The following is a 57671-nucleotide window of genomic DNA, read 5'->3' on the forward strand; positions in this document are numbered from 1 at the left end:
GGGTAGGGCATGGCGCCGGGAGAGGGGGCGGGCGTGGAGAAGCTCCGGGACGAGGAAGAGGAGGAAAGCGGAGGCGAGGGGTACGGAGAAGGGGTCCCGTTCGTGCCGCCGCCCGCGCCCTCGTTCGAGCCGCCCGAGCCACTCGGGCCGGCCGGGAAGTTCGTCTTCGCGTCGCTGACCACGTCCGCGTACCAGGACATCGCCGCCCCGCTCGCGGTCATGGCGTCGCCGAGCGCGCCCGCCGTGGCGTAGAGCGCGCGGAGGGCGGACTGCACCTCCTCGGCGGCGGGACCGCGCCAGACGGCGGCGAGTTCCTTGGCGGTCCTGCTCAGGGCCGCCTGGATGCCCACCTCGGACGGCCCGCTGCCGCCGACCTTCCCGCCCACCAGGTCGGCGGCGTCGATGAACGCCTGACCGGCCCGGCGGACCATGTCGGGACTCGCGGCGTCCAGCTTCTGCTTGATCTGCTCCCGGGAGAGGTTGTTCGGGTCGAGCCCGTCGACGCTCGTGTATACCTTGATCGGCTCCCAGCCGGCTTCGGCCCCCATCGCGATCTTTCCCCTTGCCTTCGGCGACTCACGCGCTGCTGCTCGTGTGGCCCTTCTCGTAGTTCACGACGGCTTGCTCCACCGCGCTCACCATCGCCTCGATGCGGTCGATCAGCAGCTGATACTTGCCGCCGAGCACCTCGTGGGCCTGCTCGGCGTTCAACCCGAAATACTTCGCGGCCTCCCACGGGCCGGTCTCCGAGGGGCCGACGTTGGTCAGTCCCTGAACCTCGCCCGCGGTTCCCGGGCCGCTCCAGGTGGCGCTCATGCTGGCGGGGGCGCGCCCGCGCAGCGTGCCGAGCTCGTCCCGCAGCCCCTTGAGGATCTGCCGGACCCGCGTGTGGTCGATGTACACCTCACCCGGACCTGCGCCGAGACCCGGCCAGGTCTCGGGCAGCGGCAGCTTCGGCGGCGGCGACCCGCCGCCGGGATCCTGGCCCACCTCTTGCCTCCCTAGCCTTAAGCCCTGTCAATGCGGGGCGACGTGGTCGTCTGGTCGCTGACGAAGAAGTCCTCGTCTTCGAGCAGCCAGGTGGTGCGCTCGCGCTCCTGGCGCTCGCCGCCCCCGCCCGCCGCGTGCGGGGCCATCGGAACCATGCCGTTGCCCACGCCGGCGCGTGCCGCCGCCCCGCCCACGCCCCCGGCGCCGATGCCCGCGCCGGAACCGCCGCCCGCGCCGGAGCCGCCGTACCCGCCGCCGTACCCCGTGCCGGGGCCCGAGCCGGCGCCGCCGGTCAGGCCGTTGGGGACGGCGGTCTGCGGGGTGTGGCCGGAAAGGCTGGTGCCGCCGAGACCGGCGTCGCCCGGCCGCGTGCCGTTCGCGCCGGTGCCGCCGTTCGTGCCGCCCGCGCCTGTGCCGCCGAGGCCGCCGTCGAGGTCGCCGCCCGTCCCGTTGCCGTCCAGCCCGTTGCCGTCCAACCCGCCGCCGGCGCCGTCCAGCCCGGTCCCACCGCCGGGGACGCCCGTGCCCGGCCCGTACGGATCGCCGGAGCCGTTCCAGCCCGGGAAACCGCCGTCGCCCAGGCCGGTGGTGCCGGTCGAGCCCGTGCCGAGGTCGCCGAGCGAGGCGGGGTTCTGCCAGTTCCCCATGTCCGTACGGAGCGTCGGGTTCGGAAAGGTCGCCCCGGGACCGGTGACCGGCGTGAACGTCGGGGGCGTCATGTCGAACTTCGGCACGTCGGTGTCGAGCGAGGCGGGGAAGAGGGCGTTGGCGGCCTGCGTCGCCTGCGTGAGCTTCTTGAGGTGCTCCTCGGCCGCCTTCATGTCCTTCTCCTCCTTCGACTCCCCGAAGAGGTTGAGGAAGGGACCGTCGCCGAAGGCCGAGCCGATGGCGCCGGCCAGGCCGCCGACGATGAACCCGCCCACGCCGCCGATGACCGCGCCGGGGATGGCTCCGACGCCCGCGAAGGGAGAGCCGGCGATGGCGCCGCCGGCCGCGCCGACCGCCCCCGCCTCCACGGCCGCGTCGTACCAGTCGACGTCGCTCTTCGTGGGCTCGGGGACGTTCTCGCCCCGGAACTGGTTGAGGGAACTGGCGTAGACGTCCAGCGCGGGCACCACGCCGCGCGCCGAGGGCGACCCCGACTGCCCCGCCGGAGCGGAGGTGTCCACGATCGCGGTCATCACCGCGACCGTGGAGGCCCTGAGCCGGTGGAGCTGCTCCTTGACCTGCTTGGCGTCCTCACCCGTCGTCCAGTGCTTGTCGAGCGAGTCCAGGTGCCTGTCGAGCGTGTCGACCACGGACTTGAGCTTGTCGTGCACGCTCTTGAACTCGCCCGAGGCCGCCCTGATGAGCTCGGGGTCGGTCTTCTCGAGCGAGGTGCGCAGCGTCTCCAGCATGACGACGCCCGGATCGGACGCGTCGATCGCGGCCCTGATCGGCATCTTCCGCTCCGCCACGGCGCCTCCTCAACCACTCCGCATGCGACTAGACGTCCGCCACACCGACATGCCGCACGCCCGCCTGCTCTCCGGCGTCGAGGTTCCTGACCGCCAGTTCCAGGCGTTCGGCGGCGATGCCGAGGGTCGAGGCGATCTCCGCGTAGACGGCGGTGACCGCGCTCTCGGCGCCGGTCACGCTGGTGTGGAACCCCATCGCGGCCTCCCAGAAGCCGCCGACGGCATCACGCTGCGTGAGCAGGCGCTTCACCGCGCCGCCCTCGTGGAAGGCGACCGGAGTCACCTCGCGTTTGGACGCACCGGGCGCCAGCAGCTCCAGCGCCTCCTCGAAGTCCTTGCGCGCGTTCCTGAGGGCCGTGCGGCTGACCTCCATGCCACCGTCGCGAGCCATGCGTCACACTCCCGTCAACGCCGTGACGGGCACCGGCGTACGAGCGCCGGCGCCTCCGGCCGTATCGTCGGACGTCCGCTCACTTGCCGTCGAACATGGCCGCGTTGATCCGCTCCACGTCCTGCATGTTCATGTTGGTGATGTTGATGTTCTTGGCCAGCAGAGACACGATGTCCGCCAGGCCCTTGGCCTCCTGCTGCCAGATCCGCCTCGTCTGGTCGTAGGCGTCCTTGGCGCCGCCCTGCCAGATGGCGGTCTTGGTGTTGAGCTTGTTCTCCAGGTTCTCCAGCTCGGTGACCAACCGGTTGAAGGCGTTCTGGAACTCGGTCTCGCCTGAGTCCAGACCACTGAAGTTGACCTTGGTGATGTCGAAGTCCACCATCGCGCTCTCCGTCCGTTCCTGGTGGTCGTCTCGGGCTCAGCGGCTGTACGAGGCGGGCGGGGCCTGGTTGATGAGCGCCTCGATCTTGTTGATCTCGGTGGTCGCCTGCGCGTTGAACTCGGCGTAGTTCTTGTTGTTCGCCCGGATGCTCTCCGCGAGGGTCTGCAGGCTGCCCAGGATGACGTCCATGCGCTCGTGCCACAGCAGGTGCACCTTGTCGAACGCGTGGTGCGACTCGCCCTGCCAGTGGGTCCTGAGGTTCTCGCCGGCACTGTCCAGGTAACGCTGGATGCCGCGGATGTTCTCGGCCGCGTCGCCGATCCAGGTGATCGCCTCGTCCAGGTCGTGCCGGCTGACTTGAGCCTGGCTTGCGCCAGAGTGCGACATGGCCACCTCCACTGATCCTGTCAATTACCCCCGACCAGGCGGGTCGGGTGATGACCCAAAAGTCACAGTAATGGATCAGCAGGGGACTTGCCGGGGCTGTCCGAGATTAAGATTTTGTCACGTCTATTGCGCTTTTGTCAGGCGGCCGGTTAGGAGCTTTGTACGATTTGCGAGCTTTGTGGTGACTCGGCCGTAAGTAGTTGAAAACGCAATCTGCCGACAATCGGCTGGAGGGTGTTGTGACCGATACGAGCGGCGGCGGGAATCCTTTCGCCGGCCTGGCGAACACGATGAACACGGGCGGCGCGGTGGACCCCCGCCTGACGGACCCCGAGTTCAAGATGGACTACCCCGAGGTCACGAAGTTCGGCAACGACGTGGCCGGCCGGGGACAGGTCCTGGCGGACACGAGCGACCGGATCAAGAAGATCCACCTTCCGATGCTGACCTTCGGCGTGATCGGCGGCAGCCTGAACGGCGTGCACAGCCAGGTGCGGAACACGACGGCCGATGCCGTGGCGAAGGGCAAGGAGGTCCTGGAGTCCTGGAAGGCGGCCGTCGACCAGGCGGTGAAGAACGCCAAGGAAGCCGAGAAGCAGAGCTCCGGCGACACCGGGAAGGGGGGTCAGCACGGCCTGCCGGGTGGCCCGAAGGTCCCCGGGTTCGACCCCAAGAAGCTGGGACTCGGCGGAGACGGGTTGCCCAAGACCGGCCCCGGTTCCGGCCTCGGGAACGACCTCACGCTTCCGAAGGACAAACTGGGCACCGACCTCGACGACAGCCTGTCGCACCCCGACCTGCCCGACGGGAGCACGCTGCCCGGCCCCGGCGGGAACGGCGACGGCCTGCCCGGCCCCGGCGACGTGAACGGCGACGGCCTCGACGGCAGCGGGCTCGACCCGAACGGCGGCGGCCTCGGTCAGGACGGCCTCGGCCGTACGGGCCTGGACGGGCTCGGCCAGAACAATGTGAATCCGCTGGAGACGCCCAAACTGCCGGGCGACACCGCCCTGTCGTCGTACACCCCGAACCCGTTGTCCCTGCCGACGCCGCCGCCGGTCCCCGACCTCGGCACGACCGGCTACGGGCCGGGCGACCACTCCGTGAACCGGCCGGGAAGCGGCGGCTACGGCTCGGGCGCCTACGGCTCGGGCGGAAACGGCTCCGGCGCGTACGGCTCGGGCGGGGGCCCGGGCGCCGCCGGTCGTGCCGGCGGCGGGGCGGGGGGGATACCCGGCATGCCATACGCCCCGATGGGCGCGGGCGCGGGGAGCAACGACGACGGCAAGGAGCGCACGCGGGGTCCGGCGGTGCCGGAGGACGAGAGCACCTGGTTCGGCGACGAGGACGTGGCGCCTGCCGTCCTCGGGATGCAGGAGGACGTCTAGGCCATGGTGAACATCGGGAACGTCGAGATCTGGGACGCGCGGAACAATTTCATCGCCGGCGCCGGCATGGCCGGCATGGCAGCCATGCTGGAGCCGAGCGCGCTGCCGCTGGCGGGGCTGCTGGCCACGATGATCGCCGATCCCGACGCCATGTCGCGGGGCGCGAGCGAGTGGCGCAACGAGGGGGGCGGCCCCGGCATCGGGCAGCTGCGTAAGGATCTCCAAGCGCAGCTCACGGCACTCGAGTCGAACGGACATCTGAAGGGGCGGATGCTGACCACGGTCAAGCAGAAGTTCGCCGAGCTGGACCACCAGCTCGACGGGCTGGACCAGGGCTCGAAGGGCGTCGGCGCCAGCCTCGACTCCGCGTCCCAGCTCTACACGGTGGCGAGTGTCATCGCGCTGTCGATGGGCGGGGTGGCGTTGACGCTGGCGAACATCAGCGTCGCGGCCAAGACCAACCCCATCTCGATGGCCGCGGTGCAGCCCACCGTCACCGGCATCATGGCCACCATGTCGAGGACCGCGCAGAAGGTGTTCGCGGTCCTGGCGAAGTTGACCTGGAAGGTCGCCGCGATCTTCACAGGGGTCGCCTACCTCGCCGGCGGCGCCCAGCAGAAGTTCCCCGGCATGCAGGCCATCACGATGCAGGCGCCCGACTTCACCAAGGCCAAGGTGGCCTTCGATCCGACCAGCGGAGGCCTCACCGAGCCCCTCCCGGACCCCGGCGACATCGGGAAGGCGCCGTCCTTCATGCCGCCGATCGGCATCTGATGGAGTGGGCGGCCGGCGCGTTCGAGCGGCGGCTCGGGGCGGCGTACGACGCGGGCGACCTCGCGGTCTGCCTGAGCATGCTCAGGGACACCGAGCTGGCGCTGCCCATGCCGCCGGACGGCGACGCCGCCTGGCCGACGATCACCGCGCCCGACCGGGTGTGGCTGCCCGCCTACACTTCCTTCGAGGCCATGACGGCGGCCACCGGCCTGTCCCGCGCCCGGATCACCTCGCTGGCCGAGCTGGCCGCCGGCTGGCCCGACCCGCACTGGGGCCTCGCCGTCAACCCGGGCCTGCCGGTGCGCTTCCTGCTCGAACCGGGGACCGTCGCCAGGCTGGCGGTCCCCACACTCGCGCAGGACCGCATGGCTGAGCCCGAGCCCGCCCTGCCCGTCGTGCAGAAGCCGCTGACGCCGGGGGAGGTGCACGGCTACCTCGGCGACGGGGAGTCGCGCGTCTCCGGCTACTGCCACCACGCGCTCGACGTGGCGCACGTGGCGACGCCCGCCGTGCTCGCCGACGCCCTCGGCCGGGGCGCCGACGACGGCCTGCTCAGCGGCGACGGCTCACTGTTCCTGCTGCGGTGGCGCACGGTCGGGCTCAACCTCTACCGCACGCCGTACGGCGGGACCGACGAGGCGGGCATGGAGGCGGTGGCGGGCTGGGTCGTCGAGGAGCCGCCGTTCGCCGGCATGGGCCTCGCGCCGAACGTCGACTTCCTGGTCCGCGAATACAAGGTGGACGCCGTACGGCTGCCGCACGGCTCGGAGGTCGTCGAGCTGACCGCGGCCGGCACCGAGGTCGTGCGCGCGGTCTACGACGGCGACCTCGGCCGCTGGGGGCCCGGAGAGCCGGCCGCCGCCTCCCTGAGCTCCTACCGCGCGCGCTGGCGGGGGGCCGACTTCCCGGCGAGTCCGGATCCGGGACACGACGGGCTGCTGATCCGGCTGCTAGGCGACGGGCCGGCCGACGGGTTCGAGGAGCGCGCTCCGGGCCGCTTCGTGCGGCCCGTGCCCGCCGGGGAGTGCGAGGCCGTCTTCCACGTCACGCGGGTGTGCGAGTGGCGCGGCGCACCCTGTCTCGTACGGGACGAGCGCGAAGGCGAGCTGCTGCTCGAATACACCGGCGGGCGGCTGCCGGTGGCACGGGCGCTCGGCCTGGAGCGGATCGAGCGGGGCGTCCACCGGCGCTGGGTGGCCCGCGCCGAGGCGAGCGGGTTACACGAGCACGCCGAGCCCCTCGACCTGGGGCTCCACGAACCAGCCTGACTCCGGGACCACTCGGATCGAAGGAGCGGACGCAGATGAGCGAGACCGATCCGCACATTCATGTCGAGCAGAAGGTGATGCAGGCCGGAGCCGACTACCGCAATCTGATCGCCTCGTCGTTGGGGCACGCACCCGATGCGCCGGATGTCATCACCGCCGGTTGCGGGCTCCCGGTGCCCTATGCGATGACCTCGACCCGCCCGGAAAGCGTCACCTGCCTCGCATGCCGGGAACACGCTCACCGGGAGTACCTGCGCTACGCCGAGCAGGTGGAGCGTCTGAGCCGGATGCCCGGCGCGCCCGTCACCGGCGACCAGGCCGCCAGGGCCGCGCGATGGGCCCGGGACTTCGCGAAGAGGTTCTCCGGCTAGAACGGTGCCCTGCGTGTCCGATCGGTGTCTTCGCCGCCTCTGTCGACATCACTAGCCGAATGTCAAAGCGAGGTGTGATAATCCCGCATATTGGACATAGATCATCATCGAGGTGAACGCGGTCGATCGGGGTGATGAACACGACCGGGGGACAGACGCCGGACGCCGCCGGGATGCGGGCGTACGCCGAGGAACTGCGGGCCACGTTCATGCGCCTGCAGGAGGAGGCGCCCGCGCTGCACGAGAAGGCGCGTGCCGTGCAGGTGACGGAGAAGTCGCGCGACGGGCTCGTGGCGGCCACCGTCGGCGCGAACGGCGACCTGATCAGGCTCGACCTCGACCCGCGCATCTACCGGCGGCAGGACGCGCGCGGCCTGGCCGACGCCATCACGCGGACCATCCACGCCGCCGTGGCCAAGGCCCAGGACCGGGTCGTCGAGATCTTCGCGCCGCTCATCCCCGCCGAGCAGATGAGGGCACACATCGGCGGTGACCTCGACGCGGTGCTCGAACAGATGTCGATGCAGATGTCGATGCAGATGCCGATGCAGACGCCGAGGCGGACACCGGAGGGGCCATGAGTGAGCTGTTCGAGGTGAACTACGTCGACATCCGTCCCCAGCAGCTCGCGAAGGGCCTGTCGCAGTGGCACGCCGCCTCGTCCGACACGGAGAGCGGCTACGCCGCCAGCCTGGGGGAGATCCGTCGGCTCAACGCCGCCGAGCCGTGGGGGCAGGACAAGGCCGGGGCCGCCTTCCGCTCCGCCTACATGCAGGGCGACGGGCCCGACACGGTGATGAAGCAGGGTGAGGACCTTGCCGCGAAGGTGGTCGAGCTCGGCCCGACCGTGCGGCGCAGCGCCGAGAACGCCCGGGGAATGGACGCCCAACGGGCCAGAGAGGTACGCGAGATCCTGAAACGGGTCTGACGATGACGCACTCCTCCACGACCGGTACGGGCTCCGGCGCCAAGCCGGCCACGACGAACGGCGACGTCACCTCGACCGGCGACGGGCTGCCCGGCTTCGCCGACGGCGGCGGCTCTGTCGCCGACGTCACCCCCGCCTGGGGCGAGTCGCTGCCCGCCTGGGCCGACGACCTCATCGCCATGCTGACGGCGGGCCAGACATGGCCCGAGGCGAGCGAGAGCCTGCTCTGGCAGCTCGCCCGGGCCCATCGGTCCGCGACCGTGAGCGTCGTCCAGTCCATCGATCCGGTGGGAGCAGCCGCGGTCGCCGTGCTCAGCGGGATGCAGGGCCCGTCGATGCAGGCGTTCCTGGCACGGCTCGGCGAGCACTACTCGGAGCAGTCGGGCCTGCTCGGGGTGGCGAACAACCACTTCGCCTACGCGGCGCAGGCCGACGACTACGCCCGCGCGACCCAGTATTCCAAGTTGTCCAACAACGTGATGTTCTGGATCGCGTTGATCGCCACGTTCATCGCACTCGTGGCGGCCTTCTACTCCGCCGGCGCCTCCACCCGGTTGGTCGGACCGATCGCCGCCCGCGCCCGCGCCGAGATGGAGAGGATCCTCGAACAGCTCGCCCTCGCCGCAGGCCGTCCCGCCGCGGCCCGGGCGCTCGCCAGAGGGACCGCGCTGGCCTCGGTGCGGGCCGGCCTGCTCGGCCGCATCCTCGCCAACCCGCTGGGCAGGGAGATCGTCGAGGAGATCGGCGAGGAGATCGCCGGAGACGGCATCGCCCAGTTCCAGCAGGGGAAGATGGGCACCCGGGACGGCTGGGAGTGGAAGATGACGAGCGCCGCCGCCCTGGGCGCGGCGGGCGGCGCGGCCGTCGGCATGGGGGCCGCGCGCCCCGTCAGCAACCTGGTCAACAGGACGCCCCTGCTCAGGAGGCTGAACACCGACGCCCCCGGCTTCGGCAACGCGTTCAAGCGCTTCCCCGGCCGGGCGCTGACGACCGGCCTGACCAACGTGATCGCCTCTCCGGCCGGAAGCGTCCTCGCCAACGGGCTCGTGTACGGCCAGTGGGAGATGCCCGACGGGGAGTCGCTGCTCGGAGCCGCCCTGTCGGGCGCCGCCCGTACAAACACGATCAGCCCGTTCAACCTGGACGCGATCGAGGCGGGTATCAGCCCGCGTACCGCCCTGGCCTCGGCGTACGACACCAGCCTGCGCACCGACCTGACCCGTGCCCTCTCCGGTACGTCTCCGGCCTCCGCCGCCGGGCAGCCTTCGGGCGGCGATCCGGGGGCCGCGTCCACGAACACGGCCGGCGGCGGCCAGATCACAGGCACCGGCGGGTCCACAAGCTCGGGGAGCACGAGCACCGCGTCCGTCGTGGGGCCGCCCTCCGGCCAGACGACTGGCACCGGTGGGTCCACGGGCTCGGGCAGCACGAGCCCCGCGTCTGTTGCGGGGCCGCCCTCCGGCGGCCAGCCCGCCACATCCGGCGCCGGCCAGACTGCGGCCGCGACGCCGAGCGGGTCCACCCAGGCGGCGAGCACCGCGCCGTCCCCCGCAGCGTCCGGCCAGGCGACGGCCGCTTCCCCCGCCACCAGCGCTCCGTCGGCCGCCACCGGCCAGCCAGCCGCGTCCGGGGTCGGCCAGGCGGGGGCCGCGACGCCGAGCGGGTCCACCCAGGCGGCGAGCACCGCGCCGTCCCCCGCACCGTCCGGCGCGGGCCCAACGAACCCCGGCATAGGCAGTACCGCCAACGTGGGTGGTGCCACCCCCGGCACAGCCGGTTCCGGCACGCCCGCCCCGGCCACACCCGCCACCTCCACCGCGAGCCCCACGCCGGCCGCGACCCCCACGCCTGCCCCCGCGTCCACGGGGACGCCCTCCGTCGCGCCGTCGGCCGCATCTCTTCCCGGTGGCACCACCTCACCCGCCACGTCACCCGCCGCGGCGTCACCGGCTGCGTCGGCTGCCCCGGCCCCGGGTGCTCAGGCCCCGGCTGCCTCGGCCTCGGCGTCCTCCGGGACGACCGGCGGCACCACTTCCGGCAGCGCCGCGCTGCAGGCGTCGGCTCGTACCGCGGTCTCCGACGTGCTGTTCACGATCGCGCCCGACGTGCTCTTCCTGCGCGACGGCCGGGGCGCCAGGCTGACCGGTCCCGAGGGAAGGCCGATACAACTGCCGGGCGAGGACATGAAGGCCCTCGCGGATCGGCTGACGGCGCGTGCCGCCGAGGGGGTGGACACACCTCGGCTCCGCGCTGAGGCGGCCGCCCTGCTGGGGGCGAGGATTGCCGAGGAGAGCCTGGGGCTCCCGGTCGAGGGGGCCCTCGACGCGCTCGCCCGGCTCGCCGACGCGACGCCGGACAGCCGCGCCGCCGCAGTTGCTGTGGCGGGCGAGGTGCTGGAGGACAACCCACGCGGCTGGCGGCCCGACCGGCTGAGCGACGCGGGGGCCGGACTGGTGGAGGAGGCGGCGGTCCCGCCGCACGGACTCGACCACGCCCTTCGCGTCGGCCGCTCCTCCGACATCGCCGCGGACATCGTCCGGCGCGCCGATAGCCTCGCCGGGATCGCGTCCACCTCCGGCACGAACGGGACACCCAACCCGGCGAGCGGAGGCCAGGCCGTCGCGGCCTCCGCCGGGGCGTCGTCGAACGCCGCGGCCTCGCCCAACACGGCCTCCTCCAACACGGCCTCCTCCAACACGGGGGCCGCTCCGGCGGCGAACTCCGCTCAAACGGCCAACCCGGCGGGGCCGGGGACGCGGCCGGGACCGCGTACGACCCGGGGGCGGGGGAACGTGACCGCCCGGCCCATCGTGCGGAGCCTGTTCGTCGCCGACGGCAGGCCGCCGCACCTGGCCGACCTGTCGCCGCAGGAGGCGGAGCGGGGCTTCCTGTCGCTCCGCGCGTCCGACGTGGCTCCCGACGTGACGGCGCTGAGGACAGCCGGTGAGCAGACGGTCGTGGTGGACACGGGCCGGCTCGGCGTGCAGCACTTCCGGTTCGAGGTCGGCCCGGTGCGCGGCGGCCGTCTCGCCAGGACCGGGGTCCGGTCCGGCACTGCCGCAGACCCCCACGTCGTACGGCTGTCGCCGCGCCTGGCGAACGACATCCTGCCCCGGGTGTGGCTGCACGAGATCAGCGACGTCTTCCAGCGGATGTCCGGCCCCCGGCAGGGCGTGATCCGCTCCTTCCTGAGCCGGACGGCCGAGCCGGACGCGACGGCCTGCGTCACGGCCCGCTATCGCGAGCACGCGCTCCTGGACAGGCAGTGGCGGGCGGCGCCGGCACAGGAGCGCCCCGCCATCGTGCACGAGATCGAGCAACTGGGGCGTGAGATCGAGAGGCTCGGGCACGCCGCCCCGGCATCGCCCTGGTCGGCGCCCCGGCCATCCGCCGCACCCCAGCCGGCCCCCGACCCCGCGACACAGACCTCCACCGCGCAGACCTCCACCGCGCAGAGCCCCGCCGCGCCCGATCCGGTGGCGGATCTGCTCGGGCTGGCCCGCGCCCAGCAGGACACGCTGACGAAAGCCGCCGACGAGCTGCTCAAGGCGGTCAAGGGGAAGATCGACAGCACCAAGGCGGCCACTGCCGACGCGAAGAAGGCCGACGAGGCCGCCGAGAAGGCGTCGAAGGAACAGGACCGCGGCGCCGGGGAACGCCGTCGCAAGGCGTTGGCGGACCGCGACGCCCACCGGGCGAGCGCCGAGCGCGCCGGCCAGAGCAAGGAGGCGTACGCGCGGGCGGTGCGGCAGGCGGTCGAGGCACGCAGGGCGTACCAGACGCTGGAGAGCGCCCTGAACGCCGTCCCCGCGGGCCGGACGGGCACGCCGCCGGCGGAGATCGCCAGGCTGGCCCGGGAGGCGGAGGTTGCCCACACCGCGTACAAGGAGGCGTTCGCGGAGGCCCTGCCCGCGCCCGAGGTCCTGTCGGAGGCGACGCCGGCGGGCCGGCTGCCCCATCTCGAACGGCTCACGCAGGTCGTCAACGACATGCTCGAACGCGCCGGGGTCGACCACCGCTACGCGCCCGACGAGCTGTCGCACGTGTTGCGGTCGAACTTCAGGTGGGTGGTGTCGCAGGACGGGGTGCTGCTGCGGGTGGGCCGCGGCACCCGGGCCGAGCTGCGGCTGCGGCTGAAGGTGACAGACCTCGTCGAGGTCTTCGGCCATCCGGTGCGGCACTCCCAGTCGATGCTCGGCCAGTTGCCGCAGGGCGGCCGCTCGGCCTCCGCCACCGCCAACCGTGCGGTGCGCCTGGCGCCGAATCTCGACCTGAACGCCCTGACCAAGCCGTGGCAGGACACCCACTGGCTCGGGATGCTGATGAAGTTCGGCGTGTTCAGGATCGGCTCCACTTTCGGCAGGAGCGAGTCGTTCAACGGCAACGCGTCGGATTTCGCGCTGGCCGGCGCGGTGCAGGACAACGCGGGCGAGGCGCTGGTGCTCGACGGGCTCGCCTCGGCGGAGGTGGAGCTGCGCACCGCGACCGGCGCCGAGACGGCACGCGTGGACGGCGGCACGGCCGGCGACGCCGGGAGCCTTCGGATGTATCTGCCGCACACGCACGCGCAGCGGGGGCCGGCCGAGGTCACCCGGATTCACCCGAAAGAGCGGCAGCGCACGCCGTTCCCCGAGCACGCGGTCACCGGGCTGACCGGGTTGCAGGACCTCGCCGAGCGCACCGCGGCGCGGATCGGCCACTCCGAGGTCGGCGGCATGACTCGCGACCAGATCCTCACGATCATGACGAAGGAGCTGCCGGCCCGGCTCGGTGAGGCCATCAACGACCCCGAGGGACTGCGCCGCCCGATCACCGTCAACGGGCGGGTGATCGGCTATGTGCAGATTCACACCGAGGTCATGATGGACACGGCGCGGCCGGTCGGCACGCCGAGCACCAAGCACCGCCTGGAACGGCTGCGTGTGGGGTTCTCGGGCGCGTCGGGCTCGCGCTCGGCCGGCCGGTCCTTCGAGATCAGGGGCACCGCGGGAGCCCAGCTTCCCGTCGGCAATCGGCACATGCTCGGCGCCGCCGGTCTCGACGGTTACAAGACCGCCACACCGCGCCTCACGGGCGGGCTCGGCCGCTCCTGGTCGCGGTCGCGGTCGATGAGCGCCGGCGGGACCGCCATCCGGCCGAGCGTGCAGCGCTGGGCGGGCCACACCCAGGCGTACGCGCTGGAGCTCGAACACACGGTGACCGTGCGGCTGAACACCGACGACGCCCCGCACACCCCTGTGGAAGGCCAGAGCAGGGGCCTGTTCCGCATGCCGGAGCCCCAGGCATACCGCTACGGCCTTCCCGTCGACCGGTCGGCCGTACAGAAGGACGGCAGGCTCAGGGACGATCCGACGCCCGGCACCCCGGAGGGCCGTCTGCCCAGGCTGCCCGGCTGGTCGCGCCGCGCGACGGGCGGCGCCACGGGCGCCGGGCCCGCGCTCGTGCAGGCCAGCGAGCGGCCGCAGAGCGTCAGGAACCTCGACGAGGTGCGGACGAAGGTCGAGGTGGCGTTGCGGGCGCGCGGCCTGCTGCCGGGCGAGAACGGCCGGCTGTCGCGTGACCCGCTGACTCGGGCGAGCCAGATCGCCAACATGATCGAGCTGGCCGAGCAGTTCTCCCCGGCCCGTCTGCAGACCGCGTACGACCAGGCCATGCAGGACGGCATCCTCCTCGACCTGGTGACCCAGGGCATCGGCCGGGCCAGCCGGCACCTCACCGTGCGCATCCGGCTGGCGCAGTCGGGCCAGGAGGAGTTCCAGGGCACCAGCGCCGCCGACGTCGTGACCGACCTCGACATCTCGTCGGAGACCTCCGGCCGCTCGGTCGGCCGTTCGCGCGGCCGGTCCCGGGACGTCGGCCCCGGTCTCGGCCTGGAGACGAAGCCGGGCCAGGGCGGCTCGACCGGCGGCGGGTTCGGCGCCCACTGGAGCAAGGGGCACACGTTCTCCACGACCCTCAACGACACGGGCAACCTGGTCACGCTGGCGGAGGGCACCGCTCCGGCGGCGGTCTTCGAGGTCCCGCACAGGCTCACCGTGGACCTGATCGAGGACGACGGTACGGCCACGCTGCTGGCCCGGAGCGGCGACGTGTGGATGCGGGTGCTGCTGCCCTCCGACCTGCTGCCGGAGCAGCGGGCCGAGCCCTCGCCCAGCCACCCGACGTCCCCGGAGGCGCTGAGCCTGGCCACCCTGCTGCACGTGGACGGAACCGGCGTGCTCGGCTCCCTCCGATCGGTGCTGCCGAGGGCGATGCGGCCGGGCTCGGTGTCGTTCCACCACCTCGCCGAGGCGTTCACCATGCGCAACCTCATCTCCCACCCGGAATGGCTGCTCGCCGACCCCGCCGAACCCGCCACGACGTACAGCACCGCCCTGGCCGTGCGCCCGCGCGGCCTGCGTACGCACCGGGCGTCGGCGTGGGTCACGGCCCGGCCGGGCGAGTCGACGTTCGTGACCGCGGCCGACCTGGTGGTCGGCGACATCAACTTCACGATGGGCGCGCACACCACGCGGACGGAGACGCGCTCCGGACGGTCGGTGGACGCCTCGACCGGTGTGAGCGAGGCGCTGCCCGGCCCGTTCGGCGGCAAGGAGGAGGCCGGCGCGTCCGGAGCGGGGAGCAGGTCGTCGGCGATCTCCGACACGGCGATCTGGGGCAGGGAACGGCTGGCCATCGACACCGGCAAGCACTACGTGTTCGAGATGAAGGCGGACATCACGGTTTCCGGGGACGAGACGGGCAACCGGCGGGCCGACGCCGCGCCGCTGCGGGACAGGACGGTCGTCTACTCCCTTCCCGAGCGCGACGCGCTCGATTTCTACGGCACGGGCCGGCTCAAGCTGCCCCTCGACCAGGTGGCCGACGCGGTGACGCGACTGCTGGACGGCAACCTCCGGCTCGACCCGCGTACGGCGGTGCCGCTGGTCCGCAGATACCTGGCCGACCGGGCGCTGGCGCGAAGGAACGGTCACCCCCGGCCCGACCTGGAGCACAAGCACCCCCGCGATGTGCTCACCGAGCGGCTCGCCAAGGACTTCCCGATGCGCGTGGCGGCCGAGGGGAACCGGCTCAAGCAGATGCACGACAGGCTGCCGGACCTCGCCAGCCGCGTGGACGTCCCCGACCTCTACCGTGACTCCCTCGGCGAGAGCACCGTGAAGAAGGCCGAGCTCACGGCCCCGGACGGCACGCCGACCCGCCTGATCGACCAGGTGCTCGACCAGATCGGGAAGGTGGCGCCCGGCGCGCTGAAGCGGGACCCGGTCCTGCTGCGCAGCCTGTTCGGCGACTTCGCCGGCAAGCGCTGGTGGGGCAAGATCGACGACATGAGCGGGACGGAGGGCTTCGTCAAGACGTACTCGCTCAGGATCGGCCCGCACCTCACCGAGGACGTCACGGTCAGGATCAGCGCGGTGCTCCACGGCGACGAGGCGACGTACCGCGGAAACGTCCACAACTTCGGCCAGATCCTCCAGGACTACACGTACACGCAGGAGGACCACGCCGAGTCGTCGGGCAAGACGTTCGGCGGCAACGCGAACGCCGGAGCGGGACAGGACGCCGGCAGCGGCGGCCGCGCGGTCGCCACCGACCGCTCGCACACCGGCACGGCCACCACCGGCACGCAGCGGACCCGCATCCAGCGCCACGCGGCATTCCGCGGCGGGCAGCTCGTCGAGCATCCGCTGACCGTCACGATCGAGGTCGAACGCACGTCGAGCCGCCTGCGCGGCGCCGTCGCGAAGACCACCCGCGTCCCCCGGGCCGGCCGTGTCACGCTGGACGGCACGATGATCCGAGTGCTGCCGGACGGCATGGTGGCGAAGGAGGGCACGGTCGCCGCGCGGCCGCCCGCCCGGCCCGACGTGCGGAGGGTCGTGCCGCCGGAGGTGTTCGCGACCGAGGGGCTCAGGGCCGACGGGCTGCTGCGCGCCGTGTTCGACCGGCTCTCCCGCAAGGACCTGCTCGGCGGGGCCGCCACCATGGAGCACTACGCCGAACTGGCCAAGGCGCTCACCGGGAACGGCCTCACGACCCGGCTGGAGCGGATGACCGGCCCCGACGGGCACCGGCTCATCCGGCTGCCCATGCCGGGCAGACCCGGCCGGGTGGTGGACGTGCGGATACACGCCGGCCTGTCCGAACCCGACCCGATGGCCCTGGGCCTGAACGACACCGAACTCGGGCTGGTAGACCGCGAGCAGAACACGGCGGGAACGGCCACCGACCGGGGGCAGCTACTGCCGCTCGGCCGTACGTACAGCGGGGGGCACGCCGCCGGGATCGGCGCCGACCTGGGCGCCGGCGACCAGACCGCGCAGTCGAGCTCGGGCAGCGGCGGCAACCGCGACGAGACCAGCGTCTTCGCGAAGAGCACCGGGGCCAAGGTGCGGTTCCGGGTCGACTTCGACCTCCGGTTCGAGGTGCGCCAGGTGGCGCGCGGTGGCGCGGAGACGGTGCTGCGGACCGAGGACATCCCGCACGGCGCGACCGGCACGGCCCATCTGATCATGTTCCAGTACGCGCTGGAGGAGATGCTGGCGCGGCGCGACGCGGGCGCGACCCGGCCGCTGTGGGACTTCCACCGGCAGAGGGCGGCCACGCCCGGCGTCTTCCTCTCCCACGACACCGTGCGCGCGCTGGCCGCCAGGCAGCCGTCGTACGACCCGGCGGCACCCAGCAGAGCGATGGCCGCGGCGCTCAGAGGACGCACGGGGACGCTGCCGGTGGGCATCGTCGCCGACATCGGCCCAACGAATGCGACGCCGACGAATGCGGTGCCGACGAATCCGACGCCGACGAATCCGACGCCGGCGAATCCCACGCAGACGAATGCGACGCCGGCGACGCCGCCCGGTTCGATGGCTCTCGTGGAGGAGGCCAGGCTGCTCGCGCGCGACCTCGGCGCCGACGTCCACCTCCACCTCAGGCGGCCCGACGGCAGCGTCGAGCGCTACCTGGCCACGCCCGCCGGCGAGCTGACGGGCGAGTCCTTCGCCGAGGCGCTCGGCACGGTGCCGCCCGATCTGGTGGCGCTGGCCGAGGGGCACGGCCTCGACCTGCGTGACCTGTACGGCGGGCGGTCCGACGGGTTCGCCGACCGGATCGGCGAACGGCTCGACGCCCTCGGCGTCGCCAGGCCCGCACCGGCCGACCCGGGCTGGCCGGTGCCCGAGACGGCCGCGGACGCCACCTGGGGCGGCACCACCCTCATCACCGCCCCGCCCGGCAGCGTGACGGCCGAGCCCATCCCCAAGACCGCGTTCGTGGCCGACGGCCGGGCCCCGCACCTGCCCGGCCTGTCGAACGCCGAGATCCCCGCGGCCGTCGCCGACCTGCGCCCGGCGGACTTCGGCCGGGGCGTCCACGCCGTCACCGCGACGCCGGACGGCACGGTCGTCACCGTCGAGACCGCCCGGTTCGGCACGCAGCGCTTCACCGTGCTGCCCGAGGATCCCGGCGGCGGACGCCCGGGCCGTACGGAGGTCGCCGTGGGCGCCGGCCCGCACGTGATCCGGCTGGCCCCGAGGCTGGCCCCCGACGTGGTGGCCCGGGTGCTGCTGCACGAGATCAGCGACACCCTGCAGAAGCGGTCGGCGGCGGAGCAGGGGACGGTGCGCCGGTTCCTGAACGCCCTCGATCCCGGCTACGACGCCTGTGCCTCCGCCCGTTACAACGAGCACGCCTACCTGTCGCGCAGATGGCGGGCGACGACCTCGGACGAGGAGCGGGCGCGGCTGCGGCACGAGATCGAGGCGGTCGCCCGCGATCTCGGCGCGCGGGGCCAGGTGGCGCCCCCGCCGCCGTGGGTCACCGTGCCGCCCCAGGCGCCGGTCCCCGACCTGTGGGAGCGGATGCGCAGGCTCAGCAACACCTCCGGCTGGGAGCCGCCCGACGAGGACGACACCGTCCCCGCACCGGAGGACACCGGACAGCGGAACGCGAGGAACGTGTGATGCCCTACTCGATCGCCAGGAGCAGGGACGAGGCGCACCTCTATCTCGACCTCAACCCCTGCGCCTGCGGCTCGGCGGACACCGTCTGGGACAGCGGCCTGGCGAGCGTCGAGGGGGAGCTGGTCACCTGTTACGAGGGGCGGTGCGCGGCGTGCGGCGCCGAGCGGGAGCACCTGTTCGGACTCCCGGAACGGGAGGTGACGCCCACGGGCTTCCCGACGTTCGGCGGCGCGGAGCCGTCCGAGCTGCTGGACCCCGGCGAGTGGCTGTGGGTGGCCGACCTGACGGCGGGCAATGTCCCGGAGGGAGGGGAGCGGCAGGCGCTGTCCATCGCGCGGGCCGCGGTCGAGGAAGTGATCAAGTTCGTCCCGCCGGGGCAGGACGAGGTGCCCGAGGACGCGTTCTGGTCGGAGCGGGGACGCGCCGTGCGCGCCGCCGAGCCGGGACGGTTCCGCCTCGACCGGCTGCTCGTCGTACGCGACACCTACCGGGAGCTCGCCGGAGCCTAGAGTAAGAGGAATGGAGCAGGCAGTGCCGATTCCGCAGGCGCGGACACTCGCGGAGGCCCGGCTGTATCTCGCGCTCACCGTGGACGGGGCCGGACGCGAGGAGCCGCCGGTCGAGGGGCCCGAGGCGTGGACGGTCCGGTCCGGCGGGGCCGAGGTGCTCGTGCCGTACGCGAGCGAGGCGGAGGCCAGGGACGAGGGGGAGCGGTTCGGCATCGGCCCGTCCGAGCTGATCGACCCCGGTCAGTGGCGGCTCGCCGGTGCCGGTTACGCGCGCCTCGCGCTCGCCGACGACCTCGAATACAGCGAGGAGCCGGGGGACGAGAGGCTCTTCCAGCGGGTGGTGAGCGGCTGGGAGACGGCCAGGGACGCGCTTGGGGAGGCGCTCAAGTTCATCCCGCCCGGCGAGGACGAGGTGCCCGCCGAGGCGTTCCGGACCGCGGCGGGGCTGGCCGCCCGGGAGGCGGAGCCCGACTGTTTCCTGCGCGACCGGCTGGTCGAGGACATCGCCTTCTACCAGCAGAATCTGGACGACTTCCGCCACCTCAACAGCTGAGTCACTTGCCGAGCGGCACCGGCACGCGGGCGGCGGCCGGGTCGATCGGCGGGCCCTCGGGGATGAGATGCAGCAGGTGCGCGGGCACCGGGGTGGCGTCGGAGGCGTCGTAGCCGAGCTTCGGCAGCAGGTCGGCCGAGGCGACGGCGAACCTGCGGCCCTGGTCCGTCACCAGGAAGTAGTTCGTGATCGACCCCAGCTGTCCCTCGCCCGGCAGCAGACCGGCGACCGCCGCCGTTCCCGGCGGGAGCAGCACCTGGTCGAAGGTGTCCTGGCCGCCCGGAGTCCTGGGCGTGGGGATGGCGATCGAGGCGCCGACGGTCAGCGTCGCCCGGGTGGAGCCGCCGCGGGTGCCGGAGTAGACCGCGCACAGCGGCGTGGTGGAGGCGGGGGAGGTCACCGTCGGCATCGTCTCGGGCATCCCGCCGCCCACCACGCTCTGCTTGGACAGCGATGCGTTGGCGGTGGCCGCGTCGATCGGGACGGCCTGTGGGGGCCGCCTGCCGTACGCCGCCTTGATGGCCGGGTCGGCCAGCAGGAGGGTCGCCTGGGTGAGGGTGATCGGCGCGAAGCCGTCGGACAGCAGGACGTACCAGCGGGCGGGGGCGCCCCCGATGCCGGGCACGGTGAAGACCTGCCCGACCGCCGCCGTGACCTTCCCGTCGGGCCCGCGGACCTTGCTGCCTAGGTGCTGCATCTTCGGGCCGCTGAAGTCGGTGCCTTCGGGAATGGCGTTGAGCCAGGTCGCGGGCACCTTCCTGGGCTGGGCGTTCAGGGCGCTCACCGCGCTGGAGCTCGCCCGCATCCGCCGGTCGCCCCAGACGACCCACTTCTGCCGGCCGTCGTCCACGACCATGGCGCCGCCGCCGAGGGGCCTGCCGCCGAGGTCCACGCCGCCCACCAAGGTGACGTACGGCCGCGGCGCCCCGGTGGCGTCGGGGCCGTCCACCACGCAGACCGACCACGGTCCGTGCACCAGCTTGTCCTTGGCCGGCAGCGAGTCGGGCGCGCCGGGGATGCCGACGAGCGGCCCGCGCGGGAGCTCGGCCAGCGAGGCGGCGGAGACGTCGCGCACCGTCACGTCGGCGGTGTCGAGCAGCAGCCGGGCGGAGACGTAGTTCGCCACGGGAAGCAACACGCGCTCCTGCTGGCTGTAGACGTAGGTCGCGCCGGTGTCCTGCTCGACGAGGAGCTGACCGGGCTCGGTGAGCTTGGTGGCGCCGCCCGGCTTGACCACACCCCAGATGCCGAAGACGGCGAGCAGGAGCACCGACAGCAGGACCCCGCAGAACGTGGCGATGGTGTGCCGCCGCATCGGCGACTCCGCGACGTCCGGCTCGCCCTGCAGCAGGGCCTGGCCCAGACGCTGCTGCATCAGCCGGTATGCCTGGTAGAGGTCCTTCCGGGTCTGCACGTCACCTCTCCCTGTCCGAGGGCATGGGAGCCAGCATATTGGCCTCCGGCGCCGTTGTGATCTCCGCCGCCGTCTCCGCCGCCGTCTCCGCCCCGCCGGTCTCCCGTGGGGCGGAGACGGTTCCGGACGTTAGGAAAAAGGGGAATGGAGTGGGGGAAAAGCCAGGTTCTCCCAGCTCTGGATATAGCCGATCGGCATAAGGGGTTCACAGGATTGACAAACGATTTACGGTGAGGGCGGCCCCTTTGTCGATGAAGGAGTGACTGAATGGGTAACAGCTTGCTCGGCGGCGACCCCGCGGAGATGCAGAGCATGGCCGCGCAGTTCAGCCAGCAGGCGGACCAGGTTCGCGCCACGATGGCCAACCTCGACCGTGAGGCGGCCAAGGTCGGCACCGCCTGGACCGGCCCCGGCGCGCAGCGCTTCCACGACGCCTGGCAGAGCTATCGGGCGGCGTTCCAGCGCATGACAGAAGAGCTCAACGAGGCGTCCCGGGTCATCACGACCTACCGCGGCAACATCGAGTCCGCCACCCGCTGACCGGCACTCAGAAGGCCGCCGGACCGCCATCGGCGGACCGGCGGCCTTTTCGTGATCAATCCGGCACCGCGGCCTGAATCGGGGTCGCGGCGCCCGAGACGACCAGCAGGCCCCGCCCCGGAGGCCCGCCGACGGCGCCGCGCGGCAGCCGTACGGCGAACAGGTCACCGTCGGCGGGGCTCTGCACGTTGAGCAGCAGGCCGGTCCTCCCCTTGCGCGCCTCGGCCGCGAACCCCCGGTAGGCCGTCGCGAGGTCGCCCGTGGCCCCCGCGACGAGCAGGCCGTGCTCGCCGTCCCGCCCGGTGCGCAGGATCTCGTCCAGGGCCAGGCCGAGCGCGGAGTCGGGGGAGATGAGCTCCGCGTCGTCCACGGCCACCACGTAGCGCTCGTGCCCGGCGACCAGAGCGAGCGGATCGAGAGCGCCCGGCAGGCCGCCGAAGTCGTCGGCGCCGCCCCCGGTCACGCTTCTGGCGTTGCCGTCCAGCACGGCGAGCACCCCCGGAGCCCCGGCGAGGTCGCGCAGCGGGCTGCGGCGCGGGGTCACGACGAGCACGGGCGTGCCCCGGTCGAGCAGCGAGCGCGCCGCCGTGACCAGCGCGGACGACCGTCCCGAGCGCGGCGGCCCGGCGATGACGGCGGCCGGTCCCTGGCCCTGCAGGTCCACGCCCATCGGGGTGAGGGCGTCGCCGCCCGCGCCGAGCAGCGCCCACAGGGCCGACGGCGGCCGGTGCGACGGCGCCAGGTCGAGCGCCTGCCTCGCCGTGATCCGCATCGGCAGCGCGTCCACCCGCAGCGGCGGCTCCGACGGCCAGGCCCACGTCCCGGGGAGGTCCGAGCCGGGGGTGCCGGTGCCGGGGGCGCCGGAGCCGAGGGTGCCGGAGCCGAGGAGGTCCGTGCCGCCGAACCGCGCCGCCGCCGTACGGGCGAGCTCCTGCAGGACGGCCACCTGCGCGGGGCCGGAGGGGTCGTCGCACAGCAGCGCGATCTGGCTCTCCGCCAGGCCGTGCTCGCCGACGGCCAGCGCCCTGCCCGGGGGCATGACGCTCGGCAGGTCGCGCATCGGCAGCCCGGCGAGCCCGTAGTCGGCGGGGTCGGCGAGCCGCAGCACGAGCCGGTCCTCGAAGACGGTGGAGATCTGCCCGAGCAGGCCCGACCGGTCGGAGGTGACCACGGCCCGCAGCCCCACGGCCGGCCCCTCCCTCAGCAGTTGCAGCATGGTGTCGACCAGCCGCCCGTAGTCGTAGTTCTCGAACGCGGCGACATACCCCTCCCAGCGGTCCACCAGCAGGACCAGCCAGGGCAGCGCGCCCACGCCCATGCGGTCGCGGGCGGCCCGCGACCGGGCGGCGGCGCGCGCCTCGGCCAGCGAGGCGTACCCGGCCTCGGCCAGCAGGTGCTGACGGCGTCCGACCTCCGCGCGCAGGCGGGTCAGCAGGCGCTCCACCCGGTCGAGCTGGTCGCGGGTGACGACCGCCCCGCAGTGCGGCAGCGCGACCAGCGGCAGCAGCGCGCCCGACCCGCAGTCGACGGCGTGGACGTGCACGTCCTCGGGGGAGGCGCCGGCCGCGATCGAGCCCGCGATCGTGCGCAGCGCGCTGGAGCGGCCGCTGCGCGCGCCGCCCGCGATCAGCAGGTGGCCGCCGTGCCGGGGGTCGAGCGTGAGGGGGCGCCGGCCCTGCTGCCACGGCAGGTCCGTCACGCCGAACGGCAGCGGCGGCACCTCCTCGGCCCCCGGCCGGTACGGCGCGGCGCCCGCGAGCAGGCCGCCGGGGGAGTCCGGGGCCCCGACGTCGAGGACGACCTGGTCGGGCAGCGGCGGCAGCCACGGGCTCGGCTGCCGGGGCACGTCGCTCCCGGCGTCCCGCAGCGCGTCCACGAGCAGGGCCAGGTCGCTGCCGCTCGCCGTCTGCGCGGGTGGGGCGGGCAGCGGGTGGCCGAGCGCCTGCCAGGGCAGGTCGAGGACGCGCACGTCCTGTCCCGCGTCGGCCGCCCCCGCGCCGCGCGGTTGTGGGGTGCGGCCGCCGATCCTGGCCGTCTGCACCGCCACGGGCGCGCCGGAGCCGGCCCGCACATAGCAGCGGCCGGGAGTCGTCCGCGAGATGTGTGCGGCGTCCGGCACGTCGATGACGTCGGCCGACTCGTTGGCGTCGGTGACGCGAAGCGCGATCCTGAGCGAGGTGTTGGCCTGGATGTCGGCGGTCACGACGCCGCCGGGCCGCTGGGTGGCGAGGATCAGGTGGATGCCGAGCGAGCGGCCCCGGCGCGCGATGTCGACCAGCCCCTCGACGAAGTCGGGCAGCTCCGCGACCAGGGCGGCGAACTCGTCGATGATCAGCACGAGCCGGGGCAGCGGCGGCAGGTCCTTGCTCCCCGCGGTCTCCGGCACCGGGGCGGCGAAGATGCCGCCGCCGCGCGCCCGCCGGACGCCGCCCGCGCCGAGCACCCAGGTGGCGCCGCGTGCCCGCTGGTAGTCCTCGATGTCCTTGGCCCCCGCGTCCAGCAGCAGGCGCTCCCTGCGCCGGATCTCGGCGGCCAGCGACGACAGGGCCCGCTGGGTCAGGTGGCCGTCGAGGTCGCTCACCATGCCGACCGTGTGCGGGAGCCGTACGCACTCCTTGAAGGCCGCGCCGCCCTTGTAGTCGATGAGCACGAACGTCATCTCGTCGGGCCGGTTGGCCACCGCGAGCGAGCAGATCAGCGTCTGGAGCAGCTCCGACTTGCCCGCGCCGGTCGTGCCCGCGACCAGGGCGTGCGGCCCGTCCCTGCTCAGGTCGACCTCGAACGGGCCTTCCGGTCCAACGCCGATCAGGGCCCGGGTCGTACGGCCCTGCCGCTCGGCGAGCGCGGCGGGGTCGAGGGACACCTCCAGCAGGTCGAGCAGGCGGACCGCGTCGGGCAGGGCGGCCGAGGGGTCGTCGCGGCTCACGTCGCGCAGAGGGGCCAGCGCGCGGGCCAGGCGTTCGGCCCAGGACGGCGAGACCTGGTCGGCGCGGATGCCGGTGATCGGGTCGAGCCCGCCGCCGTGGAGGCGCACCCCGCCCTCGCGGTCGCAGCACACGACCGTCGCGCACTCCTCGGGCAGCAGCCGCTCGTCGTCGTCGATCGCGATCGTGTAGACCCCGGCGCGCGGACCCTGCCGCAGCACCTGCGGCATGCCGGGCAGGCCGCGCAGCACCTGCGCGCCGTCGAGCACGACGAGCACGTCGAACGGCCGCTCGTCGTAGGTGGCGAAGGCCGGCTCGGCGGGCCGGTTGCCGCTCGCGCGGCCCAGGTCGTCCCAGCCGGTCGGGCCGCCGGACAGGCGGGCGCCGCGCGGCGCCCCGGGGTAGGGCCCCGAGCCGTTCTCGGCGTCGAGCCGCTCGGTCACCAGGGCGGCGAGTTCGGCGACCCGGCGGGCGGCGGCCTCGGGGTCGGCGCCGACGAGCGCGGCGCAGTCGGACGACAGAGCGCCGCCGCGGGCGGCGGCGTCGGGCGCGCAGTGCGGCAGCCAGCGGACCCAGCCCCACTGCCCGGCGCCGTCCGCGTTGGCGGACAGCACCACGATGGCCAGGTCGCGCGGGCTGTGCAGGGCGGCGGCCTGGCCGACGAGCCAGCGGGCGCAGCCGAGTGCCATGTCTCTGGGGCCGGTGAGCCCGGCCACGCCGAGACGCCGCATGACCAGCGCGACGGGGACGTCGTGGCAGGTGGGCGGCTCCCGGCGGGGCGCGTCCTGGGGCGTGCCGCTCTCGGGCTCGAACTCCAGGTCGGCGGGCAGGTCGGCCAGCCCCACGCGCAGCCGCAGCGCGTCGCGGTCGTGCACGCGGCGCTCCCACAGCCGGCGGCGCGGCCCGGTCGCGGTGAGCAGCACCTCGGCCGGATCGGGCGCGCCGCCGCGCCTGGCCTCCTCGTCCTGCCGCACCGCGCGGGCCACCTCCTGCTCGAACGCGGCCAGCCGCTCGCGGTACGCCTTGACCGCCCGGCGGTGCTTCTTCCTGCCGTGCCTGCGGTCGCTCACCCACTGGCCGATCATGATCAGCGGGGTCATGAACGCGATCAGCAGGTAGTACCACGTGTGGGTGACGACGGCCATGACCACACCGAGCACGGCGGGCAGCAGCGCGGCCAGCAACTGCAGCCGCATCCCCTCGCCCCGCTTCGGCTCCGTGGGGACCGTGAACCGCCGCTGCCGCTCGGGCCGTTGCAGGCGGGGCGGCCGGTTGTAGGCGAGCCCGCCGTCCGGCAGCGCGTCGAGGTGGGCGTCCGGCGGCAGGACCGGCCCGAGAGCGAACACCGAGCCGCCGCAGGCGAGCATGCCCCCGGCCGGCCACGGCGCCGCCTCCGTGAGCGGCTCGCCCGCGAGCCGGGCCACCGGGTCGCCCCCGGAGACCGCGGGGGTCGCCGGCTCCACCGTGGCCGTGCCGGGGGTCAGCCGCACCACCAGCGCGACCGGTGGCATCGCCGGATCGGGAACGGAGATCGCGCACGCGGGGTCGGCGCCGATCGTGTGCGCGCCGAGCCCGATCCGGTGGACGGCCCCCGCGCCGGGGCCGCCCACGACGCGCAGCTCCGCCGGCCCGCCGGGCTCCTCGGTCACCGTCGCCCCGGCGGCGTGGCCGTCGACGGCCACCAGGTCGCCATCCCTGAGCAGGCCGAACACGGGCGCGTCCGGATCGACAGGCCGGCCGTCGACCCACAGCTTCACCTCATCGGACGGCCGGGCCTGCGGGTCTCCCCGGTCTCCGCGGTCTCTCCGGTCCCCTCGGTCCAGGTCGTATGGCGCGCGGGCGTGCGGGAGCCGTACGACGTTGGCCGGGCGGGCGGCGGCGCCGCCGTCGAGCGCGGTGGCGAGGGCGGCGATCGTGGTGCTCTCGTCGCCCTCGACCAGCACGTCGCGGCGGCCGTCCCCGCCGACCACGGTGAGCGTTATCCGCATGCGCGAACTCCCAGAAGGCGGTTGTGCGGCGGCCTCGCGGAAAGCGTTTCATCCCGGGGCGTCCCCGTGAAGATCTCCGGGTGCGCGGGCCGCGTGGCCCGCGGGGCCACGCTAGCCGCGACTCCCGCGCTCATCCGGGCGTTTCCCGGAAACGGTAAAGGTGCCTGTCATCGCGCGCTTCGTACGACGCCGTCGTGAACATGCCCCCCGCGTCTACCCGTCGCCCGCGCGACACCGGCGCGCCCCTCCGGCTTGCCCGGATGCCGTGGTACGAACAGTGTGAATGGTGTGACAATCGAGAAAGAAGTGCAAACGTACTATCACGAAATATCGTGTCAGTAAACCCGTGTATCGATATGACGATAGATCCACTCCCGTTGACAGGCGTATTCCTAACGGATAAGCATGGGTCGCCACTTCGCGGCACTTATGGCGGCGCGAGCTGGCCATAATGGAGTGAATTCGCAACAAACGGCAAGACCATAAACAGATTCGAGCGGCCCGAAAACAGATGGGCGCCCTCATCCCTTGGGAGTCCCCCACCCATGAGGACCAGCGAGAAGACGTCGCAGGACGGCCGGGCACCCGCACGGCCGGGCCTGTCCGGACCGGCCGCACGAAAGCTGCCCGTTCCGCCGAGGGAGCGCAAGCCCGCGCTCGCCGCGCTCGCCGTCCTCCTCATCCTGGGCGGCGCGCTGGCCACCACGCTGCTGGTCATGCGCAGCGGCGACCGCGTCTCGGCCGTGCAGATCACCCAGCAGGTGGGGGCCGGGCAGCGCATTCCGCAGTCCGCGATGCGGGAGGTGCAGATCGCCGACACCGGCGTCGACTACGTCCCCTGGCGGTTCAGGGAACAGGTGGCCACCACGTACGCCGCCGTGACGCTGCTGCCGGGCACGCTGCTCACCCAGCGCATGACCGCCACGACGACCGACCAGGTCGGGCCGGGCAGGGCCAAGGTGGGCCTGTCCCTGAAGGCCGGCCAGATGCCCACCGACCTCAAATGGAGCGACATCGTCCAGGTGATCTACGTGCCGGCGGCGGGCCGGGGGTCGGGCAGCGCCCAGCAGAAGGTGCTGGCCACCGCCGCCCGCGTCGAGAGCGCGTCCTCCGGGCGGTCCGGGGGCGGGCTGGTCACGATCGTCGTGGACACGTCGATCGCGCCCGCCATCGCCCAGTACGCCTCCAGCGGGGAGATCGCCCTCGTCACGCTCCCGGGGGTCAAGTGACGTGGCGCTGATCGTGCTCGCCGCCGACAAGGGGGCGCCCGGCGTGACCACCGCGGCGACCGCCCTCGGCGCCGTGTGGCCCCGTCCCGTGCTGCTGGCCGAGTGTGATCCCTCCGGCGGCGATCTCGCCTATCGGCTGCCGGGCGACGACGGGAGCGTGCTGAACCCGGGACGCGGCCTGCTCAGCCTCGGCGCGGTCGCGCGGCGCGGGCTCCACGCGGAGCTGATCTACGAGCACACGCAGCGACTCGTCGGCGGCCTCGACGTGCTGGCCGGCCTGACCAGCGGCGAGCAGGCGGCCGGCCTCACCTGGCTGTGGGGCCCGCTCGGCCGGGCGCTGGCCGCCCTGCCGCAGGCCGACGTGCTCGCCGACTGCGGCAGGCTCGGGCTGCACCCCCAGATCGGCGACCTGGTGGCCGAGGCCGACCAGGTGGTGCTGTTCACCCGGGCCAGCCTCGACCACGTCGCCCACCTGCGCGAACGGCTTTCGCTCATCGGGCGGAAGGTCGGGATCGTGGTGATCGCCGACCCCCGGTCGTACCGGTCGTCCCTGGAGGAGATCCGGCGCATCGTCTCCGGCTGGGACGTCGCCTTCGTCGGCGGTCTCGCGTACGACCCGAAGGGCGCCGAACTGCTGCGCGGCCAGTGGGGCGGGCGGCTCGACCGCAGCCTCCTGATCCGTACGGCCAGGGAGCTGGCCACCCGCCTGGCCACGCAGCTGGCCGCCGGCGGCGAGACGGCGGCGCCTCCCGTCGTCAGACGGGCGACCAGGGAGCCGGAGGTGCGGTCGTGAGCTCCCAGCGGCGTCCCATCGACCACGGCCTGGTGAAGCGCTTCCGGCAGGAGGTCGGCGACCGGCTGGCGCACCAGCGGCGGCTCGACCAGGCGAGCGGCGTGCCGCCGATGTCGGGGGAGGACGAGCGGCAGTTCGCCCGGGCGCTGATCGCGCAGGTGCTGGAGGAGCACGCGCGCGGCGAGATCGGCGTCGGACGCACCCCGCCCACCGCCGAGGAGGAGGAGGCGCTGGCGGCGGGCATCCACGCGGCGCTGTTCGGCGTCGGCCGCCTCCAGCCGCTGCTCGACGACCCCGAGGTCGAGAACATCGACATCAACGGCTGCGACCGGGTCTTCGTCGGCTACGCCGACGGCCAGGAGCTCATGCAGGACCCCGTCGCGGACAGCGACGAGGAGCTCATCGAGCTGATCCAGATCCTGGCGGCGTACTCCGGCCTGTCGTCGCGGCCGTTCGACACCGCCAACCCGCAGCTCGACCTGCGCCTGCCGGACGGCTCCCGGCTGTCGGCCGTCATGGACGTCACCGTGCGGCCGGCGTTGTCGATCCGCCGCGCGCGTCTCGGCAAGGTGTTCCTCAGCGACCTCGTCGGCAACGGCACGCTCACCCCCGAGCTAGGCCGGTTCCTCAACGCCGCGGTGGCCGCGCGCAAGAACATCATGATCGCGGGATCGACGAACGCGGGGAAGACGACGATGCTGCGGGCGCTGGCCAACGAGATCCCGCCGCACGAGCGGCTGATCACGGTGGAGCGGGCGCTGGAGCTCGGGCTGGACCAGTTCCCCGAGCTGCACCCGAACGCGGTGGCCTTCGAGCACCGCCTGCCCAACGCCGAGGGGCAGGGCGAGATCACGATGGCCGAGCTGGTGCGGCGGTCGCTGCGCATGAACCCCTCGCGGGTGATCGTCGGCGAGGTGCTGGGCGACGAGATCGTCACGATGCTCAACGCGATGACCCAGGGCAACGACGGGTCGCTGTCGACGATCCACGCCAACTCCAGCATGGAGGTGTTCAACCGCATCGCGACCTACGCGCTGCAGGCCGCGGAGCGGCTGCCGATCGAGGCCACCCACATGCTCATCGCCGGGGCCATCGACTTCGTGGTGTTCATCGAGAAGCGCAACGACTACCACCGGGGAGGCACCCTGCGGCGCTACGTGTCCAGCGTGCGGGAGGTCACGGGCTGCGACGGGCGGGTGCTGTCCTCGGAGGTGTTCGCCATGGCGGGCGACTACCTGGTGCCGCACGCCCCGATCTCCTGCGCCGATGAGCTGGCCGCCCACGGGTACGACCCGGCGCGGGGAGCGTGGCGATGAGCGGCCTGCTGCCGGCGCTGCCTCCCGGCGTCCTCGACCCTCTGGTGCTGCTGGCCGGGGCCGCGGCGGGCGGCGGGCTCTTCCTGTTCGCCCTGGCCGTCTACGGCCTGCGCCCCCGCCCGGCCACGCCGGACGGCCGGGCCGAGCGGATGCGCCTGCTGCGCACCCTGTCCACGCGGTCGGCGATCGCTGCGGTGACGGGGGTCGTGGTGCTGGTGGTGACCGGCTGGCCGGTCATCGCGGCGGGAGCCGTGCTGCTGGTCCTGGCCTGGCGGGGCTTCACCGGCGGCGCGGCGGAGGAGCGGGCCGCCATGCGGCGCCTTGAGGGCCTGGCGGCGTGGACGGAGTCGCTGCGCGACACGATCGCGGGCGCGGCCGGGCTCGAACAGGCCATCCCCTCCTCGATCCGGGCCGCGGCCCCCATGCTGCAACCGCACCTGCGGGCCCTGGTCGACCGGCTCCACACGCGGATGCCGCTCGCCGACGCGCTGCGGATGTTCGCCGACGAGCTGGACGACCCCTCGGCCGACCTCGTCGTGGCGGCGCTGATCCTCAACTCGCGGCTGCGCGGGCCGGGCCTGCGCGACGTGCTGTCGGCCCTGGCGGTCTCGGCCCGCGAGGAGCTGGACATGCGCCGGCGGGTGGAGGCCGAGCGAAGGTCCACGCGCAAGAGCGTGCAGATCGTGGTCGGCACCGCCCTCGCCTTCGCCGCCGCACTGGTCGTCTTCAACCGCTCCTACGTCGAGGAATACAACTCGGTGCTCGGCCAGGCCGTGCTCGTCGTGGTGGCGGGCCTGTTCGGCGCGGGGTTCGCCTGGATGCGGCGGCTCGCCCGCTTCGACAAGCCGGCCAGGATCCTCGCCCCCTACCACCGCCCGCGGTCCCAGGTGGCCGCGCAGGCGCAGCAGCCGGCGGCGGAGGTGGCCAGATGATCGCGACGGTGCTCTGCGGAGCCGTGCTCGGCCTCGGGCTCTTCCTGCTGGCGCGGGCGCTGTTCCCGCCCCGGCCCGGCCTGACCGCCCGGCTCGCCGCGCTCGACCAGGCCCGTGACGGCAAGGGCGTGCCGCTGGCGCCGCTGATCGCGCCTGAGGAGGATGTCAGCGAGTTGCGCCGCATGCTCGGCCTGCGGCTCGCCCGGTTCTACGCGGCGCGCGGCTGGGAGGCGCGGTCGATCAAGGCCGACCTCGCGCTGCTCGGCAAGTCGTTCGAGGGGTTCCTCGCGACCAAGCTGCTGCTCGGGGTCTCGGGCCTGCTGGCGTTCCCGCTCCTCGTCGGCTGGCTCGCGCTGATGGGATGGGGCGTCTCGGTGCAGGTGCCGCTCTGGTCGGCCCTCGTCGTCTGCGTGATCTTCTTCCTGCTGCCCGACGCGCAGATCCGGCGGGACGCCGCCGTACGCCGCCGGGACTTCCGGCACGCCGTGGGCGCCTTCCTCGACCTCGTGTCGATGAACCTCGCGGGCGGCAGGGGCGTGCCCGAGGCGCTGATGATGGCGGTGGCCGTGGGCAGTCCGGTCACCACGCCCGGGGCGCTGAACGGCACCGTGAACAGCGCTGTCAACGGCGTCGCGAACGGCGCCGTGAACAGCGCTATCACCGGGGCCGCGAACGGCGCGGGGCCCGCCCCGGGCGCCAACTGGGCGATGGAGCGCATCCGCGAGGCGCTGGCCAACGCCCGGATCGTCGGCATCACCCCCTGGCAGGCCCTTGGCCGGCTCGGCGACGAGATCAACGTGGACGAGCTGCGGGACCTGTCGGCCGCGCTCGGTCTCGTGGCCGACGACGGCGCCAAGGTCCGGGCCTCCCTCACGGCCCGCGCCGCCACCCTCCGCCGCCGCGAACTCGCGGAGGTCGAGGGCAAGGCGGGTGAGCGGTCCCAGTCGATGCTCGTCGCCCAGCTCCTGCTGTGCGCGGGCTTCGTGATCTTCCTTTCCTTCCCTGCAGCCATGAAGATGTTGGGGGCCTGATGCTCTGGTTCCACTATCTGATCGCCGTGCTCCACGTACGGCTGGACCGCGCGAGGAACGCCCCGTCCAGGGGAGCCTCCGCGGTCGAATGGGTGATCATCACCGCCATCATCGCCGGAGTCGCGCTCGGCCTGGCCACGCTGATCAAGCAGTTGGTCGAGCAGAAGCAGTCCGACATCCAGAACAGCTTCAGTGGCGGCGGTGCGGACGGCGGTGGGGGTGCCGGCGGAGGTGCCGGGGAGTGACCGCTCAGGGCGTGACCGGCCCCCGCGCCCCGGCCGGAGTGCGCCGCGAGCGGGGCGCGACGGTCATCGAGCTCGCCATGCTCATGCCGATCGTCCTCGCCGTCGTGCTGCTGATCGTCCAGGTCACGCTCTGGTTCCACGGCCGCCAGGTCGCCGACGCCGCCGCGCGGGAGGGCGCGCGGATCGCCCGTGCGGGCGGTTCCGACGGCTGGCAGGAGGCGGCCGAGGGCAAGGCGCGGCAGATCGTGCAGGCGATCGGACCGCAGTTGCTGAAGAACGCCCAGGCGCAGGCGTGGGAGCAGGGCGACCAGCGCGGCGTGGAGGTGACCGGCAGCGCCGTCCAGGTGGTGCCGTTGCTGCCCGCGATGACCTTCACGATCACGTCACGCTTCGGCGGGCCCATCGAGTGCTTCCGCCCCGACGACGGCTCGGACGGCTGCGAATGACCCGGTCGGGGCGCGGGATGAGGCGCGGGAGGGAGCAGGGGAGGGAGCGCGGCTCGATGACGGCCGAGACGGTCATGCTGGCCCCGCTGTTCCTGCTCTTCCTGATGTTCCTCGTCGGCGCGGGCCGGATCGTGGAGGCCCAGGGAGAGGTCAACGGGGCCGCGCGGGACGCCGCCCGGGCCGCCTCCGTGCAGCGCACCGAGGCGGAGGCAGAGTCGGCCGCGAAGGAGGCCGCCGAGGCGTCGCTCTCCGGCGACTGCTCACCGCAGGTGGACATGTCCGGCAGCGAGTGGGAGATGGACGGCGTCGTCCGGATGACCGTGACCTGCGAGCTGAACCTCGACTTCCTCGGGTTCGGCGCCGCCAAGCAGATGTCGGGCACCTCGGTCGTGCCGCTCGAGAAGTATCGGAGGGTGAAGTGAGGGTGCCGCCGCCGGTCGGAGGCGGGCGGGCGGGCGAGCGGGGTTCCATGTCGGTGTTCGTGGTCCTCTTCTCGGGGGTGGTGTTCCTGCTGGCCGGGCTGCTGGTGGACGGCGGGGCCGCCATGAACGCCCGCCTCAAGGCCGCCGACATCGCCGAGCAGGCCGCCCGCGCCGCCGCCGACCAGATCGACGTCGAGACGTTGCGCGCCACCGGCGAGGTGCGGTTGCTCGCCGACGAGGGCGCGGTGTGCGGCGCGGCCGAGAAGATCACCGCGGACCAGGGGGCCGACGGCGTACGCATGACCGAGTGCACCGTGGGCGGAGGCCAGGCGGACGTCACGGTGGCGGTGTCGGTGCACTGGGACGCCTTCTTCCTGTCCGCGCTGGGCTTCGCGGGCTCCGACATGGAGGCCGAGGCCACGGCCGCTCCTGATCCGGGGGAGGCGTGACCGGGCCACGGCCGCCGGGCGGCCGGCGGGAGGAGTTCAACCGCGAGGCCCGGCGGGGGCCCGGGTGGGAGGTCGCGCGCGGGGTCCAGGGCGGCGGAGCCCCCGGGCGGAACCCGCGGGCTGATTCCGATGCGACGGCGGGCGGCGTGCCGGGCCGTGGCCCGCGACCGCGCCCGGAGGGCATGCCGTCGGTGCTGGGGCCGCAGCGGGCGCCCGAGCACTGGCAGGACGACCGGCCCGTGCGGCTGCGGGCCCGGCGCACGGCCGGAGACGTCCTCGCCGGCCTCGGGGCCCTGGTCGCGCTGGTGGGCCTGGTGGGCGGCGTGCCGTACGCGTTGCTCCGGCTCGCCGGCCCCCCGATCAGCGGCGACCTGCTGAACCCGGACCTGTTCACGAGCGAGGTCGGGCCCGAGACGATCATCGCGATCCTGATCCTTCTGGTGTGGCTGGCCTGGCTGCAGCTGTTCCTGTGCGTGGTCGTCGAGGTCTACGCGGCGCTGCGGCGGGTCGGCATGCCGGCCCGGGTGCCGCTGTCGGGCGGCACCCAGGCGCTCGCGAACCGCCTGGTCTCCGCCGTGCTGCTGCTGTTCACCGCGACCGCCGTGGCGATCCCCATCGTCCGCGCGGGCGCCCCCGCCCCGATCCGGCCCCAGGTCGCGGCGCTGTCGGCGCCGGTGCCGCAGACCGAGGCGGAGCGACCGGCCCTGCACGCCAGGGAGGTCAAGAAGGTCTACGTGGTCCAGCCCCCGCACGGGCGCCACCACGAGAGCCTGTGGGAGATCGCGGACAAGTGCCTGGGGGACGGGCGCCGCTATCCGGAGATCTACCGGCTCAACCAGCACAAGGAGCAGCCCGACGGCAGCCGCCTGCACATGGCCGACCTCATCCGTCCCGGCTGGGTGCTCGACATGCCGGACGACGCCAGGAACGTCCACATCGTGCCGGTGGACGAGGACCGGCCGGAGACCCTGAAGGAGCACCGCCACGCGCCCGCCGAACTCGACGGCGACACCCGGTACGCCGGGGGAGGGGCGACCGGCGGCGACGCCCAGGCCGACCGGCACGCGACGGAGGACAGGCGCGCGGAGGACCGGCACGCGACGCCGGACCCGCGTCCCACCGCCGGCTCGCACACGGGTTCGCACACCGGAGCGGACACGGGGAACCCGGCGGGAGACGAGGCGGACACCACCCGGCCCGACGGCGCTCAGCCGGGCGAAGCCGGGCGGTCAGGCGACGCGGGCCACGAGCGGGGCAGGGTGACACCCGAGCCGGGCAAGCCGGGGATCGTGCTGCCGCCGCCCGCGATGCCGCAGGACACGCCGTCGGAGCCGAAGGGCCGCACCGGCGATGCGAAGGACACGCCCGCCACGACCCGCGCGACGCCCACCCCGCGTCCGATCATCACGACCACCGTCCAGCCCACGATCGCGCCGGCGGAAGCGGGCCACCAGACCGCGGCCGAGGAGGCAGGGGAGCAGCAGGGCGGGCCGGTCCTCGCCGACTACCTGGCCGCCTCGTCGCTGGCGGCGGCAGGGCTGCTGGCCCTGCTCGGCCGCAGGCGGCGGGAGCAGTTGTGGCGCCGGGCCTTCGGATGGCGCATCGCCCGGCCGCGCGGAGACGCCGCCGAGGCCGAGGTCGCCATCCGCCTCGGCGCCGACGCCCCCGGCGGCCGCATGCTCGACCTCGGCCTGCGCCTGCTCGGCCGCCTGCTGGCCGACGCCGGCCGGCGCCCTCCGACGATCTACGCCGTCCACCTGTCCAACCGGGGCCTCGACCTGTGGATCCACCCGTCCGAACAGGACGCGCCCGAGCCCTGGGAGTCCTGCGACGACGGGCAGGTGTGGCGCCTTCCGGCCCACGAGGGACGCCGCATCGACGAGCACGTGCTGGCGGGGGTGCCCGCGCCCTACCCCGGGCTGGTCTCGCTCGGCACCGGGCAGGGCGGCCGGGTCCTGGCCGATCTGGAGGCCGCCCACGGCGTGATCTCGATCACCGGGGCGCACACCGTCGCCGCGCTGTCGGCGCTCGCCGTCGAGCTGGCCACCAACCGGTGGTCCGACCAGATGCGCATCACGCTCGTCGGCTTCGGCGAGGAGCTGACCCTGCTCGCGCCCGAGCGGATCAGGACGGCGAGCAGCCTGGCCGAGGTGCTGCCGGAGTTCGAGGAGCGTGCCCGCTACGACGGCGACGTGCTGACCGGCCGGATCCACAGCCGCGTGGCCGACCCCGCCTACACCCCGCACTACCTCCTGTCGGCCATCCGCCCCGACGAGGACGAGGCGCGCCGCCTGGCGCTGCTCGGCAAGGGCACGCGGACGGCGAGCGGCTTCGTGATCGCGGGCGAGGTGCCGCACGCCACCTGGACGTGGGAGGTCACCGACGACGGCCGGGCCCGTGTGGACGCCTTGGGCCTGGACATCGATGCCCACCTGCTGCCGCGCCGGCACTACGACGCCGTGATCGGCCTCTTCCGCACGGCCCGGCAGCAGGAGGGCGAGCCGCTCACCCCGGTGGTGGAGCGGCTGAGCGAGGAGCCGCCCTCCATCGAGGTGCGCATCCTCGGTCCGATCGAGATCAGCCCGGTGAACCCGCTCGAAGAGGGCCGGGCGGCCCTCGCCCACGAGCTCGTCGTCTACCTGGCCACCCATCCGGACGGTGTGCACCCGGCCGTGCTGACCGGCGTGCTGTGGCCGCGTGGCGTGCAGCTCGCGGTGCGCGACGCCACGATCGCCAGGGTCGCCGAGTGGCTCGGGCGCGACGGCGAGGGACGCCCCCACCTGTTCCTCGACCGGTCCGGGCGGCTGCGGCTCGGGCCGGAGATCCGTACAGACTGGCGGCTGTTCCAGGACCTCGTACGGCAGGCCGGCGAATGGGCCGACGCCGCCGCTCCCGCGGACGGCAGGCCCGGTGACATGGAGGCCGGCCTGCTGGAGCGCGCGCTCACGCTGGTGCGCGGCCCGCTGCTGAGCGGCAGGCCGCCCGACCGGTACGCCTGGCTGGCGGCCGACCCATTGGAGTACGACGTGACGGCCTGGGTGGCGGACGCCGCCCACGCGCTGTGCGAGATTCGGCTGGCCCGCCACGACCCGCACGGCGCGGTGGCGGCGGCCCGGGCCGGGCTGCTGCTCGCGGCCGACGACGAGGGGCTGTGGCGCGATCTGCTCCGGGCGGCGCACGCCACCGGGGAGCCCGTGCGGCTGCGGGCGGTCGTCGACGGCCTGCTGCGCCGCGCCACCTCCCACCCGTACGGCGGCGGGATGGCGCCGGAGACGGAGGCGCTGATCGACGAGCTGCTGCCCGACTGGCGCCGGACCGTCTCCCCTGACCTCCGAAACCCGGTTCTCCGGAGCCCGGCGCTCAGGAACCCTGCCGCCGCAGACCGGGCCGCCGCGGACCGGGCCGCCGCAGACCGGGCCGCCGGAGACCCGGCGGACCTCAGAACCTCACGTCTCGCCTGATCGGAGCCCCAATGCCAGGGACGTCCTCCCGCGCGCCGCTCCTGCCGGCGTGCCTGCTGCTCCTGTCGGCGTGCGCCGTGCCGGACGCGGACCGGGGTTTCACCCCGGGCGGCGGCGTGGAGCCGGCCGCCGCGGCGGCCTCCGGGACGCCGGGCCCGCAGCCGGGCACCGAGACGGTCACGGCGGCGCCCGGACTGACGATCGAGATCGAATGGCCGCTGGAGCCCGACCCGAAGCGGTCGGCCGTGATCAAGGCGTTCGCCGGCGACTTCACGGCGCAGTGGCGGGCCGTCGGCACCTCCGGCGGGGACCGCTCGTACGCGAAGGGGATCGATGCCGAGTCGTCCGCCTACATGGAGGCCGTCACCTGGGTGCAGGGATTCCTCAAGGACAGGCAGTCGGCCCGGGGCGTGGCCAGGCTCTACGCCCTGAGGGTGCCCTCCGTCATGGGACGCGGGGCGGAGGCCGACGGCTGCGTCGATCTGACCGGCGTGCGGCTGACCGACCAGGAGGGCACCCCGCTGTCCCGTCAGCCCGCCTGGCTCAAACCCCCGAAGGCGGTCTTCCTGCAGACCGCCGGCCTGGGGCACGGCGACGACGGCGTCTGGCGGATCCGGCTCTACCGCCACGCGGACTATCCGGACGAGCGCGCGAAGGAGTGCCTGAGATGAGGGCCATTGCTGTGACGTCCCTGCTGGCGGGGGCCCTGCTCGCGGTGTGCGCGCCGCCCGCCGCCGCCGACCCGGACGTCGGGGCGCACGGAGAGGCGTTCCAGAAGGGCAACACGGCCGGCGTCAAGCTGACCAACTCCAAGATCGGCCTGTCCGGCAACGGGCTCGGCGGCAAGAGCGACGGCTACCGGATGCCCCGCCCCTGCTGGTATGAGCCGAACAGTTCGGCCGACGACATGCGCGGCCTCCAGGCGCAGCAGAAGAAGCAGGCGGTGGAGGCGGGGCTGGACTACGACGTCGATCTCGACAGGTTCGGCGAGAAGATCGGTGACAAGGGCCAGTGGTGGGGCGCCGCCTACGACGCCGGCAACCCGGACGGAGCCTCGTGCGCCGCCGGACTCGAGCCGCTCATCTGGGTGCCCGAAGGGACGGCCCCCGCCGGAGGCATCACGCTGGAGCAGCTCATGCAGATCGCGCGGGCCGCGCTGACCGTGCCGGAGCCGAAGATCAAACTGAGCCCGGACGCCAAGAGCTACGTCAACCTGGGGACCTGGGTGTGGCTGGACGGAGCCGAGGCCGCCCCCCGGTCCGTCACCGCCACGCTTCCCGGGGTCATGTCCGCCACCGTCACGGCGACGCCGGACCACCTCGAGATCGACCCCGGCACCAAGGAGGACGACCGCGCCGAGGTGTTCACGGACTGCGGCACCACCGGCAAGCCGTACGTCAAGGGCGCCGACAAGGACGGGAAGGGCGAACCGGAGTGCGGCGTCATCTACCGGCACTCCTCCGTCGACCTGCCGGGCAAGGTCTACACGCTCACCGTGACGAGCGTCTGGACCGTCGCCGGCAACGGCAACCAGGGCGGCGAGGCCGTCCCGTTCGCGTACGACCCGATCCAGGTCGCCGCGACCAGGGACGTGCCCGTCGGCGAGGTCCAGAGCATCGTCAAGGAATGAGGTCCACCGCGCCGCGCCGTCGTCCAGGAGGACCCGATGCCGCGCTCCCGGCAGGTCAGGCGCGGGACTCGTGGGCGACCAGCCACTCCTTGACCGGCGTGCCGTAGTAGTAACTGCCGTAACCGCCGGTCGAGGGCACCACGCGGTGGCACGGCACGAACGGCGCGATCAGGTTCTGCGCGCAGGCCGACCCCGCGGCCCGCGCGGCCGTCCTGGGCAGCCCCGCCTTCTCCGCGAGCTGTGCGTACGACACGGTGGTCCCGGCGGGCACCGCGCGCAGCGCCTCGTACAGACGCTGCCTGGTGGGGGTGCCGGGCTGTTCGACGGGGATCCGGTCGAGCGCGCCGACCTTCCCGCCGAGATACTCCCGCACGGCCTCGGCCGCGTCGCCGAGATCGCCCTCCCGCAGCGGAAGCGCCTGCAAGGACGGCGCGAGCCGGGTGAACATCTCGCGGGGGTCGGCGGTGAAACCGGCCGCGACGAGCACGCCGTCGCGGGCGAGCAGCGCGAGGGGGCCCACCGGGGTGGGCACGGTCTGCGTGATGATCATCTGTTGCGTCCTCGTGGTGTGGTGTCTGGATTGTCGGAGGCGTGGCTCCACAGGTGGAGCGCGGCGTACGCGCGCCAGGGCCGCCATCGCTCGGCCTCGTCCGCGGCGATGCCGAGCCGTTCCATCGTCCTGCGCAGCACGAGGTCGCCCTCGGGCCACGCGTCCGGGTCGCGCAGCGCGCGCAGCGCGATGTAGCCGGCCGTCCACGGGCCGATCCCGGGGATCTCCAGCAGCCCGGCGGTGGTGTCGGCGGGGTCGCCCGCGCCGTCGAGGTCGATCGAGCCGGAGGCCACCGCCTCGGCCAGCGCCCTGATCGTGGCGACCCTGCGGGTGGTGAGCCCGAGGCCGTCCAGGTCGGCCGTGGCGAGCCGGTCGGCCGTGGGGAACAGCAGCGGCACGTGTCCGGTCGCGGCCGCGCCGGGGTTCCCGCCCTCGTCGCTGGGATGGTCGGCAGGGCGGTCGGCGACGGCGGGGACGCCGGCGCGGGCGGCGATGCGGCCCAGCAGGGTGCGGGCCCCGGCCACCGAGATCTGCTGCCCGACGACCGCACGGACCGCCAGCTCGAACCCGTCGTAGGCTCCCGGCACCCGCAGCCCGGGACGGGCCGCGACCAGCGGCGCGAGGGACGTCGCGCCGAGGATCTCCCGCACCGCCCCGGGGTCGGCGTCGAGGTCGAGCAGGCGGCGGCAGCGGGCCACCAGCCGGGAGAGCAGGTGCGTCTCGGTGGTCCGCACCGTGAGCCGGACGTGACCGGCGGCGGGCCGCAGCGTGATCGAGCCGCCCGGCACGGCCCGCGTGTAGGCCGTCACGTCGTCCCCCGACCGGCAGACCGCCTCCACCGAGGGGATCGCCCGGGCGGCGAGGAAGCGCAGCACCGGCTGCGCGTCGTACGGGTCCCGGTGGCCGAGCCGCAGGGTCAGCCCGGTCGTGAGAGCGACCGGACCCCCCTTCTCGTGCATGGGCCCGTTGGTCCTGCGCAGCTCTCCCGGCGCGAAGCCGTACGACTCCTTCAGGGCCGCGTTGAACTGGCGTACGCTGCCGAACCCGGCGGCGAACGCGACATCGGTGATCGGCAGGGTGGTCTCGGTGAGCAGTTGCTTGGCGAGCAGCAGCCGCCGGGTGCGGGCGACGGCGAGCGGCCCGGTGCCGAGTTCGGCGGCGAACAGGCGGTGCAGGTGCCGCTCGGTCACATGCAGGCGGCGGGCCAGCCCGGCGACGCCGGACTCGTCGGCCACCCCGTCGTCGATCAGCCGCAGCGCGCGTCCGACCAGGTCGGCGCGTACGTCCCAGCCGGGGTCGCCGGGGCTGAGCTCGGGACGGCAGCGACGGCAGGGCCGGAACCCGGCGGCCTCGGCCGCGGCGGCGTGCCGGTAGAAGCGGACGTTGCCCCGGGCGGGGGTGCGGGCGGGGCAGATCGGGCGGCAGTAGATGCCGGTGGTGGTGACAGCCGTGTAGAAACGCCCGTCGAAGCGGGAGTCCCGCGCGGAGACGGCGAGGTAGCACGCGTCGAAGTCGAGCTGGCGTGTGGTCACGCACACGACGTTATGCGCTGGCCACCGATGCGGGCTGGCGGAAATCGGACGCGGCCGTGCGGATGCCGCGGCGGTGCGGGGGAGCCTCGCGCGGGACCGGGCACGAAGACGACGCTGAGCCGGGAGTGCTCCCGCGCGAGCTCGGGTGCTGGACCGGAACGCCTGACGTCACTTGCTGGAGATGCCGACCCCGAGGTCGAACTCGCGGTAGACCCGGGCCCAGAAGCCGTCGCGCAGCCAGACGCGCGCCTCCGGGTAGGGCCGCAGGGAGTGGCCGAGCTCCTTCTCGGCCTCGATGAGCAGTTCGGTGTCGATCACCGTGGGCAGCAGCGGACCCGGCAGCAGGTCCCGGATGTTGTCGCGGCCCCTGGTCAGTATCCATTTCTGCGCCACATGTTCACCGACCTCCTCCACGCGGGGCCGGCCCGGGCCCAGCTTGGCGACCTGGCCGATGGGCGACTTCGGCGGCATCGGCTTGACCGTACGGCCTGCGAAGACCTGGGCGGGCGACGGCGTGGGCACGACGGGCACGGGCACCGGTGCGCGCGTGAAGAACGGACGCAGGAAGTCGGCGCTCAGGATCTCGACGGTGTCCGACTCCCAGACGAGCCGCTCGGCCTGGTTGGTCCCGAACGGCGGCTCGACCCCCCACAGGTGGATGCGCACGCCGTATGCCTGCGCGGCCTCCACGGCGGGCACCATGTCCTCGTCTCCGGCGATCAGCACGGTGTCGCTCACGGCGTGGTGACGGGCGAGGGCCTCAAGGTCGCTGCGGATCTGCGCGTCCACGCCCTTCTGCTGGCCGCGGGCGTTCAGGTTGCCCAGCCTGACCTTGACCCAGGGCAGCTGGGCGATCACCCGCTGGTCCACCGTGGGCACGCGGTCGCGGGCGGCGTCATACCAGTAGACGCGCAGCAGCTCGCCCGGGATGCGCTCGAGCGCGTGCTTCTGGAGCGCCTGGATCAGCTCGTCCGCGGAGACGCGGTACTCCTTACGCTCCTTGGCGCCTAAGAGAACTTCACCGGCGGCCGCGTAAAGGTAACCGACGTCCACGAGAACGGCATACTTTGCGGCTATGCCATGTGCGCTGAAGTCCGGGATGGCCATGGTGTCCTCCTGGACTCGTCACTAGTTGATCGGCTGACTATATTCCCCCGCTTTCTAGATAGTCCCAACTCTTGAGCCAGTTGACACCCTGTTCCGGCGATGTAATCGGTCCGTAGTCGTCGCGGATGGCGTCGGAAGCGAGTCACCCGCCGGGGAACACAGCCCCGCGCCAGGCTCCCGGGCCGTGCGGAAGCCCCACACGTAGCCGATGGGCCGGATTCCTCCAGTTGCCCGGGCGCGTTCGCGGTGCCGGCGGCCGGGAATCGCCCGCCGCCGTTCGGGCCGCCGTTTGAGCCGCCGTTCGGGCCGCCAGCGCGGCGACGAGGGCGGCGGTCTCCTCGGGGGTGGCGTCCCCCCGGACGATGCTGAGGTACGGCTCGCGGCTGGTCAAAGCGGAATGTTCCCGTGCTTCTTCGGGGGCAGCGTGGCCCGCTTGTTGCGGAGGGCGCGCAGCGCGCGGACGATCTGGACCCGGGTGTCCGAGGGCCGGATGACCGCGTCCACGTAGCCGCGCTCGGCCGCGAGATACGGATTTGCCAGCGTGTCCTCATATTCCCTGATGAAACGGGCCCGCGCCGCCTCCGGATCATCGGCGGCGGCCAACTCGCGCCGATAAAGAATGTTGACCGCGCCCTGGGCTCCCATCACGGCGATCTGGGCGGTGGGCCAGGCCAGGTTGACGTCCGCGCCGAGGTGTTTGGACCCCATCACGTCATATGCCCCGCCGTACGCTTTACGGGTGATGACGGTGACCAGCGGCACGGTCGCCTCGGCATAGGCGTAGAGCAGCTTGGCGCCGCGCCGGATGATGCCGTTCCACTCCTGGCCGGTGCCCGGAAGGAAGCCCGGCACGTCGACGAAGGTCAGCACCGGGATGTTGAAGGCGTCGCAGGTGCGCACGAACCGGGCGGCCTTCTCGGAGGCGTCGATGTCGAGCGTCCCGGCGAAGCTCATCGGCTGGTTGGCGACGACGCCCACCGAACGCCCCTCGACCCGGCCGAAGCCGACGACGATGTTCGGCGCGAAGCCCGCGTGGATCTCCAGGAACTCGCCGTCGTCGAGGACGTGCTCGATGACCGTGCGCATGTCGTACGGCTGGTTGGCCGAGTCGGGGATCAGCGTGTCGAGCTCGCGGTCCTCGCCGGTCGTCTCCAGGTCCGCCTCGGCGTCGAAGGCGGGCGCGTCGTCCATGTTGTTGGACGGCAGATACGACAGCAGCGCCCTGGCGAAGTCGAGGCAGTCCTGCTCGTCGGACGCCTCGTAGTGGGCGACGCCGCTCTTCGAGTTGTGCGTGTGCGCGCCGCCCAGCTCCTCGAACGTCACCTCCTCGCCGGTCACGGTCTTGATGACGTCCGGCCCGGTGATGAACATGTGCGACTTCTCCTGCACCATCAGGACGAAGTCGGTCAGCGCGGGGGAGTACACGGCGCCGCCCGCGCACGGACCCATCACCAGCGAGATCTGCGGGACCACGCCGGAGGCGTGCACATTGCGCTTGAAGATCTCGGCGTACAGGCCGAGGGAGACCACGCCCTCCTGGATGCGCGCGCCGCCCGAGTCGTTGATGCCGATCACCGGGCAGCCGGTCTTCAGGGCGTGGTCCATCACCTTGACGATCTTCTCGCCGAAGACCTCGCCCAGCGAGCCGCCGAACACGGTGAAGTCCTGCGCGAACACGGCGACCGGCCGGCCGTCCACGGTGCCGTAGCCGGTCACGACCCCGTCGCCGTACGGGCGTTCGCGGTCGAGGCCGAACGCGGTCGCCCGGTGCCTGGCCAGCTCGTCGAACTCCACGAAGGAGCCCTCGTCCAGGAAGGCGGCCAGCCGCTCGCGGGCCGTCATCTTGCCCTTGGCGTGCTGTTTCTCCACCGCGCGCCGGGAGCCGGCGTGGGCCGCCTCGCTCCGGCGGCGCTCCAGGTCGGCGAGCCTGCCGGCGGTGGTGTGGATGTCGATCTCGGGGGCGTGTTCGGCGCTCATCGTCCGCTCACCGTTCCTCGTATGCTCAGCGGCCCTCGGGCCCCGAACGCCGCGCCGGGTCGCCTCGAATCCATGGGCGACAGGTTAACCAGAACGGCGCCGCGCGGTCGCGCCGGGTCGCGCTCACCGGGATCGCATTTGCCCGGGCGGGAACGTCCACAGGAACGCGGCCCGTGCGCCGTTCGTTCGGCTTTACGACGGCTTCATACAAATGGGGGCTCCATGGCGGATGCCGTACGTACGCAGGGGTTGTACAAGCGCTTCGGGCAGCAGACGGCGGTCGGCGGGGTCGACCTGGTCGTGCCGAGGGGCAGCTTCGCCGGCCTGGTCGGCCCCAACGGCGCGGGCAAGACGACGACGCTGAGCATGGTCACCGGGCTGCTGCGGCCGGACGGCGGGCGGATCGAGATCGACGGCCACGACGTGTGGGCCGACCCCGTCAGCGTCAAGGCGCACATCGGCGTGCTGCCCGAGGGCCTGCGGCTGTTCGAGCGGCTGTCCGGCCGCGAACTGCTGATGTACGGCGGCCGGTTGCGCGGCATCCCCATCGACGAGGTCGGCAAACGCGCCGACGAGCTGCTCAAGGTCATGGACCTGGTCGAGGCGCAGGACAAGCTGGTGGTCGACTACTCCACCGGCATGCGCAAGAAGATCGGCCTCGCGGCGGCGCTGCTGCACAACCCGGGCGTGCTGTTCCTCGACGAGCCCTTCGAGGGCGTCGACCCCGTCTCCGCCAACACGCTCACCGAGGTGCTGCGCCGATACACCGCCTCGGGCTCCACCGTTGTCTTCTCCAGCCATGCGATGGACCTGGTCGAGCGGCTGTGCGACTGGGTGTCGGTGATGAACCGGGGCCTCGTCGTCGCGCAGGGCCCGCTCGACGACGTGCGGCGGGGCCGCACGCTCAACGAGGCGTTCCTCGACCTCGTCGGCGCGCGCGGCAACGGCGAAGAGGGCCTGTCGTGGCTCGGGTCGCCGGCATGACCTGGCTGTTCGTCCGGCTGAAGCTCAGCCTGGTGCGCGGGGGCCTGCGCGGCGACGCCGGCAAGCAGGCCGGTTTCGTCTTCTCGCTGGCCGCCGCCCTTCTCGCCGCCGTCGCGGGGTTCGCGCTGCTGTCCCTCATCCGGCTCGCGCCGTCCGGCGTCGCCCTCGACCTCGTGGCGGCGGCGTTCGCGATGTTCGCCGTCGGCTGGATCATCGTGCCGCTGACGGCGTTCGGGCTGGACGAGACGCTCGACCCGGCCCGGCTGGCCGTGTTCCCGCTGACCACCCGGCAGCTCGCGACCGGCATGCTGGCCGCGTCGGCCGCCGGTGCGTGGCCGATCGCCTCGCTGGCCGCGCTGTTCGGCGGCATGGTCGCGCTCGCCCACGGGCCGGGCGGAGTGCTGCTCGGGGTGCCCGCGGTGGTCCTCCAGTTCGCCTTCTGTCTCACGGCCTCCCGTCTGGTGACCACCGCGCTGTCCGGCGTGCTGCGCACCCGCCGGGGGCGGGACCTGCTCGCGGTCGCCGCCATCTTCGTGGTGCTGCTCGTCCAGCTGCCGAATCTGCTGGTCAACCGCGGCCTGTCGGGCGACCCCACGCGGGTCCTGGCGTCGGTGGGTGACGTCCTGCGCTGGACGCCGCCGGGGCTGGCCGCGCACGCGATCGCCGACGGCGGCCTCGTCGGGGCCGCCGAGCTGATCGTCGTCGCCATGTCGGTCGTCGTGCTGGGGTGGCTGTGGATCGTCGCGCTGCGGCACGCGCTGGTGCGGCCCGACGCCTCCACCCGGAGCGGCGGCTCCGTCCGGCGGCCCGGACGGGTTTCGATCGGCAGGTTCCTGCCCGACGGCATGCTCGGCGCCGTCGTCGCCAAGGAACTGAAGTACGCCGGGCGCGAGCCGCGGGGCCGGGTGAACTGGATCATCGCGCTGTTCGTCACCGTGCTCATCACGCTTTCCCTGCACGGACAGGACGGCCGGGCCGGGCTGGGCTCGGTGCTGGGGCCCGCCTGCATGGCGGCCGTCATGATCGGGCTGCAGGCGGCCAATTCCTTCGGGATCGACGGCAGGTCGCTGTGGATGAACGCCGTGGCGTTCTCCACCCCGCGCGACATGCGTACCGACCTGGCCGGGCGGCACCTGGCCATGGCGGTCATCGGGGTGCCGATGCTGGCCCTGGTGTCGCTGTTCGCCGCCCTGGTGGCGGGCGACGCGGTCTGGGCCCTCGTCGCGGCCCCGATCGCCTGGGGCGTGCTCGGGGTCGCCATGGGCGTCGGCGCGCTCACCAGCGTGACCTCGCCGTACACCTATCCCGATCGCCTGAACGCCTTCAGCGGCGCCGCTCCTGGGCAGGGCGGGCAGGCGTTCGCCGTCTCCTTCGCCACGACGCTCGTCACCGGCGTGCTCATGCTGCCGGTCGTGCTGCCGGTCGTGTTCGGCCTGACCTGGTGGGCCGTGCTCGCCGTGCCGTACGGCGTGGCGGCCGCCTGGGCGGGCCGCCGGATCGCCGCCGGCGTCGGCTTCGCCCGCCTCCCCGAAATCCTCGCCGCCATCTCCCGCCCCACCTGACGGTGTTCCGCGGTCCGGACGCCTGACCGTCTGCTACATGTTTGAGTGGTCTAGTCCAATTGGTGAGACCGCCCTCGGGCTCCCGAGCGCGATTCGCTAGCCTTCCAAACATGGCCGCCATCGCTCCTGCCGAACGACACAACGCCGTAGCGGAGATGCCGGACGAACTCCGCGCTGACGTGCGCCTATTGGGTGGACTACTGGGTCAGGTGATCGCCGAGCACGGCGGCCCCGACCTCCTCGCCGACGTAGAACGGCTCCGGAAGGCCGTGATCGCGGCCCGGCGCCGGGAGACGACGGCCGACGAGGTCGCGGCCCTGGTGGCCGAATGGCCCGTGGACCGCGCCGTGCAGATCGCCCGGGCCTTCACCTGCTACTTCCATCTCGCCAACCTCGCCGAAGAGCACTACCGCATCCGCATCCTGCGGCAGCGCGACAAGGACGACGTGCCGCTGCGCGAGTCCCTCGCGGAGGCCGTGCAACGGCTGCGCGGGGACGACCGGCTCCACGACCTGATCGACGGGCTGGAGTTCCGGCCCGTGCTGACCGCCCATCCCACGGAGGCGCGGCGGCGGGCGATCGTCACCGCCATCCAGCGGATCAGCGCCCAGCTCGACGCCTACAACACGCCCGGACGGGGCACCGCCGAGCGGGAGGAGGCCCACCGGCGGCTGCTTGAGGAGATCGACATCCTGTGGCGCAGCGCCCAGCTCCGCCACACCAAGCTCGACCCGCTGGACGAGGTCCGTACGGCGATGGCGGCGTTCGACGAGACGCTGTTCCGCACGGTGCCGCTGATCTACCGCTCGCTCGACGCGGCGCTCGGGTCCGGCACAGGGACGCGGGAGCCGCTGGCCAAGGCGTACATCCGCTACGGAAGCTGGATCGGCGGCGACCGCGACGGCAACCCCAACGTCACCGCCAAGGTGACCAGGGAGGCCATCCAGATCCAGGCCGAGCACGTGCTGATCGCACTGGAGAACGCCACCACCCGGATCGGGAGGTCGCTCACCCTCGCCAGTGTCTTCACGCCGCCGTCCGCGGAGCTGCGGGCCGCGCTCGCGCAGGCCGAGGACGACCACCCCGACCTGGTGTCGGAGATGGCCACCCGGTCGCCGCGGGAGCCGCACCGTCAGTGGCTGATGTTCGTGGCGGCCAGGATCGCCGCGACCCGCCGCCGCGACCTCGACCTCGCCTACCGCGCGCCCGCCGAGCTGCTGACCGACCTGCGGCTCGCGCAGGACTCCCTGCGCGGAGCCGGCGCCTTACGGCAGGCCTACGGCGAGCTGCAGCACCTCATCTGGCAGGCCGAGACGTTCGGCTTCCACCTGGCGGAGCTGGAGGTGCGCCAGCACTCGGCGGTGCACGCGGCGGCGCTTAAGGAGATCGCCTCGGGCACGCTCTCGGAGCGCACCGAGGAGGTCCTGGCCACGATCCGGGTGATCGGCTGGATCCAGGAGCGCTTCGGCGTGGCCGCCTGCTCCCGCTACGTCGTCTCGTTCACCCGCTCGTCCGACGACATCGCGGCGGTCTACGAACTGGCCAGGCACGCCCTGGGCGAGCGCGCCCCGGTGCTCGACGTGGTCCCCCTGTTCGAGTCGGGCGAGGACCTCGACAACTCCCCCGCCGTGCTGGAGGGCATGGTCGGCCTGGAGCCCGTGCGCCGGCGGCTCGCCGAGAACGGGCGGCGTATGGAGGTCATGCTCGGCTACTCCGACTCGGCCAAGGAGCTCGGCCCGGCGGCGGCCACTCTCCGCCTGTACGACGCGCAGGCGGCCCTCACCGCCTGGGCCGCGGCCAACGACATCACGCTGACGCTCTTCCACGGCCGGGGCGGCGCGCTCGGCCGGGGCGGCGGCCCGGCCAACCGGGCCGTGCTCGCGCAGGCGCCCGGCTCGGTCGCCGGCCGGTTCAAGGTCACCGAGCAGGGCGAGGTCATCTTCGCGCGGTACGGCCACTCGGCGATCGCCAAGCGGCACATCGAGCAGGTCACCAACGCCGTGCTGCTCGCGTCCACCTCGGGGGTGGAGTCGAGCACGGCCGCCGCGGCGGCGAAGTTCCGCCGGCTCGCCGACACGGTGGCCGTGGCCTCCGAGCGTGCCTATCGGTCGCTGACCGAGGCCGAAGGCTTCCCCGAGTGGTTCGCGCTGGTCAGCCCGCTGGAGGAGCTCGGCTTGCTGCGGCTCGGCTCGCGGCCGGCGCGGCGCGGCCTCGGCGCGCCCCGCTCCCTGGACGACCTGCGGGCCATCCCATGGGTGTTCTCGTGGGCCCAGACGCGGGTCAACCTCCCCGGCTGGTACGGCCTGGGCAGCGGCCTGGCCGCCGTGGTCACCGACGGCGGCATGGCCGAACTGCGCTCGGCCTACCAGGAGTGGCCGCTGTTCGCCGCGCTGCTGGACAACGCGGAGATGTCGCTGGCCAAGACCGACCGCCCCATCGCGTCCCGCTACCTGGCCCTGGGCAGCCGGAGGGACTTCGCCGAGCAGGTCCTGGAGGAGTACGACCTGACGAGGCGGCTGGTGCTGGAGGTGACCGGCCACGCCCGCCTGCTGGAGAACCGGCGCGTCCTGTCGCGGGCCGTGCAGCTGCGCGACCCCTACGTGGACGCGCTCAGCCACCTCCAGCTGCGGGCGCTGTCGGCGCTGCGGGCGGCGGGCGACCTGTCGGAGGAGGAGCGCGAGCGCCTGTCCACGCTGCTGCTGCTCAGCGTGAACGGCGTCGCGGCCGGTCTGCAGAACACCGGCTGACGGCCCGCTGGCCGCTCAGCGCGGACCGGGCGGGCGCTCGAACCCGAGCGCCCGCCCGGTCCGGCATCACGGCGTCCCGGCATCACGGCATCCCGGCGTCCCGGCATCACGGCGTCCCGGCCACCTGCTCGACGTCGATCCGTTCCGGGCAGGCGTAGATGTTGAAGCGCTCCTCGCGCAGGAATCCCACGAGCGTGATGCCGAACTCGCGCGCCAGGTCGACGGCGAGCGAGGAGGGCGCGGACACGGCGCACACGATCTGGATCCCGGCGCTCGCGGCCTTCTGCATGATCTCGTAGCCGACCCGGCCGCTGACCAGCAGGACGTGCCGGTCGAGGGGGGTCCGGCCGCCGAGCAGCGCCCAGCCGACGAGCTTGTCGACGGCGTTGTGCCGCCCCACGTCCTCCCGCACGGCCAGCGGTGCGCCGTCGGGGGTGAACAGCCCGGCGCCGTGCAGCCCGCCCGTCCTGCCGAACACCCCCTGGGCCTCCCGCAGCCGGTCGGGCAGGCCGTACAGGGTCGTGGCGGGCACGGCGACCGGCGGGCGCACGGCCGGCACGGCGCAGCGGTCGCGCAACGCGTCGAGGCTCGCGGTGCCGCAGACGCCGCACGCGCTCGACGTCAGGAAGTTCCGCGCCGTGGCGAGGTCCGGCAGTCGCGGGGCGGCGAGCCGCACGGTCACGGTGTTGTAGCGCGCCTCGGGATCGAGATCCTCGTCCGTGCAGTAGCCGATTGCGGCGATGTCGCCGGGGCCGGCGATCCCCTCACCGTGCAGGAACCCCGCCGCGAGCTCGAAGTCCGCGCCCGGCGTCCGCATCGTGATCGCCACCGTACGGCTCTCGCCCCCGGCCAAAAGCCGGATCTCCAGCGGTTCCTCCGTCGCGAGGTCGTCACGCCGGTCGCGCACGGCCGATCCGGAGACCGTCCGGACGCGTGATCGCGTGACGGGTCCCAACCGGGCGGTGGGCCGCGCCACGCCGTCCCATTCCATCAGAACCTCCTTGGCGGCATGGCTGCCGTTCTTTCCCGTACGCAGCCTGCCACGCCGCGGGCCGGTGATCGTCCGCCGGGTGGCGCCCGGGAAGAACGGGGAGATCAGGGCGACCGGCGCACCGGACGGCAGCAGGGGACGCGGCAGGGGAGACAGCAGCCCGGGGAGGTCAGCCGATAGCCTGGGCGCGTGCCCGACTCGCCGTACGCCGATCTCGACCGGCCCCCGCTGTCCGAGACCGCGCTGACCCGGGCGCTGGTGCGTCCGGGCTCGCTGTGGTCGTCCGTACGCGTCGTCGAGCGGACCGGGTCCACCAACGCCGACCTGGCCAGGACCGTGCGCGAGAGCCCGGTAGAGGGCGCCGTGCTGGTCGCGGAGTCGCAGTTCGCCGGGCGGGGCAGGCTCGGGCGCCCGTGGACCGCGCCGCCGCGCTCGGGGCTGACGTTCTCGATGCTGCTGCGGCCGGAGGTGCCGCTCGCCCGGCAGGGCTGGCTGGCCCTGCTGGTCGGTATCGCCGCCGCCTCGGCCGTACGGCGGATCGCGGAGGTCGACGTGCGGCTCAAGTGGCCCAACGACCTCATGGTGGGGGAGCGCAAGCTCGCCGGGATCCTGGCCGAGCGGGTGGACCGCATGGTGGTCGTCGGCATGGGGCTCAACGTCTCGCTGCGGCCGGAGGAGCTGCCGGTGGAACGGGCCACGTCCCTCGCCGTCGAGAACGCCGCCTGCACCGACCGCGACCCGCTGCTGCGCGCGATCCTGCGGGAGGTCGAGTCGCACTACCGCGACTGGAAGGCCGCCGACGGCGACGCGGACGCCTCGGGCCTGCGCGCCGCCTACCTCGCCCGGTCGTCCACCGTGGGGCAGGAGGTCAGGATCGAACTGCCCGGCGAGCGGGTGCTGACCGGCCTGGCGACCGGGGTCGACACGTCCGGCCACCTGCTCGTACGCGCCGGCGACGGAGAGCACTCGCTCAGCGCGGGCGACGTCGTCCACGTCCGCAGGGGCCCGTCGCCGGAGACCGGCCCGCCGGCCTGAGCCGCCGGGTGATCGGGCTGCCGAATGATCGGGGCTGCCAGGGTGATCGGGGCTGCCGGGGTGAACGGGCGAACGCATGCAATCGACCGGCGATCGTGTCACGATTTGCGCCATGGGTCTTCCCGATCAATACCTGGCCGACGGCGAGCGGGTCGTTCTATCGTTCCATCCGCACTGGAAGCGGCTGATCCTTCCGGTCCTCGCCCTCATCGTCGTGCTGGCCGCCGCCGTCGTGGCCTTCATCTTCATCCCCGGCGACTACGAGTACGCGGGGTACGCCCGCGGCGCGGTGGCCGTGGTCGCCTTCGTGGCGCTGGTCCTGTGGACGATCATCCCCTATCTGCGCTGGGTGACGACGTCCTACACGCTGACCTCGCACCGCTTCGCGATCAGCACGGGAGTGCTGAACAAGTCGGAGGACGACATCCCACTCGCCAAGGTGAGCAGCGTGAGCTCCGACCAGCGGCTCCTGGAGCGCATCCTGGGATGCGGCACACTCCGGGTCGAGTCGGCGTCGGAGAAGGGCGACATCGACTACCGCGACATCCCCCAGATCCAGCGCGTACGGCACGAGCTGTTCCGGCTGGTGGAGGACGCCGCGGACGGGAACATCGACGGGGACTAGCGCGGCGCGGACCACGTGCCGTACGGGGAGGGAGACGTGGAGACAAGCGGGCGGCCCGGCGCCGACGACATGCGGCGGCTGTTCCTGGGGCCGCCGCCGGTGTACACGCGGCGGCAGGTCGCCGAGGCGGCCGGGATCCCGCAGGACCTCGCCGCCCGGATCTGGCGGGCACTCGGCTTCGCGACGTTCGCCGACGACGCGGTGGCGTTCACCGACGCCGATCTGGAGGCCCTGCACCGCATCCGCGACCTGCTGGACGCGGAGACGCTCGACGAGCGGTCCGTGATCCGCATGGCCAGGGCCCTCGGCCGCAACACCGCGCGACTCGCGGAGTGGCAGGCCGAGATCATGGTGGACGCGCTGATCGAGCCCGGCGCCCGGCCGGGGGAGCAGCGGCTCCGGCAGGTGATGGACACGGTCAGCCGCCTGCTGCCGGACTTCGAGCAGACGCTGGTGCACGTCTGGCGGTCACAGCTCGCCGCGACCGCGAGCCGGCTGGTCAGCCTCGCCGAGCCCGACGAGCCGGACGGGGACGCCGCCCCGACCCGGCCCAGGCTCGGGGTGGGGTTCGCCGACCTCGTCGCCTTCACCCGCGTGTCCCGGGATCTGGACGAGCTGGCGCTGGCCGACCTGGTGGAGGGATTCGAGTCGCGGGCCTCCGACGTGATCACCGCCCATGACGGCCGGCTGGTCAAGACGCTCGGCGACGAGGTGCTCTTCACCGCCGCCGACCCGAGGACCGCGGCCCTCATCGCGCTCGACCTGCTCGACGAGCTCAAACGGGACGTCGAGGGGCCCGACGTGCGGGTCGGGCTGGCGTACGGCCCAGTGCTCCCGGCGATGGGCGACGTCTTCGGCACGACCGTCAACCTGGCGGCCCGGCTGACGGCCATCGCCAGGCCCGGCACGATCCTGGCCGACAGCGAGCTGGCCGCGGGCCTCGCCGGTGCGCCCGGCGTCGACCTGGTCAAGCTCCGCCGCCGTCCCGCCCGCGGGCTCGGCGTGGTGGAGCCGTATGTTCTGAGAAGATCCAGCCGAGAAAGTTGAGGTGCGGGACATGCCGTACGAAGTCCAGGGTGTGGTGGCGCGCGGCAAGGGCGAGGCGGTGACGCTGGAGACGGTCGTCGTGCCGGACCCGGGGCCCGGCGAGGCGGTCGTGAACGTGCAGGCCTGCGGGGTCTGCCACACCGACCTCCACTACCGCGAGGGCGGCATCAACGACGAGTTCCCGTTCCTGCTGGGCCACGAGGCCGCGGGCGTCGTCGAGGCGGTCGGCGCCGGCGTGACCGAGGTCGAGCCCGGCGACTACGTGATCCTCAACTGGCGGGCGGTGTGCGGGCAGTGCCGCGCGTGCCTGCGGGGCCGGCCGTGGTACTGCTTCAACACTCACAACGCCACGCAGAAGATGACGCTGGCCGACGGCACCGCGCTGTCCCCGGCGCTCGGCATCGGGGCCTTCCTGGAGAAGACGCTGGTGGCGGCCGGGCAGTGCACGAAGGTCAACCCGGCGGCCAAGCCGGCCGTCGCCGGACTGCTCGGCTGCGGCGTGATGGCCGGCCTCGGGGCCGCGATCAACACCGGCGGCGTGACCCGGGGCGACACGGTCGCGGTGATCGGCTGCGGCGGCGTGGGCAACGCCGCCATCGCGGGCGCGCATCTCGCCGGGGCCCGGACGATCGTCGCGGTGGACGTGGACGACCGCAAGCTCGAATGGGCCCGCGGCTTCGGCGCCACACACACGGTCAACTCGCGTGAGACCGACCCGGTGGAGGCCGTGCGCGAGCTGACCGGCGGGTTCGGCGCCGACGTCGTGATCGAGGCGGTCGGGCGTCCCGAGACCTACAAGCAGGCCTTCTACGCACGCGACCTGGCCGGGACCGTCGTGCTCGTCGGCGTGCCGACCCCGGAGATGCAGCTCGAACTGCCGCTGCTCGACGTCTTCGGCCGCGGCGGCGCGCTCAAGTCCTCCTGGTACGGCGACTGCCTGCCCAGCCGTGACTTCCCCATGCTGATCGACCTCTACCTGCAGGGACGGCTCGACCTCGACGGGTTCGTCTCCGAGACCATCGGCCTCGACCAGGTCGAGGAGGCCTTCGGCAAGATGCACCGCGGGGAGGTGCTGAGGTCGGTCGTGGTGCTCTGACGCTCGCACGAGGGCGCTCACGCGAGGGGCGGCGCTTCCATTGCGGAGTGCCGCCCTTTCTGTGCCCTGGATCACATAGGCAAGCCTTACCGAAGTGGGTTATCTTAGGTATGCCTAACCTTCCTCAAGATCCCAGAGAGGCGATCCATGTACGTCTGCATCTGCCGCGCCGTCACCGAGAGCGAGGTGCACGACTGCATCGCCGAGGGGGCGAAGACGGCTCGCCAGGTGCGGGACGTCACCGGTGCAGGGGGGGACTGCGCGTCTTGTGTCCGAAAGATCTGTGCGATCCTGAAACGGTCAGAGGACCTGGTCACCAGCGCATAGATCGAGGAAGCTTATGCAGGGCGACAAAGAGATCATCGCGCTGCTCAACGAGCAGCTCACCTCCGAGCTGACCGCCATCAACCAGTACTTCCTGCATGCCAAGCTGCAGGAGAACTGGGGATATACGAAGCTCGCCGCCATCACCCGGGCGGAGTCTATCGACGAGATGCGGCACGCGGAGGAACTCACCGACCGGATCCTGTTCCTGGAGGGTCTGCCGAACTATCAGAAGCTGAACACCCTGCACGTCGGCCAGACCGTCAGGGAGCAGCTTCAGGCCGACCTGGATCTCGAGCTGGGCGTGGTCAAGCGCCTGCGGCCCGGCATCGCCCTCATGCGGGAGCGGGGAGACATCACCTCGGCGACGCTCTTCGAGCGCATCCTCGCCGACGAGGAGCACCACATCGACTACCTGGAGACCGAGTTGGGCCTCCTGGAGAGCCTGGGCGAGCAGCTGTACCTTCAGCGGTACGCGGAGCCGCCGTCGCCCTCCTAGCCGGCGCCTTCCGGCCGGGGCTCCGTGTCGCCGCTCGGGCCGTCGCCTCGGGCCGTCGCCTCGGGCCGGCGCTTCGGGTCGCCGCAGGGGCTGCCGCAGGGCCGCCGTGGGGTCGTCGTAGGGCCGTCGTTGAGGCCGCCGACGCGGTCCGTCGCTTCCGGACAGACACGAAATCAGATGGACAACGCCCGCCGTCATCGTTTCGGCGGGCGTTTTTCGTGCCATTATCCGCTTTCCAGCGACGAAGTTCGGAATGGTCGAAAATTGGATGGAAGATCGCGTCGCTTGCGTGCTGACTATCCCGGATTTATCAGTGTTTGCCCAGGTCAATTGATGGGTCAACGACAAGTCAAAAGGCGCGCTGTAGCCGGGAAACGATCGCACAAGGTCCTACGATCGCACCATGACCTGCGTACTTCTCGCCGAGGATGACACCTCGATATCCGAGCCACTGGCGCGTGCCCTGCGCCGGGAGGGCTATCAGGTGGAGGTGAGCCCAGATGGCCCGCAGGCCCTGGAGAGGGCCTTGTCGGGGGGCGTCGACCTGATTGTTCTCGACCTCGGCCTTCCAGAGATGGACGGGCTGGAGGTCGCGCGCCGCATTCGCGCGGAGGGACACGGGACTCCGGTCCTGATCCTTACCGCCCGCGTCGACGAAGTCGACACCGTCGTCGGACTCGACGCCGGGGCCGACGACTACGTCACCAAGCCGTTCCGCCTCGCAGAACTGCTCGCCAGGGTGCGGGCACTGCTCCGGCGCGGAACATCGGAGACCCCGGTGGTGCAAGGCGTCCGCATCGACGCCGACTCCCGCCGGGCCTGGATGGGAGACAAGGAACTGCACCTGACCACCAAGGAGTTCGATTTGCTGCGCGTGCTCGTACGGGACGCGGGCAAGGTCGTCACCCGCGAGCAGATCATGCGCGAGGTGTGGGACACGAACTGGTGGGGGTCGACGAAGACACTCGATATGCACATCTCGTGGCTGCGCCGCAAGCTCGGCGACGACGCGGCCAAGCCGCGCTACATCACGACCGTCCGAGGGGTCGGCTTCCGTTTCGAGCGCGAGTAGCCGCCGTGGGGCGGTTGCGGGGGAGGGGCTAGCACGTGCGCCGGCGCCTGCTTTCCTCCATGCTGCTCGTCGCGGTCATCGCGGTACTGCTGTTAGGCGTGCCCCTGGGTGTGGTCGTCGTGCGCTTGTTCAACGACGAGGTCGCCCAGGAGCTCAGGACGGACGCGAACCGGCTGCTGCTGGGAGTGGAGTATTCGCTCAGCCAGGGTCAGGGGATCAGTCCGGATCAGCTCGCACGGAACTACCCGGACCGATACCTCCAGGTGTTCGTCCGCGGGAAACCGCCGATCGTCGTGGGCTCGCCTCCGCTCGTGGGCCGCGACCTGACCGAGGAGGCGCGCTCCGAGAACGGTTACGTACGCGTCAGCCGCGACGCGGCCCAGATCCAACAGGACACCCAGGCGCGGCTGGTGCTCATCATCGCGCTGGCGGTCGTGGCCCTCGGGGCCGCGATCGGACTGGCCACCGTCACCTCGCGTCGCCTGAGCCTGCCGCTCCAAGATCTCACCAGGATCGCGGAGCGGCTCGGCTCGGGCGACGCGAGGCCGAGCCGGCACCGCTACGGGATCCCCGAGCTGGACCTCGTGGCCGAGGTGCTGGACCGCAGCGCGTTGCGGATCTCCGACCTGCTCGCGCGGGAGCGCGAGTTCGCCACCGACGCCTCCCACCAGCTGCGCACGCCGCTGACGGGGCTGAGCATGCGCCTGGAGGAGATCGTCGCGGCGGCCGACCAGCCCGAGGTGGTCCGCGAGGAGGGCGAGGCCGCGGTCGTGCAGGTCGAGCGGCTGACCGCCGTGATCGACGAGTTACTGGCCGCCGCCCGCAGGCAGCGGCACGCCCAGGCGGCGCCGATCGACGTGGACGACGTGGTGGGGCAGCAGATCGTCGAATGGGAGCCGGCGTTCCGCCGGGCCCACCGGTCGCTGGTGCTCGCGGGCGACCGGGGCCTCAGCGCGCTCGGCACGACCGGCGGGCTCAGCCAGGTGCTGTCCACCCTGCTGGAGAACTCCCTCAAGCACGGCGACGGCGTGCTGACGATCAACACATCGAGTACGGGCAGGTCTGTGGTGATCGAGGTGGCCGACGAGGGCCCGGGCATCCCGGAGGCACTCGGCCACCGGGTGTTCGAGCGGAGCGTGAGCGGGGGAGGCGGCACGGGCCTGGGGCTCACCCTCGCGCGTGCCCTGGTGGCGGCCGACGGAGGGCGGCTGGAGCTGGTCAAGCGCCGCCCGGCGACCTTCGCCATCTTCTTACGTCACACCCGTGACAGCGGGCGTCATCACCGCGTCGTGAGCGGTCCCGCCTGACGAATGGTTCAGGGGGTGGTGAGGGGGTCGGCCTGTGCCTTCACGTCGGGGTGGGGTCGCGCGCCGGCCCCTTCGACGGAGTCCTCGGCCAGTTCCGGGGCCGCCAGGAACACCCACTTCTTGTACGACCAGAGGCGGAACAGCGTGCCGAGCACCAGGCCGACGGCCTGGGCGACGTTGTAGCTCAGCGTGTCGTGCAGGCCGAGCGTGTACGTCACGAAACCGATGGCGAGGAGCGAGGGCAGCAGGCCGATGCCGTTCAGCAGGAAGAACAGAATGTACTCGCGTGCCAGGCCGCTCTGCTGGCGATGCCGGTAGGTCCAGAAGCGGTTGCCCATGTACGCGAACGTGGCGGCGACGATCGTGGCCACGACCTTCGAAAACAGTGGGCCCATGCCGACGCCGAACCGCAGCAGGTTGGCGCCGCCGAAGTCGATGACGAACGCGATCGCGCCCACCAGACCGAACTTGATCAACTCGTGGATGAGCGCGGCGAACCGCTCGTAGGCGCGTTGTAGAAGCTGCACGTCCCGCACGGTCCTTCCTGATCAGCGGCCTCGGTCGGCGGCGAGGTCTTCTCAGGCTACCGGCCGCAGGCACAAATCGGGGTCTTGCCGCAACCTTCGCCCGCTTCGTCCCAGGTCATTGAAGAACATTTCAAGAAAAATCCTGCTATCTAGGATGAGCGGGCGCTCTTCGCACTACGCTCTCGCCCGACCAGGATCACTTCGTTCGGGGACGCGCGCGTTCTGGAGGGGTGGCCTTTCTCGTGTTGCGCAGACTCACCGCCCTCGGTCTCGGCCTCGTCCTGCTCGCGGGGTGTGGGACCGAGGGCGTGCGTGAGACCCCGCCCGAGCCCGGTGTCACGTCCCCGGCGACGGTCGAGATCGGCACGGCCGACGCGCTGGCGGCCTTCGACGGCCTCGGCGACCTGTCCGGCGCCTGGAAGGACCGGGACTGCGGCGAGATCGAGCAGCTCACGACCGGTGTGGAGCGCACCGTCGGGAGCCGTGTCTGCGCGGCCGCGCGCGAGGGCCGC

Annotated in this window: 49 protein-coding genes (2 of these 49 running past the window's edge); 34 read left to right on the forward strand and 15 right to left on the reverse strand. The window is 72.9% G+C overall.

The genetic code is table 11. The annotated features are described in order from the left end of the window. From ACGFIB_RS15625 to ACGFIB_RS15650, 6 genes are all read right to left on the reverse strand, one after another. Positions 1 to 548 carry the start of a WXG100 family type VII secretion target gene (locus tag ACGFIB_RS15625; RefSeq protein WP_393372154.1) on the reverse strand. Its footprint begins 919 nt before the window's first position, so only the first 548 of its 1467 coding nucleotides appear in the window; it begins with the start codon at positions 546 to 548; its stop codon lies beyond the left edge, outside the window. 28 nt (positions 549 to 576) lie between these two features. Next, on the reverse strand, positions 577 to 990 hold the full coding sequence (locus ACGFIB_RS15630) for a hypothetical protein (RefSeq protein ID WP_142569310.1): 414 nt from the start codon (positions 988 to 990) through the stop codon (positions 577 to 579). Between the two features lie 17 nt (positions 991 to 1007). Next, a complete protein-coding gene (locus ACGFIB_RS15635; RefSeq protein ID WP_357239050.1) occupies positions 1008 to 2447 on the reverse strand; it encodes a WXG100 family type VII secretion target in 1440 nt (479 codons plus the stop codon). Between the two features lie 28 nt (positions 2448 to 2475). After that, positions 2476 to 2838 (reverse strand): hypothetical protein, encoded by a 363-nt coding sequence (locus ACGFIB_RS15640; RefSeq protein WP_142569314.1) that lies wholly within the window; start codon positions 2836 to 2838, stop codon positions 2476 to 2478. A 79-nt stretch (positions 2839 to 2917) separates the two neighbouring features. Next, positions 2918 to 3220 (reverse strand): WXG100 family type VII secretion target, encoded by a 303-nt coding sequence (locus ACGFIB_RS15645; protein ID WP_142569316.1) that lies wholly within the window; start codon positions 3218 to 3220, stop codon positions 2918 to 2920. A gap of 36 nt (positions 3221 to 3256) precedes the next feature. Continuing rightward, positions 3257 to 3607, reverse strand: a complete 351-nt coding sequence (locus ACGFIB_RS15650; protein WP_142569318.1) for a WXG100 family type VII secretion target — start codon at positions 3605 to 3607, stop codon at positions 3257 to 3259. A 239-nt stretch (positions 3608 to 3846) separates the two neighbouring features. On the opposite strand from ACGFIB_RS15650, the gene ACGFIB_RS15655 reads away from it, so the two are divergent. From ACGFIB_RS15655 to ACGFIB_RS15695, 9 genes are all read left to right on the forward strand, one after another. Continuing rightward, positions 3847 to 4995 (forward strand): hypothetical protein, encoded by a 1149-nt coding sequence (locus ACGFIB_RS15655; RefSeq protein ID WP_393372158.1) that lies wholly within the window; start codon positions 3847 to 3849, stop codon positions 4993 to 4995. Between the two features lie 3 nt (positions 4996 to 4998). After that, the gene (locus tag ACGFIB_RS15660) at positions 4999 to 5769 is read left to right on the forward strand and encodes a hypothetical protein (RefSeq protein WP_357259267.1); all 771 of its coding nucleotides are present in this window, start codon (positions 4999 to 5001) and stop codon (positions 5767 to 5769) included. Next, a complete protein-coding gene (locus ACGFIB_RS15665; RefSeq protein WP_393372162.1) occupies positions 5769 to 7037 on the forward strand; it encodes an SseB family protein in 1269 nt (422 codons plus the stop codon). Before ACGFIB_RS15660 ends, ACGFIB_RS15665 begins: the two co-directional genes overlap by 1 nt. A 35-nt stretch (positions 7038 to 7072) precedes the next feature. Beyond that, positions 7073 to 7408, forward strand: coding sequence for a hypothetical protein (locus ACGFIB_RS15670; RefSeq protein WP_357239063.1), 336 nt, complete (start codon positions 7073 to 7075; stop codon positions 7406 to 7408). A gap of 134 nt (positions 7409 to 7542) precedes the next feature. Then, the gene (locus ACGFIB_RS15675) at positions 7543 to 7989 is read left to right on the forward strand and encodes a YbaB/EbfC family nucleoid-associated protein (RefSeq protein ID WP_393372166.1); all 447 of its coding nucleotides are present in this window, start codon (positions 7543 to 7545) and stop codon (positions 7987 to 7989) included. Continuing rightward, on the forward strand, positions 7986 to 8336 hold the full coding sequence (locus ACGFIB_RS15680; RefSeq protein ID WP_142569327.1) for a hypothetical protein: 351 nt from the start codon (positions 7986 to 7988) through the stop codon (positions 8334 to 8336). Before ACGFIB_RS15675 ends, ACGFIB_RS15680 begins: the two co-directional genes overlap by 4 nt. A gap of 2 nt (positions 8337 to 8338) precedes the next feature. Continuing rightward, on the forward strand, positions 8339 to 18295 hold the full coding sequence (locus ACGFIB_RS15685) for a WXG100-like domain-containing protein (RefSeq protein WP_393372170.1): 9957 nt from the start codon (positions 8339 to 8341) through the stop codon (positions 18293 to 18295). After that, a complete protein-coding gene (locus tag ACGFIB_RS15690) occupies positions 18295 to 18804 on the forward strand; it encodes a hypothetical protein (protein ID WP_393372173.1) in 510 nt (169 codons plus the stop codon). The genes ACGFIB_RS15685 and ACGFIB_RS15690 overlap by 1 nt, the downstream gene beginning before the upstream one ends. 10 nt (positions 18805 to 18814) lie before the next feature. Next, the gene (locus ACGFIB_RS15695; protein WP_357239071.1) at positions 18815 to 19357 is read left to right on the forward strand and encodes a hypothetical protein; all 543 of its coding nucleotides are present in this window, start codon (positions 18815 to 18817) and stop codon (positions 19355 to 19357) included. A 1-nt stretch (position 19358) separates the two neighbouring features. Here the strand turns inward: ACGFIB_RS15695 and eccB are convergent, their stop codons facing one another. Then, the gene (gene eccB, locus ACGFIB_RS15700) at positions 19359 to 20771 is read right to left on the reverse strand and encodes a type VII secretion protein EccB (protein ID WP_357018328.1); all 1413 of its coding nucleotides are present in this window, start codon (positions 20769 to 20771) and stop codon (positions 19359 to 19361) included. A gap of 267 nt (positions 20772 to 21038) precedes the next feature. Here eccB and ACGFIB_RS15705 point away from each other — a divergent pair, with 267 nt between their 5' ends. Then, positions 21039 to 21311 carry a WXG100 family type VII secretion target gene (locus ACGFIB_RS15705; RefSeq protein ID WP_142569335.1) on the forward strand — a complete coding sequence of 91 codons (273 nt, stop codon included), beginning with the start codon at positions 21039 to 21041 and terminating at the stop codon, positions 21309 to 21311. Between the two features lie 55 nt (positions 21312 to 21366). On the opposite strand, the gene ACGFIB_RS15710 is transcribed toward ACGFIB_RS15705, so the two are convergent. After that, positions 21367 to 26223, reverse strand: a complete 4857-nt coding sequence (locus tag ACGFIB_RS15710) for an FtsK/SpoIIIE domain-containing protein (protein WP_393372177.1) — start codon at positions 26221 to 26223, stop codon at positions 21367 to 21369. A 545-nt stretch (positions 26224 to 26768) separates the two neighbouring features. Between ACGFIB_RS15710 and ACGFIB_RS15715 the strand changes: the two genes are divergently transcribed. The 12 genes from ACGFIB_RS15715 to ACGFIB_RS15770 are packed head-to-tail and all read left to right on the forward strand — an operon-like array spanning position 26769 to position 38177. Beyond that, the gene (locus ACGFIB_RS15715; RefSeq protein WP_142569339.1) at positions 26769 to 27452 is read left to right on the forward strand and encodes a hypothetical protein; all 684 of its coding nucleotides are present in this window, start codon (positions 26769 to 26771) and stop codon (positions 27450 to 27452) included. Between the two features lies 1 nt (position 27453). After that, positions 27454 to 28245: a hypothetical protein gene (locus ACGFIB_RS15720; protein ID WP_142569341.1), complete on the forward strand. Its 792-nt coding sequence runs from the start codon at positions 27454 to 27456 to the stop codon at positions 28243 to 28245. Next, positions 28242 to 29561 carry a CpaF family protein gene (locus tag ACGFIB_RS15725; protein ID WP_229689535.1) on the forward strand — a complete coding sequence of 440 codons (1320 nt, stop codon included), beginning with the start codon at positions 28242 to 28244 and terminating at the stop codon, positions 29559 to 29561. Before ACGFIB_RS15720 ends, ACGFIB_RS15725 begins: the two co-directional genes overlap by 4 nt. Beyond that, positions 29558 to 30493 carry a type II secretion system F family protein gene (locus ACGFIB_RS15730; RefSeq protein ID WP_142569343.1) on the forward strand — a complete coding sequence of 312 codons (936 nt, stop codon included), beginning with the start codon at positions 29558 to 29560 and terminating at the stop codon, positions 30491 to 30493. Before ACGFIB_RS15725 ends, ACGFIB_RS15730 begins: the two co-directional genes overlap by 4 nt. Next, positions 30490 to 31524, forward strand: a complete 1035-nt coding sequence (locus ACGFIB_RS15735) for a type II secretion system protein (RefSeq protein WP_393372181.1) — start codon at positions 30490 to 30492, stop codon at positions 31522 to 31524. The genes ACGFIB_RS15730 and ACGFIB_RS15735 overlap by 4 nt, the downstream gene beginning before the upstream one ends. Further along, positions 31524 to 31769, forward strand: a complete 246-nt coding sequence (locus ACGFIB_RS15740; protein WP_357018346.1) for a hypothetical protein — start codon at positions 31524 to 31526, stop codon at positions 31767 to 31769. Before ACGFIB_RS15735 ends, ACGFIB_RS15740 begins: the two co-directional genes overlap by 1 nt. Then, positions 31766 to 32215, forward strand: a complete 450-nt coding sequence (locus ACGFIB_RS15745) for a TadE/TadG family type IV pilus assembly protein (protein WP_229689536.1) — start codon at positions 31766 to 31768, stop codon at positions 32213 to 32215. The genes ACGFIB_RS15740 and ACGFIB_RS15745 overlap by 4 nt, the downstream gene beginning before the upstream one ends. Positions 32216 to 32271: 56 nt before the next feature. Then, complete coding sequence (locus ACGFIB_RS15750; protein WP_357239093.1) at positions 32272 to 32637, forward strand: TadE/TadG family type IV pilus assembly protein; 366 nt, start codon at positions 32272 to 32274, stop codon at positions 32635 to 32637. Then, a complete protein-coding gene (locus ACGFIB_RS15755) occupies positions 32634 to 33086 on the forward strand; it encodes a pilus assembly protein TadG-related protein (RefSeq protein WP_229689537.1) in 453 nt (150 codons plus the stop codon). Before ACGFIB_RS15750 ends, ACGFIB_RS15755 begins: the two co-directional genes overlap by 4 nt. Beyond that, a complete protein-coding gene (locus ACGFIB_RS15760) occupies positions 33083 to 36547 on the forward strand; it encodes a hypothetical protein (protein WP_393372184.1) in 3465 nt (1154 codons plus the stop codon). The genes ACGFIB_RS15755 and ACGFIB_RS15760 overlap by 4 nt, the downstream gene beginning before the upstream one ends. Before the next feature lie 11 nt (positions 36548 to 36558). Beyond that, on the forward strand, positions 36559 to 37218 hold the full coding sequence (locus ACGFIB_RS15765) for a hypothetical protein (protein ID WP_393372187.1): 660 nt from the start codon (positions 36559 to 36561) through the stop codon (positions 37216 to 37218). Further along, positions 37215 to 38177: a hypothetical protein gene (locus ACGFIB_RS15770; RefSeq protein WP_393372190.1), complete on the forward strand. Its 963-nt coding sequence runs from the start codon at positions 37215 to 37217 to the stop codon at positions 38175 to 38177. The genes ACGFIB_RS15765 and ACGFIB_RS15770 overlap by 4 nt, the downstream gene beginning before the upstream one ends. Before the next feature lie 55 nt (positions 38178 to 38232). Here the strand turns inward: ACGFIB_RS15770 and ACGFIB_RS15775 are convergent, their stop codons facing one another. The 5 genes from ACGFIB_RS15775 to ACGFIB_RS15795 all read right to left on the reverse strand — a co-directional run bounded on the left by ACGFIB_RS15775 (position 38233) and on the right by ACGFIB_RS15795 (position 43343). Beyond that, on the reverse strand, positions 38233 to 38727 hold the full coding sequence (locus tag ACGFIB_RS15775) for a methylated-DNA--[protein]-cysteine S-methyltransferase (protein ID WP_357239105.1): 495 nt from the start codon (positions 38725 to 38727) through the stop codon (positions 38233 to 38235). Beyond that, positions 38724 to 40259 carry an Ada metal-binding domain-containing protein gene (locus ACGFIB_RS15780; protein WP_357239108.1) on the reverse strand — a complete coding sequence of 512 codons (1536 nt, stop codon included), beginning with the start codon at positions 40257 to 40259 and terminating at the stop codon, positions 38724 to 38726. Before ACGFIB_RS15780 ends, ACGFIB_RS15775 begins: the two co-directional genes overlap by 4 nt. A 168-nt stretch (positions 40260 to 40427) precedes the next feature. Beyond that, positions 40428 to 41312 carry an NYN domain-containing protein gene (locus ACGFIB_RS15785; RefSeq protein WP_229689538.1) on the reverse strand — a complete coding sequence of 295 codons (885 nt, stop codon included), beginning with the start codon at positions 41310 to 41312 and terminating at the stop codon, positions 40428 to 40430. A 196-nt stretch (positions 41313 to 41508) separates the two neighbouring features. Further along, on the reverse strand, positions 41509 to 41757 hold the full coding sequence (locus ACGFIB_RS15790; RefSeq protein WP_393372195.1) for an acyl-CoA carboxylase epsilon subunit: 249 nt from the start codon (positions 41755 to 41757) through the stop codon (positions 41509 to 41511). Beyond that, positions 41754 to 43343 (reverse strand): acyl-CoA carboxylase subunit beta, encoded by a 1590-nt coding sequence (locus ACGFIB_RS15795; protein ID WP_357259308.1) that lies wholly within the window; start codon positions 43341 to 43343, stop codon positions 41754 to 41756. The genes ACGFIB_RS15790 and ACGFIB_RS15795 overlap by 4 nt, the downstream gene beginning before the upstream one ends. A 222-nt stretch (positions 43344 to 43565) precedes the next feature. On the opposite strand from ACGFIB_RS15795, the gene ACGFIB_RS15800 reads away from it, so the two are divergent. The 3 genes from ACGFIB_RS15800 (at position 43566) to ACGFIB_RS15810 (ending at position 48636) form a co-directional block, all read left to right on the forward strand. Beyond that, positions 43566 to 44327, forward strand: a complete 762-nt coding sequence (locus tag ACGFIB_RS15800; RefSeq protein WP_393372199.1) for an ABC transporter ATP-binding protein — start codon at positions 43566 to 43568, stop codon at positions 44325 to 44327. After that, positions 44306 to 45889, forward strand: coding sequence for a hypothetical protein (locus tag ACGFIB_RS15805; protein ID WP_393372201.1), 1584 nt, complete (start codon positions 44306 to 44308; stop codon positions 45887 to 45889). Before ACGFIB_RS15800 ends, ACGFIB_RS15805 begins: the two co-directional genes overlap by 22 nt. Positions 45890 to 45999: 110 nt before the next feature. Further along, positions 46000 to 48636, forward strand: a complete 2637-nt coding sequence (locus tag ACGFIB_RS15810; protein WP_393372204.1) for a phosphoenolpyruvate carboxylase — start codon at positions 46000 to 46002, stop codon at positions 48634 to 48636. A gap of 106 nt (positions 48637 to 48742) precedes the next feature. On the opposite strand, the gene fdhD is transcribed toward ACGFIB_RS15810, so the two are convergent. After that, on the reverse strand, positions 48743 to 49627 hold the full coding sequence (gene fdhD / locus ACGFIB_RS15815; protein ID WP_142569368.1) for a formate dehydrogenase accessory sulfurtransferase FdhD: 885 nt from the start codon (positions 49625 to 49627) through the stop codon (positions 48743 to 48745). Positions 49628 to 49816: 189 nt separating this feature from the next. Between fdhD and ACGFIB_RS15820 the strand changes: the two genes are divergently transcribed. From ACGFIB_RS15820 to ACGFIB_RS15855, 8 genes are all read left to right on the forward strand, one after another. Continuing rightward, positions 49817 to 50662: a biotin--[acetyl-CoA-carboxylase] ligase gene (locus tag ACGFIB_RS15820; RefSeq protein WP_393372208.1), complete on the forward strand. Its 846-nt coding sequence runs from the start codon at positions 49817 to 49819 to the stop codon at positions 50660 to 50662. Positions 50663 to 50774: 112 nt separating this feature from the next. Beyond that, complete coding sequence (locus ACGFIB_RS15825; RefSeq protein WP_142569373.1) at positions 50775 to 51287, forward strand: PH domain-containing protein; 513 nt, start codon at positions 50775 to 50777, stop codon at positions 51285 to 51287. Between the two features lie 36 nt (positions 51288 to 51323). Then, the gene (locus ACGFIB_RS15830; protein ID WP_317984721.1) at positions 51324 to 52334 is read left to right on the forward strand and encodes an adenylate/guanylate cyclase domain-containing protein; all 1011 of its coding nucleotides are present in this window, start codon (positions 51324 to 51326) and stop codon (positions 52332 to 52334) included. A gap of 10 nt (positions 52335 to 52344) precedes the next feature. Beyond that, a complete protein-coding gene (locus ACGFIB_RS15835; RefSeq protein ID WP_357288136.1) occupies positions 52345 to 53430 on the forward strand; it encodes an S-(hydroxymethyl)mycothiol dehydrogenase in 1086 nt (361 codons plus the stop codon). Between the two features lie 147 nt (positions 53431 to 53577). After that, positions 53578 to 53757 (forward strand): (2Fe-2S)-binding protein, encoded by a 180-nt coding sequence (locus ACGFIB_RS15840; protein ID WP_357239134.1) that lies wholly within the window; start codon positions 53578 to 53580, stop codon positions 53755 to 53757. Positions 53758 to 53770: 13 nt separating this feature from the next. Beyond that, positions 53771 to 54253 (forward strand): bacterioferritin, encoded by a 483-nt coding sequence (bfr, locus tag ACGFIB_RS15845; protein ID WP_357018398.1) that lies wholly within the window; start codon positions 53771 to 53773, stop codon positions 54251 to 54253. A 403-nt stretch (positions 54254 to 54656) separates the two neighbouring features. After that, entirely contained in the window at positions 54657 to 55325 is a 669-nt protein-coding gene (locus ACGFIB_RS15850) for a response regulator transcription factor (protein ID WP_030451323.1), read from the forward strand. A gap of 35 nt (positions 55326 to 55360) precedes the next feature. After that, positions 55361 to 56632: a sensor histidine kinase gene (locus ACGFIB_RS15855; protein WP_191051669.1), complete on the forward strand. Its 1272-nt coding sequence runs from the start codon at positions 55361 to 55363 to the stop codon at positions 56630 to 56632. A gap of 8 nt (positions 56633 to 56640) precedes the next feature. Here the strand turns inward: ACGFIB_RS15855 and ACGFIB_RS15860 are convergent, their stop codons facing one another. Then, complete coding sequence (locus ACGFIB_RS15860; protein WP_357259319.1) at positions 56641 to 57159, reverse strand: GtrA family protein; 519 nt, start codon at positions 57157 to 57159, stop codon at positions 56641 to 56643. Positions 57160 to 57401: 242 nt separating this feature from the next. On the opposite strand from ACGFIB_RS15860, the gene ACGFIB_RS15865 reads away from it, so the two are divergent. Next, positions 57402 to 57671: the start of a hypothetical protein gene (locus ACGFIB_RS15865; protein ID WP_393372214.1), read on the forward strand. Its footprint extends 717 nt past the window's final position; the window shows 270 of its 987 coding nt (coding positions 1-270); its start codon is at positions 57402 to 57404; its stop codon lies beyond the right edge, outside the window.

This window comes from Microbispora bryophytorum (assembly GCF_043197435.1).
Lineage (GTDB): Bacteria > Actinomycetota > Actinomycetes > Streptosporangiales > Streptosporangiaceae > Microbispora > Microbispora bryophytorum.

What these genes read in the sequence shown, in the direction of transcription:
- ACGFIB_RS15650 (WP_142569318.1), bottom strand. Translation starts at nt 3,607, where the DNA reads ATGTCGCACTCTGGCGCAAGCCAGGCTCAAGTCAGCCGGCACGACCTG.
- ACGFIB_RS15750 (WP_357239093.1), top strand. Translation starts at nt 32,272, where the DNA reads ATGACGGCCGAGACGGTCATGCTGGCCCCGCTGTTCCTGCTCTTCCTG.
- ACGFIB_RS15645 (WP_142569316.1), bottom strand. Translation starts at nt 3,220, where the DNA reads ATGGTGGACTTCGACATCACCAAGGTCAACTTCAGTGGTCTGGACTCA.
- ACGFIB_RS15660 (WP_357259267.1), top strand. Translation starts at nt 4,999, where the DNA reads ATGGTGAACATCGGGAACGTCGAGATCTGGGACGCGCGGAACAATTTC.
- ACGFIB_RS15795 (WP_357259308.1), bottom strand. Translation starts at nt 43,343, where the DNA reads ATGAGCGCCGAACACGCCCCCGAGATCGACATCCACACCACCGCCGGC.
- fdhD (WP_142569368.1), bottom strand. Translation starts at nt 49,627, where the DNA reads ATGGAATGGGACGGCGTGGCGCGGCCCACCGCCCGGTTGGGACCCGTC.
- ACGFIB_RS15825 (WP_142569373.1), top strand. Translation starts at nt 50,775, where the DNA reads ATGGGTCTTCCCGATCAATACCTGGCCGACGGCGAGCGGGTCGTTCTA.
- ACGFIB_RS15765 (WP_393372187.1), top strand. Translation starts at nt 36,559, where the DNA reads ATGCCAGGGACGTCCTCCCGCGCGCCGCTCCTGCCGGCGTGCCTGCTG.
- ACGFIB_RS15800 (WP_393372199.1), top strand. Translation starts at nt 43,566, where the DNA reads ATGGCGGATGCCGTACGTACGCAGGGGTTGTACAAGCGCTTCGGGCAG.
- ACGFIB_RS15670 (WP_357239063.1), top strand. Translation starts at nt 7,073, where the DNA reads ATGAGCGAGACCGATCCGCACATTCATGTCGAGCAGAAGGTGATGCAG.
- ACGFIB_RS15690 (WP_393372173.1), top strand. Translation starts at nt 18,295, where the DNA reads ATGCCCTACTCGATCGCCAGGAGCAGGGACGAGGCGCACCTCTATCTC.
- ACGFIB_RS15715 (WP_142569339.1), top strand. Translation starts at nt 26,769, where the DNA reads ATGAGGACCAGCGAGAAGACGTCGCAGGACGGCCGGGCACCCGCACGG.
- ACGFIB_RS15675 (WP_393372166.1), top strand. Translation starts at nt 7,543, where the DNA reads ATGAACACGACCGGGGGACAGACGCCGGACGCCGCCGGGATGCGGGCG.
- ACGFIB_RS15665 (WP_393372162.1), top strand. Translation starts at nt 5,769, where the DNA reads ATGGAGTGGGCGGCCGGCGCGTTCGAGCGGCGGCTCGGGGCGGCGTAC.
- ACGFIB_RS15695 (WP_357239071.1), top strand. Translation starts at nt 18,815, where the DNA reads ATGGAGCAGGCAGTGCCGATTCCGCAGGCGCGGACACTCGCGGAGGCC.
- ACGFIB_RS15730 (WP_142569343.1), top strand. Translation starts at nt 29,558, where the DNA reads ATGAGCGGCCTGCTGCCGGCGCTGCCTCCCGGCGTCCTCGACCCTCTG.
- bfr (WP_357018398.1), top strand. Translation starts at nt 53,771, where the DNA reads ATGCAGGGCGACAAAGAGATCATCGCGCTGCTCAACGAGCAGCTCACC.
- ACGFIB_RS15710 (WP_393372177.1), bottom strand. Translation starts at nt 26,223, where the DNA reads ATGCGGATAACGCTCACCGTGGTCGGCGGGGACGGCCGCCGCGACGTG.
- ACGFIB_RS15770 (WP_393372190.1), top strand. Translation starts at nt 37,215, where the DNA reads ATGAGGGCCATTGCTGTGACGTCCCTGCTGGCGGGGGCCCTGCTCGCG.
- ACGFIB_RS15850 (WP_030451323.1), top strand. Translation starts at nt 54,657, where the DNA reads ATGACCTGCGTACTTCTCGCCGAGGATGACACCTCGATATCCGAGCCA.
- ACGFIB_RS15775 (WP_357239105.1), bottom strand. Translation starts at nt 38,727, where the DNA reads ATGATCATCACGCAGACCGTGCCCACCCCGGTGGGCCCCCTCGCGCTG.
- ACGFIB_RS15640 (WP_142569314.1), bottom strand. Translation starts at nt 2,838, where the DNA reads ATGGCTCGCGACGGTGGCATGGAGGTCAGCCGCACGGCCCTCAGGAAC.
- ACGFIB_RS15740 (WP_357018346.1), top strand. Translation starts at nt 31,524, where the DNA reads ATGCTCTGGTTCCACTATCTGATCGCCGTGCTCCACGTACGGCTGGAC.
- ACGFIB_RS15835 (WP_357288136.1), top strand. Translation starts at nt 52,345, where the DNA reads ATGCCGTACGAAGTCCAGGGTGTGGTGGCGCGCGGCAAGGGCGAGGCG.
- ACGFIB_RS15705 (WP_142569335.1), top strand. Translation starts at nt 21,039, where the DNA reads ATGGGTAACAGCTTGCTCGGCGGCGACCCCGCGGAGATGCAGAGCATG.
- ACGFIB_RS15685 (WP_393372170.1), top strand. Translation starts at nt 8,339, where the DNA reads ATGACGCACTCCTCCACGACCGGTACGGGCTCCGGCGCCAAGCCGGCC.
- ACGFIB_RS15810 (WP_393372204.1), top strand. Translation starts at nt 46,000, where the DNA reads ATGGCCGCCATCGCTCCTGCCGAACGACACAACGCCGTAGCGGAGATG.
- ACGFIB_RS15735 (WP_393372181.1), top strand. Translation starts at nt 30,490, where the DNA reads ATGATCGCGACGGTGCTCTGCGGAGCCGTGCTCGGCCTCGGGCTCTTC.
- ACGFIB_RS15680 (WP_142569327.1), top strand. Translation starts at nt 7,986, where the DNA reads ATGAGTGAGCTGTTCGAGGTGAACTACGTCGACATCCGTCCCCAGCAG.
- ACGFIB_RS15840 (WP_357239134.1), top strand. Translation starts at nt 53,578, where the DNA reads ATGTACGTCTGCATCTGCCGCGCCGTCACCGAGAGCGAGGTGCACGAC.